At 44.3% G+C, this 57,378-nt stretch carries 57 protein-coding genes and 2 riboswitches (2 of these 59 running past the window's edge); of the genes, 21 read left to right on the top strand and 36 right to left on the bottom strand.

Translation table 11 applies throughout. The features are described 5' to 3' along the window. The 5 genes from LGO15_RS04980 to LGO15_RS04960 form a co-directional block, all read left to right on the top strand. Positions 1 to 105: the 3' portion of a glycerophosphodiester phosphodiesterase gene (locus LGO15_RS04980; RefSeq protein ID WP_226086960.1), read on the top strand. The gene continues 723 nt to the left of window position 1, outside the view; only the last 105 of its 828 coding nucleotides appear in the window; its start codon lies off the left edge, out of view; it ends in the stop codon at positions 103 to 105. Positions 106 to 246: 141 nt separating this feature from the next. Further along, positions 247 to 612: a DUF2089 domain-containing protein gene (locus LGO15_RS04975; RefSeq protein ID WP_167833315.1), complete on the top strand. Its 366-nt coding sequence runs from the start codon at positions 247 to 249 to the stop codon at positions 610 to 612. Positions 613 to 623: 11 nt separating this feature from the next. Next, entirely contained in the window at positions 624 to 1,007 is a 384-nt protein-coding gene (locus tag LGO15_RS04970) for an SHOCT-like domain-containing protein (protein ID WP_167833314.1), read from the top strand. 5 nt (positions 1,008 to 1,012) lie between these two features. Beyond that, a complete protein-coding gene (locus LGO15_RS04965) occupies positions 1,013 to 1,303 on the top strand; it encodes a hypothetical protein (protein ID WP_167833313.1) in 291 nt (96 codons plus the stop codon). A 58-nt stretch (positions 1,304 to 1,361) separates the two neighbouring features. Further along, positions 1,362 to 1,565 carry a hypothetical protein gene (locus tag LGO15_RS04960; protein WP_226086959.1) on the top strand — a complete coding sequence of 68 codons (204 nt, stop codon included), beginning with the start codon at positions 1,362 to 1,364 and terminating at the stop codon, positions 1,563 to 1,565. A gap of 90 nt (positions 1,566 to 1,655) precedes the next feature. On the opposite strand, the gene LGO15_RS04955 is transcribed toward LGO15_RS04960, so the two are convergent. Then, positions 1,656 to 2,174, bottom strand: coding sequence for a GNAT family N-acetyltransferase (locus LGO15_RS04955; protein WP_167833311.1), 519 nt, complete (start codon positions 2,172 to 2,174; stop codon positions 1,656 to 1,658). A gap of 21 nt (positions 2,175 to 2,195) precedes the next feature. After that, positions 2,196 to 2,324, bottom strand: coding sequence for a hypothetical protein (locus tag LGO15_RS24145; RefSeq protein WP_264163885.1), 129 nt, complete (start codon positions 2,322 to 2,324; stop codon positions 2,196 to 2,198). Positions 2,325 to 2,567: 243 nt separating this feature from the next. On the opposite strand from LGO15_RS24145, the gene LGO15_RS04950 reads away from it, so the two are divergent. The 4 genes from LGO15_RS04950 (at position 2,568) to LGO15_RS04935 (ending at position 6,103) form a co-directional block, all read left to right on the top strand. Next, positions 2,568 to 3,779 (top strand): MFS transporter, encoded by a 1,212-nt coding sequence (locus LGO15_RS04950; RefSeq protein WP_167833310.1) that lies wholly within the window; start codon positions 2,568 to 2,570, stop codon positions 3,777 to 3,779. Between the two features lie 527 nt (positions 3,780 to 4,306). After that, on the top strand, positions 4,307 to 5,029 hold the full coding sequence (locus LGO15_RS04945; RefSeq protein WP_226086958.1) for a DUF3784 domain-containing protein: 723 nt from the start codon (positions 4,307 to 4,309) through the stop codon (positions 5,027 to 5,029). A gap of 183 nt (positions 5,030 to 5,212) precedes the next feature. Next, positions 5,213 to 5,839 carry a nitroreductase family protein gene (locus tag LGO15_RS04940; RefSeq protein WP_226086957.1) on the top strand — a complete coding sequence of 209 codons (627 nt, stop codon included), beginning with the start codon at positions 5,213 to 5,215 and terminating at the stop codon, positions 5,837 to 5,839. Between the two features lie 60 nt (positions 5,840 to 5,899). Further along, on the top strand, positions 5,900 to 6,103 hold the full coding sequence (locus tag LGO15_RS04935) for a hypothetical protein (RefSeq protein ID WP_226086956.1): 204 nt from the start codon (positions 5,900 to 5,902) through the stop codon (positions 6,101 to 6,103). Between the two features lie 68 nt (positions 6,104 to 6,171). Here LGO15_RS04935 and LGO15_RS04930 read toward each other — a convergent pair whose 3' ends face one another. The 8 genes from LGO15_RS04930 to LGO15_RS04895 all read right to left on the bottom strand — a co-directional run bounded on the left by LGO15_RS04930 (position 6,172) and on the right by LGO15_RS04895 (position 12,637). Continuing rightward, a complete protein-coding gene (locus tag LGO15_RS04930; RefSeq protein ID WP_226087821.1) occupies positions 6,172 to 6,831 on the bottom strand; it encodes a DsbA family oxidoreductase in 660 nt (219 codons plus the stop codon). A gap of 155 nt (positions 6,832 to 6,986) precedes the next feature. After that, positions 6,987 to 7,439 (bottom strand): GNAT family N-acetyltransferase, encoded by a 453-nt coding sequence (locus LGO15_RS04925; RefSeq protein ID WP_226086955.1) that lies wholly within the window; start codon positions 7,437 to 7,439, stop codon positions 6,987 to 6,989. A 145-nt stretch (positions 7,440 to 7,584) separates the two neighbouring features. Further along, positions 7,585 to 8,433, bottom strand: a complete 849-nt coding sequence (locus tag LGO15_RS04920) for an STAS domain-containing protein (RefSeq protein WP_226086954.1) — start codon at positions 8,431 to 8,433, stop codon at positions 7,585 to 7,587. Between the two features lie 263 nt (positions 8,434 to 8,696). Continuing rightward, entirely contained in the window at positions 8,697 to 9,311 is a 615-nt protein-coding gene (locus LGO15_RS04915; RefSeq protein ID WP_167833303.1) for a protein kinase family protein, read from the bottom strand. Positions 9,312 to 9,376: 65 nt separating this feature from the next. Further along, complete coding sequence (locus LGO15_RS04910; protein ID WP_167833302.1) at positions 9,377 to 9,769, bottom strand: sporulation protein; 393 nt, start codon at positions 9,767 to 9,769, stop codon at positions 9,377 to 9,379. A 17-nt stretch (positions 9,770 to 9,786) separates the two neighbouring features. Continuing rightward, positions 9,787 to 9,915, bottom strand: a complete 129-nt coding sequence (locus LGO15_RS04905) for an FbpB family small basic protein (RefSeq protein ID WP_226086953.1) — start codon at positions 9,913 to 9,915, stop codon at positions 9,787 to 9,789. A 423-nt stretch (positions 9,916 to 10,338) separates the two neighbouring features. Further along, positions 10,339 to 11,547 carry a DUF5667 domain-containing protein gene (locus tag LGO15_RS04900; RefSeq protein ID WP_167833300.1) on the bottom strand — a complete coding sequence of 403 codons (1,209 nt, stop codon included), beginning with the start codon at positions 11,545 to 11,547 and terminating at the stop codon, positions 10,339 to 10,341. A gap of 95 nt (positions 11,548 to 11,642) precedes the next feature. Beyond that, positions 11,643 to 11,726, bottom strand: a riboswitch (cyclic di-GMP riboswitch). A 65-nt stretch (positions 11,727 to 11,791) separates the two neighbouring features. Then, on the bottom strand, positions 11,792 to 12,637 hold the full coding sequence (locus tag LGO15_RS04895) for a pirin family protein (protein WP_226086952.1): 846 nt from the start codon (positions 12,635 to 12,637) through the stop codon (positions 11,792 to 11,794). 182 nt (positions 12,638 to 12,819) lie between these two features. Next, a riboswitch (PreQ1 riboswitch) is annotated at positions 12,820 to 12,864 on the top strand. A gap of 6 nt (positions 12,865 to 12,870) precedes the next feature. On the opposite strand from LGO15_RS04895, the gene LGO15_RS04890 reads away from it, so the two are divergent. Both LGO15_RS04890 and LGO15_RS04885 read left to right on the top strand, forming a co-directional pair. Then, positions 12,871 to 13,356: a QueT transporter family protein gene (locus tag LGO15_RS04890; RefSeq protein ID WP_167833298.1), complete on the top strand. Its 486-nt coding sequence runs from the start codon at positions 12,871 to 12,873 to the stop codon at positions 13,354 to 13,356. A 943-nt stretch (positions 13,357 to 14,299) separates the two neighbouring features. Beyond that, positions 14,300 to 15,718 (top strand): glycoside hydrolase family 18 protein, encoded by a 1,419-nt coding sequence (locus LGO15_RS04885; RefSeq protein WP_226086951.1) that lies wholly within the window; start codon positions 14,300 to 14,302, stop codon positions 15,716 to 15,718. Positions 15,719 to 15,806: 88 nt separating this feature from the next. Here the strand turns inward: LGO15_RS04885 and LGO15_RS04880 are convergent, their stop codons facing one another. Beyond that, positions 15,807 to 16,565: a 2-phosphosulfolactate phosphatase gene (locus tag LGO15_RS04880; RefSeq protein ID WP_167833296.1), complete on the bottom strand. Its 759-nt coding sequence runs from the start codon at positions 16,563 to 16,565 to the stop codon at positions 15,807 to 15,809. A gap of 318 nt (positions 16,566 to 16,883) precedes the next feature. On the opposite strand from LGO15_RS04880, the gene LGO15_RS04875 reads away from it, so the two are divergent. Then, positions 16,884 to 19,943, top strand: a complete 3,060-nt coding sequence (locus tag LGO15_RS04875; RefSeq protein WP_226086950.1) for an efflux RND transporter permease subunit — start codon at positions 16,884 to 16,886, stop codon at positions 19,941 to 19,943. Between the two features lie 44 nt (positions 19,944 to 19,987). On the opposite strand, the gene LGO15_RS04870 is transcribed toward LGO15_RS04875, so the two are convergent. The 9 genes from LGO15_RS04870 to LGO15_RS04830 all read right to left on the bottom strand — a co-directional run bounded on the left by LGO15_RS04870 (position 19,988) and on the right by LGO15_RS04830 (position 31,540). Further along, positions 19,988 to 21,064 (bottom strand): MBL fold metallo-hydrolase, encoded by a 1,077-nt coding sequence (locus tag LGO15_RS04870; RefSeq protein ID WP_226086949.1) that lies wholly within the window; start codon positions 21,062 to 21,064, stop codon positions 19,988 to 19,990. A 63-nt stretch (positions 21,065 to 21,127) separates the two neighbouring features. Next, positions 21,128 to 21,787: an oxidoreductase gene (locus tag LGO15_RS04865; RefSeq protein ID WP_226087820.1), complete on the bottom strand. Its 660-nt coding sequence runs from the start codon at positions 21,785 to 21,787 to the stop codon at positions 21,128 to 21,130. A 105-nt stretch (positions 21,788 to 21,892) separates the two neighbouring features. After that, complete coding sequence (locus LGO15_RS04860; protein WP_226086948.1) at positions 21,893 to 23,509, bottom strand: FMN-binding glutamate synthase family protein; 1,617 nt, start codon at positions 23,507 to 23,509, stop codon at positions 21,893 to 21,895. Between the two features lie 15 nt (positions 23,510 to 23,524). Then, on the bottom strand, positions 23,525 to 24,154 hold the full coding sequence (locus LGO15_RS04855) for an NAD(P)H-binding protein (RefSeq protein WP_226086947.1): 630 nt from the start codon (positions 24,152 to 24,154) through the stop codon (positions 23,525 to 23,527). Positions 24,155 to 24,221: 67 nt separating this feature from the next. Further along, positions 24,222 to 26,291, bottom strand: coding sequence for a catalase (locus LGO15_RS04850; RefSeq protein WP_226086946.1), 2,070 nt, complete (start codon positions 26,289 to 26,291; stop codon positions 24,222 to 24,224). Between the two features lie 152 nt (positions 26,292 to 26,443). Then, positions 26,444 to 26,827, bottom strand: a complete 384-nt coding sequence (locus tag LGO15_RS04845; RefSeq protein WP_167833289.1) for a hypothetical protein — start codon at positions 26,825 to 26,827, stop codon at positions 26,444 to 26,446. 185 nt (positions 26,828 to 27,012) lie between these two features. Beyond that, the gene (locus tag LGO15_RS04840) at positions 27,013 to 27,516 is read right to left on the bottom strand and encodes a ferritin (protein WP_167833288.1); all 504 of its coding nucleotides are present in this window, start codon (positions 27,514 to 27,516) and stop codon (positions 27,013 to 27,015) included. Positions 27,517 to 27,692: 176 nt separating this feature from the next. Next, positions 27,693 to 29,486 carry a YhgE/Pip domain-containing protein gene (locus tag LGO15_RS04835; RefSeq protein ID WP_318999823.1) on the bottom strand — a complete coding sequence of 598 codons (1,794 nt, stop codon included), beginning with the start codon at positions 29,484 to 29,486 and terminating at the stop codon, positions 27,693 to 27,695. Further along, positions 29,483 to 31,540: an efflux RND transporter permease subunit gene (locus LGO15_RS04830; RefSeq protein ID WP_226086945.1), complete on the bottom strand. Its 2,058-nt coding sequence runs from the start codon at positions 31,538 to 31,540 to the stop codon at positions 29,483 to 29,485. Before LGO15_RS04830 ends, LGO15_RS04835 begins: the two co-directional genes overlap by 4 nt. Before the next feature lie 162 nt (positions 31,541 to 31,702). Here LGO15_RS04830 and LGO15_RS04825 point away from each other — a divergent pair, with 162 nt between their 5' ends. After that, positions 31,703 to 32,257, top strand: coding sequence for a TetR/AcrR family transcriptional regulator (locus tag LGO15_RS04825; protein ID WP_226086944.1), 555 nt, complete (start codon positions 31,703 to 31,705; stop codon positions 32,255 to 32,257). A 33-nt stretch (positions 32,258 to 32,290) separates the two neighbouring features. Here LGO15_RS04825 and rlmD read toward each other — a convergent pair whose 3' ends face one another. The 3 genes from rlmD to pdaA form a co-directional block, all read right to left on the bottom strand. Continuing rightward, complete coding sequence (rlmD, locus tag LGO15_RS04820) at positions 32,291 to 33,862, bottom strand: 23S rRNA (uracil(1939)-C(5))-methyltransferase RlmD (protein ID WP_226086943.1); 1,572 nt, start codon at positions 33,860 to 33,862, stop codon at positions 32,291 to 32,293. A 15-nt stretch (positions 33,863 to 33,877) separates the two neighbouring features. After that, entirely contained in the window at positions 33,878 to 34,738 is an 861-nt protein-coding gene (locus LGO15_RS04815) for a DNA-3-methyladenine glycosylase family protein (protein WP_226086942.1), read from the bottom strand. 297 nt (positions 34,739 to 35,035) lie between these two features. After that, on the bottom strand, positions 35,036 to 35,845 hold the full coding sequence (gene pdaA / locus LGO15_RS04810) for a delta-lactam-biosynthetic de-N-acetylase (RefSeq protein WP_226086941.1): 810 nt from the start codon (positions 35,843 to 35,845) through the stop codon (positions 35,036 to 35,038). Between the two features lie 117 nt (positions 35,846 to 35,962). On the opposite strand from pdaA, the gene LGO15_RS04805 reads away from it, so the two are divergent. Beyond that, positions 35,963 to 36,976 carry a DUF3231 family protein gene (locus LGO15_RS04805; RefSeq protein WP_167833284.1) on the top strand — a complete coding sequence of 338 codons (1,014 nt, stop codon included), beginning with the start codon at positions 35,963 to 35,965 and terminating at the stop codon, positions 36,974 to 36,976. Between the two features lie 93 nt (positions 36,977 to 37,069). Here the strand turns inward: LGO15_RS04805 and LGO15_RS04800 are convergent, their stop codons facing one another. Next, positions 37,070 to 38,623, bottom strand: a complete 1,554-nt coding sequence (locus LGO15_RS04800) for a fumarate hydratase (RefSeq protein ID WP_167833283.1) — start codon at positions 38,621 to 38,623, stop codon at positions 37,070 to 37,072. Between the two features lie 177 nt (positions 38,624 to 38,800). Between LGO15_RS04800 and LGO15_RS24140 the strand changes: the two genes are divergently transcribed. Continuing rightward, entirely contained in the window at positions 38,801 to 38,935 is a 135-nt protein-coding gene (locus tag LGO15_RS24140) for a hypothetical protein (protein WP_264163883.1), read from the top strand. A 20-nt stretch (positions 38,936 to 38,955) separates the two neighbouring features. Here LGO15_RS24140 and LGO15_RS04795 read toward each other — a convergent pair whose 3' ends face one another. Further along, entirely contained in the window at positions 38,956 to 39,141 is a 186-nt protein-coding gene (locus tag LGO15_RS04795) for an SE1561 family protein (RefSeq protein WP_167833282.1), read from the bottom strand. A 156-nt stretch (positions 39,142 to 39,297) separates the two neighbouring features. Between LGO15_RS04795 and LGO15_RS04790 the strand changes: the two genes are divergently transcribed. Further along, positions 39,298 to 39,801: a DUF421 domain-containing protein gene (locus tag LGO15_RS04790; protein ID WP_167833281.1), complete on the top strand. Its 504-nt coding sequence runs from the start codon at positions 39,298 to 39,300 to the stop codon at positions 39,799 to 39,801. A 39-nt stretch (positions 39,802 to 39,840) separates the two neighbouring features. On the opposite strand, the gene ggt is transcribed toward LGO15_RS04790, so the two are convergent. The 6 genes from ggt to LGO15_RS04760 all read right to left on the bottom strand — a co-directional run bounded on the left by ggt (position 39,841) and on the right by LGO15_RS04760 (position 47,028). Beyond that, complete coding sequence (ggt, locus tag LGO15_RS04785) at positions 39,841 to 41,526, bottom strand: gamma-glutamyltransferase (protein WP_226086940.1); 1,686 nt, start codon at positions 41,524 to 41,526, stop codon at positions 39,841 to 39,843. Between the two features lie 522 nt (positions 41,527 to 42,048). Continuing rightward, positions 42,049 to 43,407, bottom strand: coding sequence for an IS1182 family transposase (locus LGO15_RS04780; protein ID WP_226085104.1), 1,359 nt, complete (start codon positions 43,405 to 43,407; stop codon positions 42,049 to 42,051). Positions 43,408 to 43,727: 320 nt separating this feature from the next. Beyond that, positions 43,728 to 44,525 (bottom strand): YtxH domain-containing protein, encoded by a 798-nt coding sequence (locus LGO15_RS04775; RefSeq protein WP_209438011.1) that lies wholly within the window; start codon positions 44,523 to 44,525, stop codon positions 43,728 to 43,730. Between the two features lie 173 nt (positions 44,526 to 44,698). Then, positions 44,699 to 45,535 (bottom strand): YfkD famly protein, encoded by an 837-nt coding sequence (locus tag LGO15_RS04770; protein WP_226086939.1) that lies wholly within the window; start codon positions 45,533 to 45,535, stop codon positions 44,699 to 44,701. Positions 45,536 to 45,689: 154 nt separating this feature from the next. Continuing rightward, on the bottom strand, positions 45,690 to 46,307 hold the full coding sequence (locus tag LGO15_RS04765) for a YczE/YyaS/YitT family protein (protein WP_167833278.1): 618 nt from the start codon (positions 46,305 to 46,307) through the stop codon (positions 45,690 to 45,692). A 334-nt stretch (positions 46,308 to 46,641) separates the two neighbouring features. Next, positions 46,642 to 47,028 (bottom strand): OsmC family protein, encoded by a 387-nt coding sequence (locus tag LGO15_RS04760; protein WP_167833277.1) that lies wholly within the window; start codon positions 47,026 to 47,028, stop codon positions 46,642 to 46,644. Between the two features lie 160 nt (positions 47,029 to 47,188). Between LGO15_RS04760 and LGO15_RS04755 the strand changes: the two genes are divergently transcribed. After that, entirely contained in the window at positions 47,189 to 48,367 is a 1,179-nt protein-coding gene (locus tag LGO15_RS04755; protein ID WP_167833276.1) for an MFS transporter, read from the top strand. 48 nt (positions 48,368 to 48,415) lie between these two features. On the opposite strand, the gene LGO15_RS04750 is transcribed toward LGO15_RS04755, so the two are convergent. Next, on the bottom strand, positions 48,416 to 49,354 hold the full coding sequence (locus LGO15_RS04750) for a DMT family transporter (protein WP_167833275.1): 939 nt from the start codon (positions 49,352 to 49,354) through the stop codon (positions 48,416 to 48,418). Between the two features lie 194 nt (positions 49,355 to 49,548). On the opposite strand from LGO15_RS04750, the gene LGO15_RS04745 reads away from it, so the two are divergent. Beyond that, positions 49,549 to 51,468 (top strand): heavy metal translocating P-type ATPase, encoded by a 1,920-nt coding sequence (locus LGO15_RS04745; RefSeq protein ID WP_226086938.1) that lies wholly within the window; start codon positions 49,549 to 49,551, stop codon positions 51,466 to 51,468. 639 nt (positions 51,469 to 52,107) lie between these two features. On the opposite strand, the gene LGO15_RS04740 is transcribed toward LGO15_RS04745, so the two are convergent. Together LGO15_RS04740 and LGO15_RS04735 are read right to left on the bottom strand one after the other, a co-directional pair. Next, positions 52,108 to 52,923: a YihY/virulence factor BrkB family protein gene (locus tag LGO15_RS04740; protein ID WP_226086937.1), complete on the bottom strand. Its 816-nt coding sequence runs from the start codon at positions 52,921 to 52,923 to the stop codon at positions 52,108 to 52,110. A gap of 50 nt (positions 52,924 to 52,973) precedes the next feature. After that, a complete protein-coding gene (locus tag LGO15_RS04735) occupies positions 52,974 to 53,336 on the bottom strand; it encodes a YtxH domain-containing protein (RefSeq protein ID WP_167833272.1) in 363 nt (120 codons plus the stop codon). A gap of 317 nt (positions 53,337 to 53,653) precedes the next feature. Here LGO15_RS04735 and LGO15_RS04730 point away from each other — a divergent pair, with 317 nt between their 5' ends. From LGO15_RS04730 to LGO15_RS04720, 3 genes are all read left to right on the top strand, one after another. Next, positions 53,654 to 55,009, top strand: a complete 1,356-nt coding sequence (locus LGO15_RS04730; protein WP_167833271.1) for an alanine/glycine:cation symporter family protein — start codon at positions 53,654 to 53,656, stop codon at positions 55,007 to 55,009. A 95-nt stretch (positions 55,010 to 55,104) separates the two neighbouring features. Further along, the gene (locus LGO15_RS04725; RefSeq protein WP_167833270.1) at positions 55,105 to 55,329 is read left to right on the top strand and encodes a DUF1128 domain-containing protein; all 225 of its coding nucleotides are present in this window, start codon (positions 55,105 to 55,107) and stop codon (positions 55,327 to 55,329) included. A gap of 126 nt (positions 55,330 to 55,455) precedes the next feature. Beyond that, positions 55,456 to 55,782 carry a hypothetical protein gene (locus LGO15_RS04720; protein WP_167833269.1) on the top strand — a complete coding sequence of 109 codons (327 nt, stop codon included), beginning with the start codon at positions 55,456 to 55,458 and terminating at the stop codon, positions 55,780 to 55,782. A gap of 186 nt (positions 55,783 to 55,968) precedes the next feature. On the opposite strand, the gene LGO15_RS04715 is transcribed toward LGO15_RS04720, so the two are convergent. Then, positions 55,969 to 56,553, bottom strand: a complete 585-nt coding sequence (locus tag LGO15_RS04715; RefSeq protein ID WP_226086936.1) for a molecular chaperone TorD family protein — start codon at positions 56,551 to 56,553, stop codon at positions 55,969 to 55,971. 49 nt (positions 56,554 to 56,602) lie between these two features. Then, on the bottom strand, positions 56,603 to 57,378 hold the final stretch of the coding sequence (locus LGO15_RS04710) for a molybdopterin-dependent oxidoreductase (RefSeq protein ID WP_226086935.1). It continues 2,323 nt past the right edge of the window; the window shows 776 of its 3,099 coding nt (coding positions 2,324–3,099); its start codon lies off the right edge, out of view; the stop codon is at positions 56,603 to 56,605.

Genomic DNA, 57,378 nt, shown 5'->3' with positions numbered 1-57,378 from the left:
CAATCCTGGACAGTACGAAGCCCGGAAGCTGCTCAATTCCTGATTGATATGAAGGTCGACGGCATTATTACGGATTACCCGGATTATGTTGATCCGCGCAATTAAGCTAAAAAACCTGTCCTGAAGAGGACAGGTTTTTAAATATTTAATTACAAAATTAAATAAATTAATTAAATTTAAATTAATTATTTACATTTTTAATCTATATATATAATATATAACTAAACACATCGAAAGGAGGCAGTCATGGCATATCCTGTCTTAACGAATTGTCCTGTTTGCAGCCAAAACCTTAAAATTACCAAACTTAAATGCAATCACTGCGATACGACCATTGAAAATGAATTCGAACTTTCAAAGCTTGCTTCCCTAACAAAGGAACAGCTTCAGTTCGTCGAAACCTTCCTTGTATCCCGTGGAAATATTAAAGAAGTGGAAAAAGAGCTAGGAATTTCCTATCCGACTGTCCGGGGAAAGCTGAACGATATCATCATGGCACTTGGATATGATACTCAAAAGAAAAATGAACTGGATGAGAAGAAAATCGTTGCAATGCTGGAGAAGGGTGAAATTTCTCCAGAGGATGCAATCAAACTTTTAAAAGGTGAATAGGAGGAATTGCAATGAGTGAAGAGATTTCGAAGATTTTAACGATGGTACAAGAAGGAAAAATTGATTCTGAAAAAGGCGCCCAGCTGATTGCCGTACTCAAGGAAAAAGAAACTCCTGCCATACCTAAGAATCAAAATAAATACTTGGATAAAACATTAAAAATCCGTGTTGTATCCAGTGAAAATGACAATGTGAACGTCAATGTGCCGATCAAGCTCGTAAAAGCACTTCTTAAAACCGGCCACAGCATTGCTTCAGGCATCCCTCAATCACAGCAATACGTCAAGGATCTTGATATCAATATGCTGATTGATGCAATTGAAAATGAGCTTGATGGGAACATTGTTGACATCCAATCGGCGAACGGCGATACAGTCAAAGTCGTCATCGAGTAACAAGCATGATAACAATAAAGATCAAAACACCCAATAAGATCGCCATCCTCCTCCCTGTCCCTTACACAATCTTAAAAGCTTCCAGCTCCATTCTTGCCTCTAAAAAGTTCCAGAAACAGATGCATAAATGGGCAAACCAGGATCTTGAACACAAACCTATTCCCGCTGCGCTTTTCAACACTTTACTAAACAAGCAGCTGATGAATGAAGTCATCCGCGAGCTGGGGAATCACAAAGGAACAGTACTTGTTGATGTGAAATTGCATGATGGTACGGTGGTCCATGTAAAACTATGAAATGAACAAAAAGCGCAAGCGCCTTGTCCAGCCCCGACAAGCGCTGGAGGGCCTGACAGTGAAGTCGTCCTTTGACTTCATTGGCAGGACCGAAATCGAAAAGTATAGCCGACTGACCAGAAACGCAGAAACTGGAGGCTCCGACAAAGAAGCGCTTTTTGCTTCTGCCGGCGGAGCTGAAGTTTCGGAGTTTCTAGGAGGCGACACTAGACAAGCGTCTCGAGGGGCTAGGCGCTGGAGCTGGATTAAGATACCCATATAGAGTTACCCACACAAAAAACTTTTAAAATTTCCTATACAACAAAAGAAACCCTGGCTTCCTTTTGCAGCGAAGACAGGGTCTCTTTTTATTTCAGAACAATTTTTCAAAGCAAACATATAACTCATGTCCCTCAGGCTTTCCATTCATCATCACTTTTCCGGTAATCTTATAGCCCCTTTTTTCATAAAAGCGGACTGCCCCCTCATTCCCGGAGTATGTATCGAGCCGGAGCACACCATATCCTTGATCCCTGGCGAAGTCCTCTGCAAACTGCAGCATCTTGCTGCCAAACCCCCCGCCCTGTGCAGATGGATCGACACAAAACGAATGGAGAATCAACGGCTTGCCCTTTGTTTCAGACCAATTGGCATTCTCCCATTCAGGAGCTTGCCATTCATCGAGGACCATTACGCCAATTATTCCTTCTCCTTTTTTCAACACGAACAGCTCTTCACCCTGCATCGCATTCTCAAAATATTCATGGTTTGGATATTGTTCATCCCATTGGATAATGCCTCTCGACTCAAGATACTCTTTGCACTCCGCAAACATTGATCCGATGACAGGCAAATCAGTTTCCATAGCCCTTTCAATCCGTTCTTCAGCCATTTTCGAGCTCCTCCGCTGCCATTATTCACTGTCAGGCGTTATATTAAAAAAGTTTGCACTCTTGTTCTTCTTCTTTTCATCTTTTTTCTTATCATCCATTTTCCCGTCAGATTCATAGCTTAACTTGAACGGCTGCTGATCTTTTTTCATCGTAAAATCTTACCTCCTTTTTAGTTTGGCGGTAAGATTAGTTTGTCCCTTTCCCCTTGTAAAATTCGAACTCTTACTGCGTGGTATGAATCGCAAAGAAGAATATCTTCTTGCTCCGTATCTTTACTCGCTACCTTTACGTTATAAAATTACATAATCATAATATTTAGCTTTACGAAGTTTCACGAATATCAGATAATTGAAGATAAGAAAATACATTAGAAACCGAGAGGCACAAACAGAATGTGGAAAAATAAAAATGTTTGGATTTTATTGACTGGCGAATTTATTGCCGGTTTAGGATTATGGCTTGGAATCATTGGTAATCTTGAGTTTATGCAGGAACATATCCCTTCTGACTTTTTGAAATCGCTGCTGCTGGCAGCCGGGTTATTGGCGGGAATAGCTGTTGGCCCGCTGGCAGGAAGATTGACCGATCAATACAGCAAAAAGACTGTCATGCTCATATCAGGTTTCGTCCGGATCATCAGTGTCGTGTTCATGCTGATTGCCATCCAAACAGGTTCAGTATGGTGGATGCTTGTCTTCCTCGTATTATTGCAAATTTCTGCCGCGTTCTATTTTCCGGCACTTCAGGCAGCTATTCCGCTTGTTGTCAGCGAGAAGGACTTATTGCAGTTGAATGGAGTCCATATGAATGTATCCACCTTATCCCGCATTATCGGGACTGCCGCTGCAGGAATTTTACTCGTCGCCATTCCATTGAACGCTGTATACATCCTGTCGATGGCGGCATACCTTGTTTTATTCGGACTGACCTGGTTTTTGCAGTTTGACGAAAACAAGAAAGCTACTGGAGTCAAGGAAGGTCAACAGAAGCAAGGGTTCAAAGACGTGTTCCCTATCATTGTGAAGCTGCCGATTGTGATGATGACCTTGATTTTGACGTTGATTCCACTCATTTTCCTGGGAGGCTTCAACCTGGTGGTCATCAATATCAGTGAGCTGCAGGACAGTTCAGCCATCAAGGGCTGGATCTATACAGCAGAAGGTCTCGCCTTCATGAGCGGCGCCTTTTTGATCAAAAAAATCAGTTATAAATTTTCGCCATATAAAATTTTGTTTTCCAGTTCCATGCTGATCGGCTTCTCACAGCTGTTGCTCTATTTTGCCGACCAGCCAGTCTTGACGATCATTGCCTTTCTGTTGTTCGGATTTTCCGTAGGGTGCTTCTTCCCGACCGCAGCTACCATCTTCCAGACTAGAGTGCCTAAAGACTTTCATGGCCGTTTCTTCTCGTTCCGGAATATGATGGACCGCGTTTTCTTTCAGGTCGTCCTACTCATGACCGGATTCCTTCTTGACGCAGTCGGACTCCAAAAGATGAGCGTCATGTTCGGTGCACTGTCAATCGTCATGACAGCAATCTTTTTCCTGAGGTCGCGCAACTTAAGGGCCGCCACCACGGAAACTGAGCAAAGCGTAAGCTCGTAGACTAAATGAAATGCACCCTGGAAAACTGTAACCGCCTCTGTCCGTCATCGAAGTTATGACGGACACTTTTCTTTTGAATTACGAGATTTTTGTCCGTCATCGAGGCTATGACGGACACTTTTCTTTTAAGCCACAAGATTTCTGTCCATCATCAAAGTTATAAAGATGCCATTTATGACGATAGACACCCTTATGCAGCCCTTTCCTCCTCTATAAGGGTTTCGTTCTTCTCGATTGACACCCTTATGCAGCCCTTTCCTTCTCTATAAGGGTGCCGTTCTTCTCGATAGACACCCTTATACAACCCTTTCCTCCTCTATAAGGGTTCCGTTCTTCTCGATAGACACCCTTATACAACCCCCTTCTCACACATAAGGGCACCTTTCTTCTCGATATGCACTTATACATAATTTCCTCTCACTATGAGGGTCACTTTTTCCTAAAATACACATTTTTGTTACGTCAGTGAAACTTGTTTCCCAAATCATCCGTATAAGTAGGTAAGGACTCTTATAGAGGTGGTCGACATGATGTTATTTGTTGGGATCCAACTTATTATGATTTTTATGTTCCTGTTCTTTGGCTGGGCGATTGTGAAGAAGAAGTGGTACGGACTGATTTCAAACTTCAATGGCAGGCCGGAGGATGAGCAGCAACAATTAATCAAGAACGGTTATCCACAAAGAGTCGGAAAGATGATGTTCGCTACTGCCGTGGGATTGGTCCTTTTGCTGCCTTTAAGTTTCACTTCTTTTCAATATTCCCTCGAAGTCCAGTTTGGTTTTATGGTGCTATTCCTTCTCGGCGGTCTGATTTATCTTTCCAAATATGAAATAAAAGAGAAGCGAAAACGAAGCTATATTTTCAGCAGCCTTATCGCCATTGGAACGATTGGTTTTATAGTGGGACTTTTCTTTACAGGATATCAGGACTTCGAATTGAAGGACTATGGCGATTCTTTTGAAATCACAGGCATGTATGGTGAAGTTTGGGACTACGCAAATATTCGCCATGTAGAACTCCTTGAGGAAATGCCTGAAGTGACATGGAAAGAAAATGGGTTTGGCCTTGCCACGTTGGCAAAGGGACATTTCAAAGTAATGGACTACGGAAGCAGCCTGCTTTTTATCCACAAAGATTCACAGCCTTATTTATTCATCGAAACAGAAAAGGATAAGATCTTCATCAATAGCAAAAATTCAAATGAGACGAAAGAATGGTATGAAATTCTATCCAGCAAAACAAAGTAAGGGGCGTCCCGGTTGAACGGGCACCCCTTATTTTCAATCTCGATTTTCTCCTAAGTTCACTCCTCTTCACTGTCCAGTTATTGGAATGGTCGATTCCGGTCATACTGTTTGACTTTACCCACTTACTAATAGTAATCTGAAAGCTGCTTACTAAAAGTAACAACAACTTTGGAGGAATTCATAATGAACAAATCTGAGACAAGCCTGTCCAGTGTCATACGTGAACGACGTTCTGTCAGAAAATATGACCCTAGCTTCAAGATTTCACAAGAAGAGATTTTAGATATATTAAAAGAAGCTGCCCTGGCACCTTCTTCAAGCAATCTTCAGCCATGGAAGTTTCTTGTCATCCAGGATGAGGAAACGAAGAAAGAACTAAGAATGATTGCCAATAACCAAGAGCAGGTCGAAACTTCTTCAGCTGTTATTGCGGTTCTGGGCGATCGGGAAATGTACCGAAATGGCGAAAAAGTATACCGCAGTTCATATGAAGCTGGGTATATGGACGAAACAACAATGAGCAGAATGATTGAAAATACCAATAAATTATACCCGTCTGCCCCCGTTGCGATCAGGGAAAACATCGCGTCTTTCGATGCCGGACTGATTTCAATGCAGCTTATGCTGATTGCCAAGGCGCGAGGTTATGACACTGTGCCGATGGGCGGATTCAACAAGCAGCAATTCATCGAAAAATTCAACATTGATGAGCGCTATATGCCCGTCCTCCTTTTGGCTCTTGGAAAGGCTGCTGTGCCAGGGCATCCAACGACCCGCATTCCGGTCGAGGAAATCGTGGAGTTTATATAAGCACAGAACAAAAAGCGCAAGCGCCTCGTTCAGCCCCGACAAGCGCTGGAGGGCCGACCGGTGAAGTCGTTCTTTGACTTCATTGGGCGGACCGAAATCGAAAAGTATAGCCGACTGAACAGAAACGCAGAAACTGGAGACTCCGACAAAGAAGCGCTTTTTGCTTCTGCCGGCGGAGTTGAAGTTTCGGAGTTTCTAGGAGGCGACACTAGACAAGCGACTCGAGGGGCTAGGCGCTGGAGCTGGATTAAGAAGATTTCATAGAGTTATCCACAACTCAATAATTCTATAATTTCCTTAACAACATAGAAAAGAACTAGTCACCACGGTGACTAGTTCTTTTTATTAGGAATTTCACAGCCGTCATCATCACAAATCATTCCATCATCGCTGCTTAGAACGGTGATTTCACTCTCAGCAATGACTTTTTTCAACGACTGGACGATGACATCCGTCGGTTGTGCGCCTGTAATGGCGTACTTTTTGTTGATCAGAAAGAACGGTACTCCCGTGATTCCATACTGCTGGCCGATGCTTTCATCTGCACGGACTTCATTGGCCATTTCATCGCTAGCTAGCATTTTCTCTACTGCATCACGGTCGAGTCCCACTTCAACAGCCAATTCTGTTAATGTTTCATGGTCACCAATGTGCTTTGATTCGGTAAAATAGGCACGTAAAATTCTTTCGGTCATTTTTGCCATCAATCCATGCTTTTTCGCAAACATCGTCAAACGGTGAGCATCAAAAGTATTGGTTAAAATAAGCGTGTCCATATTATATTCCAGGCCGGATTCCTTGGCCATTTGCACCATGTTTTGCGTGCTCGCTTTCGCCTGGGCAATGCTCATCCCATATTTCTTCGCTAAAGCTTCATAAATATTATATTCAATGTCCCGTCCTGAGTTCGGATCTAGCTCGAAGCATCGATACGTCACTTCAATCGGGTGATCAATCTGCTTAATAGCGTCATCCAGACGCCTTTTGCCAATATAGCAGAACGGTCAAGCAAAGTCTGTCCACATTTCAATTTGCATGTAGGATCCCTCCAGTTGATTATTTCACACTATAGTATAGGTGTTAACCATGTAAATTACACGAGATTCGACTCGTAGAGTACAGACTCACCAATGAAGACAGTGCAAATCTATTCTATTTCATAAACCAGCCAGTCTGACTGTTTTCCACCCATTTTATTGTAAAGACTTTGTGCGGCATGATTATCCTTGGACGTTTCCCATGTCATATAAGCGAAATTATTTTCCCGGATATGGGAGAGGCATTTTTCAAAAAGCTGCTCTCCTGCCTTTTGGCCTCTTGCCTCGGCTGATACAAATAAGTCATTCAAAATCGCCGCCCGTTTTACCTGAAGTGTGCTGAAAGTATAATACAGGGTTGCAAAGCCAATTAATTCCCCTTCTATTTCAGCCACGAACTGCAAACCAGAGTCAGGATGAGCCAGCAAGTGTTGAATTAAATTTCTCAGTTCATCTTCATTTGGTTTTGGCTTTTTATAAAAATCCACAATGTATTGGATCATTAAATGGTGTATCCTTGGAATGTCTCGTTCTTCAGCAGGCCGTATATTCAACTCAGCCATGCCATCACCTCCAAAATTATATTTCTCATCCCATGCAGGTTCTTTATGCAAAAATCATTACTTTCCCTCTAGGAAATTCTCCTCAAAGAAGGTGAATCCTGCTTTTTTATGCAAAAAAAAAAGCTGCGTGGGCAGCTTTCGAATTTTATGCATTTTGCAAAGTTTGAATCTCTTTGAATGCCTGGTGAAGATTTGATTTTACCATGATTCCTTCGAGGTTGAGACCAAGTGTCACCATTGTGTGGGCAACTTCAGGACGGATGCCCGTCATGATTGTCTTGACCCCAACTAGTGATAGAGCGTTGATGACCTTGAACAGCTGGTCCGCAACCATTGTATCGACAATCATAACTCCTGACACATCAAAGATAAGGTGAGAAAGCTTGAGTTTCACAGCTTGATCCAGCGTTTCTTCCATCAACAACTGGGCCCTTTCCGTATCAACATTCCCTACTAGAGGCAATACCCCTACACCAGGCATTAATGGAACAACTGGTACGGACAATTCCAATAATGCTGTCTTGGCGTTTTCAAGACTCTTTTGGTGCGAGTCGACAAATGTCAGGCTGAAGCTGTATATTGCATGGTCCATTAGAGGATCAATAATATCCAATACATCAAAAATGACTGTTGCTGACATCTCTTTGGCCTCATGTCTGAGTGCCTTCCAGATATGATTCCGATAATAGCTTGTATCTTTAAGGGCCTCATCGAGTGAAGCACCAAGTTTATAGATATACTCTCCGGTTTCTTTGCCCCAGTTTGTCATTCTTTCAAATGCCTTTTCCTGGTCTTCGTGCTCAATCAATGCCTGGCCGAATAATTCGATGAAGTTTGCTCTGATTTCAAGGATTTGAGAATCAATTCTACCAAGTTCATATTTCTGAGCCTCGGTCAAAACGGCTTCAGAATATCTATCTTTGTGGACAGCTTTAGCGATTTCATACTTCCTGCTGACGATTGCTTCTCCTAATGCTTGCAGTTCGGTTGTCATTTAGATTCCTCCATATGTTCAACGACAAATTGATTTATAATTTTCCTGCGGATTATATTCCAAATTGCACTGTTATAATCCATCATAACGCAGGTTCAGAATGCAGGACAAGTTTTTCAGCTTACACTCCTTTTCAGTCAGTGGAGTAAGACCGCTTTCTTTTTTGCGGGATTTCAATAAAGGACATCTTCTTAGCATGTGTAGTTTTCACTAGTTTGTAGGGGGGAGTCTCCTATCTAAAAAACGGACTGCAGCCTATAAGATTAACTAATAGTAGGCAGCAGTCCTTTTTTATAGAAAAATGCGATTAAATTTATCGCTGGTTCTGGCATTTTTTTCGGAAAACGTTCATTTCTGTAATATTTATAGAATGCGCTTTTTAGGTCATCCCATTGGGAGCATTGCTTCATTTGCCGGAATCGGGCTACATCTATAAGCTTGACTTCATCATCTGGTGTGATGATGATGTTCCGCAGATGAATATCGGAAGGATTCAGGCCTTTTTCTCTTGCTAGCTTAAGGGCATGATCGACTTCCTCGATATGGCCGGCTGCAATCGGCATGCCATTTGCCAAACACTGATAGAGTGTCATGCCCCGGACATAATCCATGACTAAGTAATTGCGTCCTGATTCGTGGAGAGAAGGGAAAAATGGAATTCCGGCAAGCTCCTTATAAATCCCGGCTTCTTCTGCGGCCACTTTCTCAAATTGAGGGAAAAAGACCTTTAGAACAAGATTAGTACCATTAATCCTGAATGCGAACGCACTCCTGCCCTCACCGACCAGTCTTAGTGATGAATCTTTATGAACCAAAGCTGCCTTTGATCCTCGGATTGAATATACAACACTGTTTGCAAGATGTTCATATTGATTCATTCTTTTGCTCCTTTCAATCTATTCCTGATTGGCTCCAATGAGGGCTTCATCACCCAACTTGCAAATCATCTTTTTACAACCTTAATCAGATCCTCATCCCAGCTTTCTATCCCCTGCTTGAAAACCAGTTTTGTTTTAAAATGATAGGAGATATCCTTATTTGAAGGAGGAACATCTTCCGGAAGCAGGAAGCTGAACGGCACAACATCATCCCCATCCGGCTGGATCCTTAACTGCACATCGATTGTCACAGTATCCAGTACGCTTTCTTCCTCTGTTTTTACATTCACCATAACAAGGGCACACTCAATTAGTTGCAGATCCTGATCCACAGTTCCGCCCTTGATCAAGAACTTTCCATTCACTGCCTCACCAGGAATTAATACATCCTTCTTCAAAATCAGGTCAATCTGGGCCGAACCTACTCCTAGCAAAGACATATACTTCCGTAATAACATCCTGTTCCTCCATCTATTTACTTTTTTGGATTGATGTACTTTTCATCAAGCTTCTTTTCAATTTGCTCAATCTGTTTATGATCTGCTAACAATTCTTCACTGTTCTTCTTAACCAGTTCACTAAAGCTAAGCTGTAATTTCTTCATACACCTGCACTCCAATACTTAAATTTATGTTTTTCTATGGTAAAATGCCTCTTTATATCTATAAATAGCTCAGATTTGTTCCTTCATTTTTCGCATGCAAGTTCATGGTAACCAGGGCTGCTTTTTTCATATTATTGAAGGCGTCCCACTCCGCCGTTTTTCCAAACAAAAAACCTTCACCTGGTCTGGTGAAGGTTAAAAATAAATAAAGACCTTCACCAAATTTGGTAAAGGTCTTGCTAACAACGGTCGTTGCCAGCAAAGCCGGGAGGGATTCTCCGTAATGACGACTCTGCTGTGAAAGCTACTCCCCTTTAGGAGAACTATACGAGTTTATACGATAATCATACAATACAGTGTCCATTCAGTCAATTCATTGAAATCAAACTGGCAGTTAGTTCTGCAGCATTGACTTGCTCAATGTTACTTGCCGTTATCTTTCCCTTTTCCTTTGCTTCCTTTTTCATCACTTTCATCGTCTTGCTCATCGTCTTCTTCGCTGTCTTCATCTTCTTGTTTTTCTTTGTTTTTCTTGGTTTCTTCACGCTTTTGTTCTTCAGCTTTTTTTGCAGCTTCTTTTTGCTGCTCTTCAGCTTTTTTTGCAGCTTCCTTTCGTTGTTCTGCTGCTTTTTCAGCTGCCTCTTTTTGCTTGGCTTCAGCTTTCTTCTCTGTTTCAAGCTGTTTTTCTTCAGCTTTTTTTGCTGCTAAAGCTTTCTTCTCTTCAGCTTTCTTTCCAGAGCTTTTTTCACTTTGTGCTGAAGCGGAGCCAACCTGCTGGACCGTGGTTTGTTCAGAGGCTGTTTCTTCGCTTTCATTTTCAGTTACAGTTTCAGCTGCTTGTTGTTCAGCTTCTTCTGTACTGCTCTCTTCTTCTAATCCCTCTGTGTTTTCCTCAGTTTCTGTATCTTCCTCTTGTTCTTCTTCAGATTCTTGTTTTTTTCCTGATGCGAGACCTTTCATTTTGGAAGGATGGACGCCAAGCTGCTTGGCTGCCTGGCCGAATCCGATCTTTTCTTTTGTATATAAAGCAGTGATTTCCTCAACTGTTTTGCCAGCTGCTTCTGCCAGCCAGAAGATTTGAGCAATTTGGCCGTAACCCAACTCCTGTTCGCGCAGCTGTAAAACCATTTCCTGATCCAGATCTTTAACTACATTAGCAACGATCTTTGCTTGTTCCGTTGCTTCTTCAACCTCTTCCTTCAGTTCATCTTCAAGCTCCTCAGTAAGTTCATCCTCAACCTCAGAAACATTTTCCAGATCTTCAGTCAGTTCGTCCTCACCTTCAGAATCAGTCTGTTCTTCAACAATTACTTCTGTAACCTTCTCTTCCGCTTCCTCAAGAGCCTCTAAATATTCTTGAAAAGCCTGTTGGACGAATTCTGTTTTTTCTTGCTCTGACATTGCGCCAGCTTCAGCCAGTCTTTCATTCGCAAACTCGAGAAGGAGTTGGGCTTCTTTTTCATCATCAAAGGTAACTAGAAGCTTCAATTCCTCAAATAATTGATCAAACGTAAATAAAAACTCGTCTGGAGTCGTTCCCGGGTCTACCGTTTCTTCGAGCACATCTGCAGATGCTGCAGTACCAAAAGCAAGCACTCCGGTTAAAATTGTTGATGCTAAAAGCTTTTTCATTCCAATACCCCCACTGTTTTATATATATTGGAATTAAAATCGACATAAAAAAGTGCTGTCCGAAGAGCAGCACACATACATTAGCTATGTGGATCTTCGGCATCTGGCTGGCATGGTCGTTGACTTTAGCCCCTGTAGCTTTGCGTCCCCCGGTTTCCCTGGGTTTGCCATTATCGGATTTTAATTCTACTTTTATCTTACTTATTCGACAGGAAAAAATAAATAGAAATTTTTAAAGTTTCGGTTATTCAGCTGCCTCTCCGAATTTTCCTTCCTGATAATCACGATAAGCCTGGCGGATCTCATCCATCGAATTCATAACGAACGGCCCGTAGGCAACCACTTCCTCTTTGATCGGCTTTCCTGAATAAACCAACACCTTTGATCGCTGGTTTGCTTTCAGGCTTAGTTCGCTTGTTCCCTCGCCTCCGTCATTGAAAGTCAATGTTGCCGCAGCCGACTTTTTAAGGTTTGTACGGCTTGAACCGGCCTCAATATCACCTGAAAGAACATACAAGAATGCATTATGTGACTCAGGCAATGAGTATGTGAATTCGGTATCCTCAGCCAGCTGAATTTCTGATAAGGTATAAGGCAACAAGGGTTCGAGAGGCCCTTTTACTCCAGCCGTTTCTCCTGAGTACACCTTTAAGATACCGCCTTCGAACTGGACAACCGGTGCCTGTTGGGAATACACATTTTGATAGGAAGTGGTAGTGCCCTTCAGCTCCTTCGGCAGATTCAGCCAGAGCTGCAGTGTATGTGCTATATCATTATCCACTGCCTCTTCAGCATGCCGTGCGCCGCTGCCGGCGTTCATATACTGGATGTCACCGGATTCCAGGATACTGTGACCTCCATGGTTGTCAATGTGCTCCAGCCTGCCATCAATGATATACGTAATCGTCTGGAAGCCTCGGTGCGGGTGATCGGAGAAAGTTCCGCGCTTAAACCAGTCCTCTGCCATTAAAATGAAAGGATCCAGTTCCCTCCAGTCTTGTGGGTTCAGCACAAGTCCTGCCTGGACATGCGGCATCCCTCTTTCTTCATATTGAACAGTCCAATGCTTCTTGATATCTCTTATAAACATTTTCAAAACCCCTTTTTCGTACAGCTTACTTTTCTATCCTCAAATTATAACAATGCTACTTTATATTTTAAAATAAAGATACTTAAAATTGAGAGATCTTGTGGTTGCCCGCCAACTATTATTCTAAGAAAATTATATTGTGAGAAGGTCTTTTATCCTATATAATATAAAATTGGCTTTTAAATAACGTGGTTCGTAACCATCCCACGTAAAAAAACTAGGAGAGATGAAAAATGAATACTAGAACGATTGTGAGGAACGGGATTCTTGCAGCTCTATATATTGCCGTTTCTGCCGTCATCCAGCCATTTGGCTTTACTAATGTACAATTCCGCGTGTCGGAAATGTTCAACCACTTGATCGTTTTCAATAAGAAATACTTTTTTGGAATCGTATTGGGTGTGTTTTTAACCAATTTGCTCTTTTCACCAATGGTCGCCTATGACCTCGTCTTTGGAGTTGGCCAGTCTGTGGTCTCCTTGCTGATCGCGATTTTCACAGCCAAATATATTAAGAGCATCATCGGTCGCATGGTTGTGAACACATTGGTCTTCACATTCACGATGTTCCTGATTGCAATTGAGCTGAATCTGGCATTCCAATTGCCATTCTGGTTCACATGGCTGACAACAGCCGCAGGTGAATTAACGGTTATGGCTGTAGGTATACCTGTAATGCTTGCGATTCACAAACGCATAAACCTTGAAAAATTAGTTTAAGATAAATCAAACGCATGGACGAAGAGAGTCCATGCGTTTTGTTTTGCCTCAAAGTTGGAGTCTTTCTTTAGATATCGACTTAAGCTTCAACCGTTTTTGGTATGAACTCGCACCCACTTCGTACATTTCAAGCGGCTTCCGCTGCTATTTTGTCCGAACTCGCACCTACTTCGGACATTCTAACCGGCTTCTCCTCTGATTTTGTCCGAACTTGCACCTGCTTCGTACATTTCAAGCGGCTTCCGCTGCTATTTTGTCCGAACCTGCACCCACTTCGGACATTCTAAACGACTTCCGCTTTAATTTTGTCCGAACTCACACCTGCTTCGGACATTTTAATCGGCTTCTCCTCTGATTTTGTCCGAACTCGCACCTACTTCGGACATTTCAAGCGGCTTCCGCTGCTATTTTGTCCGAACTCGCACCTACTTCGGACATTTCAAGCGGCTCCCGCTGCTATTTTGTCCGAACTTGCATCTACTTCAGACATTTCAAGCGGCTTCCGCTGCTATTTTGTCCGAACTCGCACCCACTTCGGGTATTTCAAGCGGCTTCCGCTGCTATTTTGTCCGAACTTGCATCTACTTCAGACATTCTAACCGATTTCCGCTTTAATTTTGTCCGAACTCGCACCTACTTCGGACATTCTAACCGGCTTCTCCTCTGAATTTGTCCGAACTTGCACCTGCTTCGGACATTTCAAGCGGCTTCCGCTGCTATTTTGTCCGAACTCGCACCAACTTCAGACATTCTAATCGGCTTCCGCTGCTATTTTGTCCGAACCCACACCTGCTTCAGACATTTCAATCCGCCTCTTCTTCAATTTAGTCTGAACCTGGCTAACACTGACTCTTATAATGAGATTAATAAACGTCCTCCTTCAACATATAATGGCTTTTTATCTCATAGCATATTGTAGGACTTTTTCGTGAGGGGGTTCATTATGATCATTCATGTTGTACAAAGAGGGGAAGCTCTGTGGCAGATTTCAAACAGATATCAGGTGAGTGTAACGCAAATCAGTGAAATAAATGGCCTGGAAAACCCTAATCAATTGGCTGTGGGCCAGGCTTTGCTCATTCCATCTTATGACGCATTCCATTCCGTTCAATACGGTGAGGCATTATGGTCGATTGCCCAGCGTTACGGAACAACTGTAGACGCCATCATTCGGGCGAATTCCATTGCCAACCCTGCTCTCATCTACCCCGGGACCGTACTCCGCATACCCGCTTCCCGCCACACCGTCCAACGCGGTGAAACTCTTTGGAACATTTCCCAGCGTTATGGTATAACCGTACAGGCGATCATCAAGGCCAATCAAATCCAAAATCCAAACCTTCTATATCCAGGGACGATCCTAATCATCCCAAAACCGAAACCAACGATTGAATCGAATGCCTTCACTTACCATTCCGATGAAATGGCCATTGAACTGGTCGGGGAAGTTGCCGACCTGTTGACCTATATCGCCCCGTTTGCCTATGTCATCCAGCCTGACGGGTCGCTGGTCCTTTACATGAAGGACGATACTGAGGCTATCCAGACAGGACTCGCAAAAGGGGCACTGCCAATGATGTCGATAACCAATTTCACAGCCACTGAAGCCGGAGAAAATATTGCCCATGAAGTACTGGCTAGTGAAGCACATCGTGCCTCTCTCCTTAATAATATCCTTTCTGTCATGCGTGAAAAAGGGTACCGCGGCTTGAATATTGATTTTGAAAATGTACTTCCTGCTGATCGGGAGCTTTATAATACTTTTCTGCAAGAAGCCGTTGATACGCTTCATAAAGAAGGTTATTTCGTTTCAACTTCTCTTGCCCCGAAAGTCAGGGCCGACCAAAAAGGGCTATTATACGAAGCACATGATTATCCCGCACATGGCAGGATAGCAGATTTCGTCGTTTTGATGACCTACGAATGGGGATACCGCTTTGGTTCACCACAGGCTGTTTCACCATTGAACGAAATCCGCCGAGTGCTTGATTATGCAGTTACAGCGATTCCAAGGAATAAAATTCTGATGGGCTTCCAGCTGTATGCCAGGGACTGGATCATTCCCCATATACAGGGCCAGGAAGCTGAAACATACAGTCCACAGGAAGCTGTCAGCCGCGCCATCAAGTACGGAGCTGCGATTCAATACGATACAGTGGCCGCATCGCCTTATTTCCGCTACACCGATGAACAGGGCCAGCAACACGAAGTATGGTTCGAAGACGCCCGAAGTGCCCAGGCAAAGTTTGATTTGATCAAGCAATACAATCTGCGTGGTGTCAGCTACTGGGTGCTCGGGTACCCATTCCCGCAAAATTGGGCGCTGCTGGAGGATAACTTCAATATTAAGAAGTTAAAATAAAAGATATCAATCTCTCTGTTCAAATGGCCTTCTAGTGAAGCTGACTCTAGAAGGCTATTAGTATTTTTCCATCTTTACTAGCACCAGGTCAGATATCTTCATTTCCTTCTATAAATCTTCCATCCTTCATCATTGGCACAGTGCCGGTCACATTCAGCTGGCAGCAATACTTCACATCATCCTCATATCCCCGTTCGCGCAATTCACGTCCGCTGCCCGAATCCCAGACCAGTTCTTTCAACCGATTGACCGAAACCATAAAAGCTCCGGCGCATACCTCTGCTTCCGGGGATTTGCTGCCGTCAAGACCTGAAAGGATTGCGCCAGCACCTAAGTAATCCTCAACTGACGGCCTCAGTCCATCTTCATCTTCACGAGCATCATTCCATAGTTCCCCGCATGGAACGACCGTGATGTCTGCTCCTGTTTCCTTCTGCAGTTTATCCGCAATCACCGCAACCGCAGAAGCATTGAGCAATGACCCTATCAATAGCGCTGGCACTTTGGAGGCAATCCATGAACAATAGGCGCCATTGAGTGAAGTTAATACATAACTCTGGTTGCCATGCTCCTCATTAAATGTCACCGGCGATAAGGTCGGATTTCCCGTCCTTGCTGCTTCTGCCCTGCCAAGTATATATTGGGCCCCAATGCTGCTCGCATATTTTTTGCCATCGAGATTTGGAGGGTAAGGAAAAATCACTGCCCCTGCATTCAATGCAGCGACAACGGTTGATGAAAAGCTTAGTACATCGACAATGATGACAATATCTCCTCGTTCCGCTGCTTCCCTCGCCCCTCTTCTTCCCCATTCCATTTTCACTTTAAAAGGAGCCTGGTTGAACATGAAATTCACCTCACATTTTTTTCTACGAAATTATATTCTCGTTTTATGTGCCTATTCCTTCTCGGTCTTGAGCCCTATATGAAAATCTGTCTCTGGCTCATTATGAAATCCCAAAACGAGGGATAAAATGGAAATATCTTAAAGGACATGGAAAATTTCTTCATTTATCCAGAGGATACAGGTATTTATATGGAAAAATACTAATAAATACGCAAAAATAGTTATTTTTTCCTATGAATATGTGTATAATCTGTTTTTGGGTGAATAAATTAGAAATTTTTTACAATCCTATTTTACGATAATAATGGGGAGGATTTTATGAGTTTATTAAAATTTATTGTTCAAAGAAAAATATTGGTCAGTTTGATGGTCGTATTAGTTTTATTGATTGGCAGCTTTTCAGTTTTGAAGCTGGATAAGGAACTTTTTCCATCCATCAAGATGGATGGTGCCTATGTAGAAATCTATGCCGGGGAGATGCCGGCAATTGAAGTGGAAAGAACCATCACTACTCCGCTTGAAAAAAAGATCCTCGGCATTGAAGGTATAGAAGAAGTCCTTTCGACCAGCAACATCGGAAAAAGTTCCATGCAGCTTACGATTGAACGTGGCCGTGGAGAGGAAGTATTCAAGGAAGTCGAGTCAGTGGTGAATTCCACGACATCCGACATGAGCGGTGTCAAAGACGTGATGACCGGCCAATTCGGCACCAGCCAGGCTTACGACTTTTTCATGGATGTTTCTGGATCTGACATGGAGAAAATGACAGCCTTCGCTAAGAATACACTTGAACCGAGGCTGGAGGCTCTTCCAGAAGTGCATGATGTTTTGCTTTCAGGCAGCCTGGAAAAAGAAGTGACTGTTGAACTGAAGCGTGACGAACTATTAAAAAATGGGCTGGATGCAGCACAGGTGATTGGCGCAATCCAGCAGGCAAACAATGAAGCAACACTGGGTCAGCTGAACAACGAAACAAACTCCCCTTCCCTTAGATGGAATACACAGCTAAAATCGGTTGAGAATGTTAAAAACATGCAAATCCCGGCAGCGAATGGTTTTATCAAATTATCCAAGGTTGCTGACGTAAAACTACAGCCACTGGAAAGCTCCTCATTCGTCTGGAAAAATGGCTCGAAGGATTTCATTTTTGTCCAGGTAGGCAGAGTAGCCGATGCCACTCAAATCGAGATGGCTGAAGCGGTGCGTGAGGAAATCAAACAAATCCGAAAAGAAGGCTTGATCAGCGGCGTTGAATTGAATGAAATGGTCGCCCAGGCTGATTATGTCAAGGAATCCATTGATGGTGTAACCAATAACATCCTCATTGGTGCCGCTATTGCCGTTGCGATCCTGATGCTGTTTTTGAGAAATATCCGTGCTACATTGATCGTCGGACTTTCGATTCCAACATCGGTGCTGCTCACTTTCGCTTCAATGTGGGCTTTTGGATATAGCTTCAATATGCTTACCCTTATTGGCCTTGGACTCGGAATCGGGATGATGGTCGATTCATCCATCGTTATTCTTGAATCCATCTACCGTAAAAAAGAATTAGGTTTAAAGAGTCTTGAGGCAGTCATTACTGGAACCAAGGAAGTAGCTACAGCTGTATTGGCATCGATGCTGACGACAATTGTCGTGTTCGCTCCAATCGGCCTGCTTGGCGGTGAGATGGGCTCTTTCATGATCATCCTTTCCGTAGTCGTCGCGATCACACTCATTAGCTCTGTAATCGTTTCATTCACACTGATTCCTTCTCTATCCGAGAAGTTCTTGAAGCTGAAAAAGAAAGAAAAGACGAATAAAGAAGGCCGTCTTATGCGCGGATACAGCAAGATGATTTCATGGACCATCAAGAAAAAGCGCCACAGCTTTGCTGTCATCGGCCTGTTCTTCCTGATACTCGTTGGATCGCTTATGCTGGTAACAAAGATTCCAATGACCATCATGCCAGACGTGATGAACCGTTATGCTGAGCTCATGGTCACCGTCGAACCGGGTCTAAGCCTGGATGAAAAACAGGAAATCGTAAGTGAAATGAACAAAGCATTAGATGAAATTCAAGATGTTGAATCAAACTATGTAATGGATAACGGCAATATGCTGTACACGATCATCAACATGACAAAAGGCGATGAAATCACAAGAGAACAAAAAGACGTAAATGAAGAAATCCTTAAGTCATTACGAGCTCTTGAAGGGAAAGTACCTTTGAAAAGCGCGGCAGCAGCCATGTCTGCAGGCGGCGGTTCCCCTGTCCAAGTCAATATTTCAGGTGAAAGCTTTGATGAACTCAACACAATCGCTGATGGATTTATAGAAGAGCTTAAGTCTATCGAAGGAATTGTCGCGGTCGAAAACTCGATTGAAAGGACTTCTGTAGAACAGGTAGTCCAGCTGAAAGAAAATGAAATTGAAGAAGCGGGATTATCACAGCCGCAGATCAAGCAATTCATCGAGCAGGCCTTTTTACAGATGCCTGTGGGTGAACTGAAAATTAATGAAGAAAACGTTCCGTTAAAAGTGAAGTGGGATGAAGAGATGAACACCAAATCCGCTTTGCTTGACCTGAAAGTTCCAACTCCTTCAGGTGAGAAGCAGCTATCTGAGTTCATTTCCTTGAAGAGCGTTGAAAACCCGAACGAAATCTCGCACAAGGATGGAGAACGATATATTTCCATCTCGGCAGATATTGAAGGAAAAGACCTGGGCACCATCAACCGTGAAGTCCAGAAACTGATGGACAGCTATGACGTACCAGAAGGCTATAGCATCGCACCTGCAGGGGATCTTGAGCAGCAGCAGGAAATGGTTCAGGATATGGTTCTGATTCTGGCGATTTCCATCTTCCTTGTCTACCTGGTCATGGCCGTCCAGTTCAACCATCTGGGGCACCCGTTGATCGTCATGTCCGTCATTCCGATGACCATCGTCGGTGTCATTCTTGGATTATTCCTGACGCAGCAGGAACTAAGCATCATGTCCGGAATGGGCATCATCATGCTGATCGGGATCGTCTTGAATAACGCGATTTTGTTGATCGACCGCACGAATCAGCTGCGCAACGAAGGCTACACTGTCCAGGAAGCACTCGTTGAAGCAGGGAAAAACCGCATCCGCCCAATCTTGATGACAACACTGACAACAGTGGGCGGCATGCTTCCACTTGCATTGGCTACAGGAGGATCAGGCAACTACCAGGCACCAATGGCTACTGCCATTATCGCCGGTCTGAGCTTCGCAACCCTTATCACCCTGCTGCTGACCCCAGCCGTTTACCGCATCTTCACAAGAAGTGCTGAGAAAAGAAGCTGGTTCCGCAGGAAAGCCAAGAAAAGAAAGGATACGATCACTCCAGTTCCTGAGGCATTGAGCTAAATATAAAAGAGGCAAAACGAATCATACATCGTTTTGCCTCTTTTTTAGTTCTGCTCTGTCATTTCAATCCTATGCCACCAGGCTGATGCTGGATAATCATCAAGTCCAACCACGAACGTTTCCCCAATCCTCGGTGTTGCAATCTGGACTCCTGCTTCTTCCGCTGACCGGACCGCCCTCTCTACGGGATCATGCCATGCATGAAGAGACAGGGTGAAAGCTCCCCAGTGTACAGGTATCATCAGCCTTCCTCGTACGTCCTGATGTGCCTGAACTGTTTCTTCAGGCATCATATGAAGCGCTGCCCAGCGAGCGTCGTACTGGCCGCACTCCATCAATGTCAAATCAAACGGGCCATATTTTTCTCCAATCTCTTTAAAATGCGGACCGTAACCGCCATCGCCACTGTAAAAGATTTTTATATCCTGTCCCTTGATGACCCAGGAGCACCAAAGAGTGGCATTCCTATCAGTAAGGCTTCGGCCAGAAAAATGGCGGGCAGGAGCACAGACTAGCTCAAGCCCTTCAAAGGGTAATTCATCCCACCAGTCATGCTCCTGGATTATTTCAGGAGCAATTCCCCAACGCTGCAAATGTGCCCCTACTCCGAGTGGAGCGATAAAGTTCTTTACCTTGTTTTTCAGTTTCATGATTGAACCATAATCAAGATGGTCGTAATGATCGTGTGAAAGCACAACGGCATCTATGACCGGAAGTTCCTCTATCTTAAATGGCAGTTCCCTGCTGTACCGCTGGTTTCTTACCGGGAACGGAGTCGGTGCTTTTCCGAACATCGGATCGAATAAAATCGTCTTGCCTTCTATTTCAAGCAGGAAGGCTGAATGCCCAAACCAGGTTATTTTTGCAGCTGGCCCTTTTTCTGTACCAGGTGCATATGAAGTCATCTGAAGCGGGACTTTCGGCCTTCTCTCTGGATTGCCTTTTAAAAAATCCTTCATCATTGAAATCATCGAACTAAAACTTGTATTCCATGAAGTTTCAACCTGATTGACGAACCTGCCGTTTCGATATTGCAGAGACTTTGCATATAAAGATTTTCTTTTATCTGTATGCTTTCCGCCAAAAGCCGGATAGTAATTCAGGACTGCATATACTGCCATTAAAAATAACACCAAGAATATGAATAGATTTAACATTATATATACCTCACAAGAGTTGTTTGATCATTGGCCAATATCATGGATTTCTTCAGAAGGGTATACAGTCAGTCCTTGTGCATCCTTTTGGGCTACTTGATACATGGCGGATGCTACCGTCCTGCCTTCGATGGCTTTGTATTTCCTGAACGGGCCAGCAAACAGGAATGGGACTTTTGTAAAAATGGCAGCAGCACTTCTTTCGCCCAGCCTGAATTCATCCCGCTCCCCCAATAACAAAGATGGACGGAAGATTGCCGTTGTCTCAAATGGAATTTTTTTGGTTTCTTCTTCAAGCCTCCCTTTCATTTTCGAATAGAAGATCGGTGATTCAGGATTGGCATTCATCGAACTGACGAGTAAAAATTTCTTTGCTCCGTGTGAACTGGCCAATCTGGCAATCGCCACTGGATAATCGACATCTATTTTCCACATTGCTTCCTTTGTCTTCGCCTTCTTGATTGTTGTACCCATGGCGCAGAAGACATCATCAACGGCAAAAAGCTCGTTATATTGATCCAATTGATCAAAATCAACAACTCTTTCTTCGAGTTTAGGGTGATTAATCTCAACCGACCTTCTCACTATCGCTACTACTTTATCGTATTCATTACCATTCAATAGAAACTGCAATAGTTCTTTCCCAATCAAACCGGTCGCACCGGCAATTAAAGCTGTTTTACCCACCAAGCAAGTAACCCCCTAATTCATACCGTGATACTTTCAAATTTTGCTGATAAGAATATTTTAACCGTAAAACAGCCAGCCCACAATTGGACTGGCTGCTTGATCCTAATCTATCTTTCTTTCTTTTTGTGATTGAGCCCTTCTTGCTGCGATGATCAAATCTTCTACGGGAGATACTCGGCCAAGCTCGTCTTTATGGACAATATGCTTCCTTTCAAATTGTGTTGGGCTGTCCAGGCCTGCGGCCGCCGCCAGATTATAAAGGCCTTCCCGCAAGGAGATAATATAATTGGCGACCCGGTACATTTTCTCATCCACAACCAGGCCATCCTGGAGCTTTTGGTCTGTGGTCGCCACACCCGCAGGGCAAGTATTCGTATGGCATACTTGGGCCATGATACAGCCAACACTGATCATCATGCCGCGGGCTATATTCACAAGGTCCGCTCCCATTGCCAGGGCGATGGCGATTTTATCAGGAGTGATCAGTTTTCCTGATGCAATCAGCTTCACTCTGTCTCTGATTCCATATTGGCGAAGCATTTCATCCACAACAGGAAGCGCTGAGTTGATAGGAAGGCCAACCGTGTCTGCCAGCTCTTGGTAGGTTGCCCCAGTGCCGCCTTCTCCGCCATCCACTGTGATGAAATCCGGGCCTTTCCCACTTTCCTTCATGTAGGAAATCATATTTTCAAGCGCGTCCATATCTCCGACGACAATCTTGATTCCCACTGGCTTTCCGCCCACCGAACGCAATTCCTCAATCCAATCAAACATGGAAGGGACATCGCTGAACTCATAAAATCTGTTCGGACTGTTAATTGTCTTTCCGACTTCGACAAGGCGGATCTTAGCGATTTCCTCAGTGACCTTTTCTCCTTCAACATGGCCGCCGCGTGTCTTCGCTCCCTGCGCCAGCTTGATTTCAAATGCTTTTACCTGAGGCATTTCACTTTTCTTCTTGAACTCTTCCCATGAAAATTCACCGTTCGGTTTCCGGACGCCAAAGAGGTCCGGTCCGATTTGCATGATGATATCTGGGTTTCCGGCAAGGTGATGGTCAGATAACCCGCCTTCTCCTGAATTCATCCATGTTCCGCCTGCAAGCCCAAGGCCCTTCGACAATGCCTGGATCGCTTTTTCCCCAAGCGCTCCATAGCTCATTGCCGACTGCCCCACCTGCCCCTTCACCCTGAAAGGATAGCGGCAATTTTTCTCCCCGAGCACTACGGCGTCATCATCCTGCAAATAATAAGGATCAGCCAATTTTTCCTCGTTATGTTCTTTCCTTGTAAAAAGGCCCTCGCCATCAATCTTATAAACTCTTGTTTTAATTTTGTCTGCATTATCGACCTTCATTTCATCAGTCAATTTAGGAAAAAGTGTATTCCTGATGTAAAAGCCCTCTGCCTCAAAATCCTTTAATGATCCAAAACCTATTAATCTTTCCTTATACTTGCCTGCCTTAACGACATCCTGGTATTCCTTGCGCGAAAAAGGCTTACCCTCATTATCACCATTGAATAAATATTGTCTTAGCTCTGGACCAATATGTTCAGTGAAATAGCGAACCTTTCCAAGCACGGGGAAATTCCTTAAAATTGAATGTTGCTGCTGGTGATCATCTTTAAAATATAAATAGATAAATAGAAAGACCGGCACCAGGATAAGCAATGCTATGAAAATAAACAAGCCGATCACTAGATAATCCGTCAAACCCATTAAAATCCTCCTTTCCTATAATGAAGATAAAGCTTTTGTGATGACTGTATCTCCTTCTGCCACTTCAAAAGTCTTGTTAAAAGCTGCCTCGGTTTCGAGCGACATGACCAATACCTCCGCGATGTCCTCGTGTGAAATTTCAAGCTCGTTTGAATCCAGTGTTTCAGCCGCAGATATTTTTCCATTGCCAGGTTTGTCTGTAAAAGCTCCCGGCTGCACGATGGTATATGTCAAATTGGATTGCCGCAGCAACTCATCTGGCATCTCTTTCGCGCCGATCTCCCGGCTGTCATCCCCTGCCGCTTCATTGGCCATGATGGCGCTCATCATCACAAAACGTTTCACACCCTGCTTCTCTGCTTCCTTCACCGTCTCGATGACCGACTCATGATCAATCATTACAGTCCGGCCAGTTTTGGCCTTTGGATTGACGCCAGTCAGATATATGGCGGCATCATACCCATTGAATAATGTCGGCAAGATCCTCTCTTCATATAGAACTACCTCTGTAGCTCCTCTTTTTTTCATCAAATCCATTTGATTCTCATCGCTGATGACTGCGCAGGATATATACCCATTTTCCATCAGCTTGCTGACAACAAACTCCCCGACGCTGCTATGTGCACCAATCACGATTACCTTCATTACATTCCCTCCTTTGTAAAAAAGAGAAACAGATTATATCCGTTTCTCTTTTTGAATCACTTGGAAATTACATCATCCGGTTCCAGTGTCGATGTTCGGCAATTGCATCAATGAACTTCTGGCTGTCTCCTGACGTATCATTGGTGTTTGCAAAAATGACAACACCAGCTGCGTCTTCATGGCCTATGCCTGCTGCAGCCAATAATTCAGCTGCTTCTTTTCCCGCACCGACTGCTTTCAAATGGCTGTAAGCCTCATCAACAAAGTAGACTGCTTCCTTTTTTTGCTTCAGACTGTCAACACTTTGCTGGCCGCCGGCAACATGCAGTGCATCAAATAAAACAGAGCTGCCAGTCAGCAGCGTATGCTGTACTTCAAGTTCCGTGCCATCATCACCCTTGATCATCCCAAGCTGCTTGCTGACGATTTCTGCCGTAATGCCGCTCTTTTTCAGCATCTCCATCAATCCAGAGACTTCAGCTCCGTTAAAGCCATGATCAGCTAGGATTGCAACCTTTCTTGTATTCGGCAGCTTTGCTGTATTCATCTGGCTCAATACCGGAGAAGTCATGTTCACTTCTGCTGGTTTGCTTGTCGGCTTCTTAGCGCCTAGACTTTCAGCTACCTGTTCAGCCAGGAATGTATCAATATTTCCAAGCATCTCAACCACCTGCTGCTGCACATCCTTGCTTTTCACTTTTCCAAGCTCAAAACTGAATGCTTCGATCATATGCTGCTTTTCCACATCGGACATGCTGTTCCAGAAGAGAGTCGCTTGGGAATAATGGTCCTTGAAGCTGTCACTGCGTGCCTGGACCTTTCGTCCCTCGACTTTTTCCTGGTGATGTTCATATCCTCCTTCGCTCACAGGTGACGGCTCAGGATCATTGCTTTGCAGCGAATTTTTGTGATAAGCGACCTGCCCGCGGTCAATCGTCATCCGGTGCATGCCATCACGCTGGTTGTTATGGAACGGGCAAACCGGCCTGTTGATTGGGATCTCGTGGAAGTTCGGGCCGCCGAGACGAGATAGCTGAGTGTCCGTATAAGAGAACAAACGCCCTTGAAGGAGCGGGTCATTTGAAAAATCAATTCCTGGAACGACATGTCCCGGATGGAAGGCAACTTGCTCAGTTTCTGCAAAGTAATTAGTCACATTCTGGTCCAGCGTCATTTTTCCGGTGATCTTGACTGGCACCAATTCCTCCGGCCAGATCTTGGTAGGATCCAATACATCGAAATCGAACTTGAATTCATCTTCTTCGTCAATCATCTGGACACCAAGCTCGTACTCTGGATAATTCCCCATCTCGATTGCATCAAATAAATCTCGGCGGTGGAAATCCGGATCTTTTCCGGCAAGCTTTTGAGCTTCATCCCAAACTAACGAATGAACACCCAGTACCGGTTTCCAATGGAATTTTACAAACCGGGCCTTGCCCTGCTCGTTCACAAACCTGAATGTATGGACTCCGAATCCTTCCATCATCCGGAAACTGCGTGGAATGGCACGGTCTGAGATATGCCACATGATCATATGCGCCGACTCAGTGTTATTGGCAATGAAATCCCAGAATGTATCATGAGCCGACTGGGCCTGAGGTATTTCATTATGAGGCTCCGGCTTGACCGCATGAATCAAGTCCGGGAATTTGATTGCATCCTGGATGAAGAAAACAGGGATGTTATTTCCAACAAGGTCGTAATTGCCTTCTTCTGTATAAAATTTCGTCGAAAAACCGCGGACATCACGGACGGTATCACCTGATCCCCGTGAACCGGCTACCGTTGAAAAGCGCACAAAAACGGGAGTCTTTTTGGATGGATCCTGCAGGAACCCTGCTTTCGTATATTCAGCCATTGGCTCGTATGCCTGAAAATATCCATGAGCCGCAAACCCCCTGGCATGCACCACACGCTCCGGAATACGCTCATGATCAAAATGAGTCATCTTTTCACGGAAATGGAAATCCTCCATCAATGTCGGACCGCGGGTTCCCGCCTTCAATGAATGCTCATCTTCAGAAACACGCAGTCCCTGGTTAGTCGTCATTGCTTCACCATTATGTCCAGACCTGAATTGCTCAAGCTGCTGATTCTTCTCGTTCATAGAATGATTCTTCTCGTCATTTTTCATCGATTATTCCTCCCGTTCGAGATGGGGGCATGTGGACTATTATGTAATTCCTCTTAAGCTGCCTTTTTATCGTGCTGCTAGACACCATGCTCCTATATGGACGTATACCACAAGCGAAAGCCCGCTAAACGATAAGTTAGCGGGCTTGGTTTTTATAAGTTTTCATTCAAGTATTCCTTCGCTTCTTCTGGAGAGGCAAAAGGTTTAATGAAGGTAACTTCTTTGCCATCGTTGGCAACTGCCAGGAATCCATCAGCTACCTGGATAATATCTGCAGTCACATTATTTTGCCCATCAGGTTCTACGGTATCAGCAACTGTCGCCTGCCCTTTATCAACCCAGGACTGAACTTCAACCGCATATGCATCATAATCCATTCCTTCATAGAATCTCTCCTGCAGGTAATCCGTTGTAACTGGATCTTCTTCTGTCTTCACTTCCGTATCCGGCGGACCCTCCTGGCCGATTTCACTGTCATCAGCGCTGCATCCAGCAAGGATTCCAGCCGCTGCTAAAGATATCAGTAGTTTCTTCATAAGATCCTCCTTATTGTAAGATTCTCTTATCCTCTCTTTACCCTATTTATCAAGCTAAAAAAGTTTTCAGGCTATTTTGGATGGAATTGGCAATATTCCTCATTAGGTAGAGTACAAATTCATCAAATAGGCAAGCACAAAAAAAACAGGATTCCGGCATGGAATCCTGCGATAACCCTTTATTTTCACTCTGGTGCTGTGAATGAACGCTGTGCGAGTTCGTTTTCGAGCATGAAAAATGCGTTGCTGTCCTGGTCAATCCGGCGCAGCTTCTGGATCAAGCTGTCGAACAGGGCTTCTTCTTCAACCTGTTCTTCAATGAACCATTTCAGGAAAGTCATCGTCGCATGTTCACGCTCATCCAGCGCAATATCCGCAAGTTTGTAAATGCGGCGTGTAACTTCCTTTTCGTGCCCAAGCCCTTTTTCAAAAACATCAAGGACAGACTCGAACTCGTTTGATGGGGCATTGAAGCCATCGAAAGTCACTCGCTCACCCATATCATTGATAAAATTGTAAAACTTCATTGCATGGAATCGTTCTTCTTCAGCTTGTACCATAAAGAAATTCGCAAATCCATCTAGATTTTCAGCTGAGCAATACGCAGCCATTGCCATGTACGCATGAGCAGAATAAAATTCATAATTCATTTGTTCAACCAAACCATTAACCAACTTATCGCTGATCATTGTAATTCCTCCTCAGTCTCTGCAGCCTTTTCTTTTTACGCTAACATAGTTATTTTGCCTTCTCAATTGAATTTTACCCTTTCGTGCTCCATAAAACCATGTTTATCCAAAGTGCAGCAATGAAAAAGGACAGCTCGAGAGCAAACGCTAAAGCCTCAAGAACTGTCCTCCATCTATTAAAATAACTCCATCAAAAGATCCCAAAACCCTTTCTTTTTCTCAGGTTTTGCTTTTTTCTCTTCTGGCTCTTCTTTTTCAATTGCCTCTGTTTTGATCACGAATTGTACAGAAGTGACTTTCTCGTTCTTCGTTGACACAAAGGAAACTGGCTCGAAGTCCGATTTGTCATACTCCTTAATCATCTCATTGATTTCCTGTTTCATTTGTTCAGGAAGATTTTTTGTTTCCTGATGCAGCTCGCTTGTTCCGTTGTGGAGTTGTTCTACTCCATCATTCAATTCGCCTGTGCCATCTGCCAGACTAGCAATTCCCGAATGCAGCTGGTTATAGGAAGCCGCCAGCTTGCTCACTCCTCCTGTATAACCAACAAGACCGGAATGGAATTCTCCGTATTTCGAGGACAATTCAGTGAGCCCTTTCTGGAGCTGTTCCAATCCGCTCATATCCATATCCTTAAGGGAGGCAGACAGTTCATCAGCTATCGCTGTAAGCCCCGAGCTCATTTCAGTTACCGAACCGCTGACCTGCTTAAGTGATGGATCCACGGCAGCAAAAGCTTCCTGTACCTGTGAATAAGTACCTTTGACTTTTTGGGCAGCTGCATAGGATTCCACCAGTTTATTGACCACACTCGCATCCGCGCCGCTGCTGTATAATGCTTCTATCTCTTTCTCTGAAACTTCATGAGCGGGAATCCCTTTAATTGCTCCATCAAGGGCACCGTAGGCCTTTGCGTAATTTTCACGCAAAGTTGTCAATCCATCGGCTGCTTGATTCATGCCACTGGCTAATTGGGTCAGGACCGCTGGCAATTCACTCAAGCTCGCCACGTCCATTTGGGCAGAATCACCGGAAAGTGAGGTGCTGATTTGTTTCAATGCATCGCCAATGGAACTGGATGCGCCAACTATTTGTGAGGACGAACCATTCAGCTCCGTCACGCCGTTTTTATATTTTGCCGAACCATCACGCAGGCTTGCTGCTCCATTGTTCAATTGCGAAACACCGCTCTTCAGATCGGCTACTCCATCATTCAATCCCTTGATTGCGTCTGATAATGCCGACATATCGTCGGTCATGCTCTCCATTTCTGAAGTATCAATCGGCAGGGTCGACGGAACAGCTGCAATATCAACACCGGTGAACTCAAAATTCTCTACTTCTGCCTCAACAGTGAATTCTTCCTCCTGGCCAGGCATGACAGTGAATGTAATTTGTTTGTTCTTTCCGGCATTCGCAACCATGCCGCCCTCAGCTTCGATATTCTGATAGCTATTCGAGAGCTGCAGGGAAATTTGCAATAAGTAGTTCTCAAAATACACGCTATCTGCTTTTTCATTGGCAGCAGTCTGGATCTTTATTTCCACATTCCCTTCTTTTCCGGCAAGCTCAGACGCTTCAACCTCACGTCCATCAAGCAAATAGGAAATCTCAATATCCCATGGAAGCTCCGTGTTGTCTTCCATATTACCCTGATAATAAAACTTACCTTCAGGTGCATTGATCGTGACAGCCTGCCCTTTTTGGTCAAGTTCAGAAAGGTCGGTCAGATTTTTCACGCTGCTGTACAACCCATAGTCAAGAATTTTCCCAGCCTTCGCCACCTCCAATGTATTGACGACAAAAATATCATCAAGATCTCCATTGGATTTCAATGTCGCGTATACGACTTCATCCTTGGAAGTGATTTTCCCTGCCGTTTCAGCCGCTGCCCCATGACTAAGAAATGAAGGCAAGATGATTATCGATGCAAGAGCAACGGGAATTATTTTGTTTTTTCTCATCATCATTTCTCCTCGTAAAAATTTGCTTTATAGGTCGTCTTATTAATGAATTTATCGAATACAAGCAGCATTGCCGGCAACAAGAACACAACCATCACAAAGGCAAGCAATGCGCCCCTGCCCAATAACAGGCCAATGGATCCGACAATTGGATTGGAAGACGTCAACCATAAAATAAATCCGACACTCGATAAAATCGCTGCAGATATGGAAATAGAGAATGTCTTTTCATCCAATGTCTTCACGATTGCTCTTTTGGCGGACATTTCCTGGCGGTTATGCTGGTAAGCCTCCGTCAGCAAAATCGCATAGTCCACTGTGGCCGCCAGCTGTACAGTGCTGATAATTAAATATCCGACAAAGACCAGCGAAGAACTTGTAAAGTACGGAATCGACAGATTGATCCAGACAGCTGACTGAATCGTGATCAATAATACTAGCGGTATCGAGATCGATTTAAAAGTTGCCAGCAGGACAATCGCAATCGTCACGACTGTCAGCACGTTCACGACAAGATTATCCTTATTGACGACATTCTTGATATCATACAGTGTTACGCTTTCTCCCAGGCTCATTGCCTTGTCACCATAATAATTTGCAGCCGCCGATTCTACCTTTTCGACAATCGAAAAAGGAAGATCACCTTCCGTTCCCTGATTGGTATTGATGATGATCCGGCTGTAATTTTTCGAATAGAATTCGTTCGTGATCGACTCATCCAGGTACTCAGGCGGAATGACGGAACCTACCATATTCACATAGGCAATAACGCTCGTTACATAATCCAGATTTTCGAGCTCCTGGACAAGCTCTGTTTCCTTTGCTGTATCTCCTTTTGGTACCAAAAGGACGATGGGAGTCGTTTCTCCAAATGCTTCTTTTATTTCGATAAAATCACTGCCGGCACGGGTTGTTTCCGGCTGTTCACCGAGTCCGTACGTAAATGCTGTATTGCTCTGTGCCAAAAAGCTTGGAACAAGAATAGCGAGAACAAGCAGCAGGCTTGGCAATTTTAGTTTGATCACAAAATTGCCGATTCCGGCAAAGCTTGGAACAAAGTTTCTGTGCTGCGTCTTGTCCATCCATTTATACAAAAGTAAAGTAAGCGCCGGTAAAAACACCATGACACTGATAAAGCTCAGAACGATTCCTTTTACCAAATTGATACCAAGATCGGAGCCTATTTCAAATTTCATGAATGTCAGAGCGATGAATCCAAAGAATGTTGTCGCTGCACTGGCAGTAATCGCCGGGAACGACTTCTTCATCGCAAGAACCATGGCTTCTTCAGGATTATTAGTCTGCTTCCGATAATCAGAAAAACTATGAAGCAGAAATACCGCATAGTCGAGTGAAACCGCCAGTTGCAAAATCGGAGCGACCGACTGGGTAACGAAGGAAACCTCACCGATAAAAATATTCGTCCCCAGGTTGATCAGGACCGAGACCCCGATAGCCGTCAGGAAGAATAAAGGCTCGACCCACGATGTAGTCGAGATCACCAAAATAAAAATGATGATCGGTACAAGCAGGATCGCGGCGTACATCGATTCTGTCCCTGCCATTTTTTGCGAAGAAGCGGTATTGATGGCTTCTCCCGCAATCGCTCCGTCTTCACCAATCAAGTCATAAATTGCATCAGTGATTGGAACCTCATCACCAGAGCGGACACTGATGGAGAACAGCGCATTTCCATCTTTGTAGTAGTTTTCGACTGTCTCTTGATCTGCCATTTCGAGAGGTGTCTTCAAATCCACCACATCATCAAGCCAAATGACGTCGCCGACACCATCAATGTCCGACAATTCCTCTTTAATCCGCAGCGCTTCCTGCAAGGAGATATCCCTTACCATCACTCTCGTATCAGGTACCTCAGCAGTGAACTCCTTTTCCATGATTTCCATTGCCCTTGTTGACTGGGCATCTTCAGGCAAATAATCCACCATATTATAATTGACCGACACAAAAAATTGCGCCACCGCCGATATTAACGTAAATAGAACGAATGCTATTACAACAGCTTTCTTATGTTTTATGACTTTTTCAGCAATGCTTATCATTCTTCAACCTCACTTGAGTCTTTTGCTCTTTCACTTTATCATTATATAAACACCGTGTTGTCTATTCAACAAACAGTTGGGCACATAACGTGCAATAAACAACACAGAATCTTTTTTTGTTGTTTAACTCAATGTTTTACAGATAAAGGAAGGGTTTGAAAAATGGACAGACGAAAAAAATACACCCGGATGGTCTTAAAAGAAAGTCTGATGGACTTATTGAAAAACAAGCCAATTTCCAATATCACCATAAAGGAAATCTGTGAGCTCGCAGATATTAACCGCTCCACATTCTATTCTCATTATTCCAGTCAATATGACCTGTTGAATGCGATTGAAGAAGAATTCATAGAAGACATGGTAGCGACTTTGAACCAATATAATTTTTCCAAAGAAGAAGAAGCTTTGAAAATGACAGAGAAGATTCTTGAGTATATTGCCCAGAAAAGCGATGTATGCCAGACACTTTTAAGTGAAAACAGCGATATCCACTTCCAGAAAAAAGGCATGATGATCACCCATGAATTCATCTTCAAAAACTGGATTACCGACAGCCATTTTGACCGCGAAACATTTGAATATATCAATATCTTTGTTGTCAGCGGCAGTATTTATGTAATTAAAAATTGGGTAGAAAACGGGATGGATAAAACACCTCGGGAGATGGCTGAGATCATTAATAATTTTATAAATAGAGGATTATCCAATATGCGATAAAAGCGCCAGCCCTGATCCGGGCCGGCGCTTTGATTATTTCAGTACCAGTCTTGTGACACTCTCAATCTGAGAAGTGTGCGGGAACATATCGACTGGCTGGATGTATTCAACTTTATACTTTGAACTCAGAGTCGTGATATCCTTTGCAAGTGTTGAAGGATTGCAGGATACATACACAAAGGTTTTTGGCTGGATTTTCAGGACAGTCTTCAGGAATTCCTCGTCGCAGCCTGTACGAGGCGGATCGACGACGACCACATCCGGACGCCAGCCTTCATTCAGCCATTTTGGAAGCAGTTCTTCCGCTTTGCCCATATAAAATTTTGCATGCTTGACGCCATGCTTCTCGGCATTCTTTTTGGCATCTTCGATGGATTCTGCAATAACGTCCATTCCGCGGACTTCGCCAGCCTGATCCGCCATCCACAAACCAATCGTTCCAACCCCGCAATACGCATCCACTAGCTTTTCCTTGCCAGTCAGCATTGCAGCTGCCTTCGCTTCGTTATAAAGTTTAACCGTCTGCTCTGGATTTAGCTGGAAGAATGTACGTGCCGATAATTCAAATTGCAGGTCGCCCAGTGTCTCCTGGATAAAATCACTGCCCTCTAATGTTGTGGTTTCGCTGCCAAAAATGACCGAAGTTTTTTCACCGTTGACGTTTTGGACAATCGAATGAACCTCAGGCAGACGCTTCTTGATCTCCTGGATGATAATGTCCTTCTTCGGCAGCTCCTTCTTTGTTGTGATCAGGACAATTTGGAGCTCCCCAGTCTGCACTCCCGTTCTCGCAACGATTGTGCGGACAAGCCCACTGTGCTTCTTCTCATTGTAAATCGGGATCTTCAAGTCCTGCAGAATACCTTTCACAACCTCTGTAGCTTTCGTCGTTGCAGGATGCTGTACCGCACACTGCTCGATATTGATCAGGTTGTGAGAGTTCAAACCATAGAGGCCCGCAAGTATCTTTCCGTCCTTTTCACCAACCTGGAACTGGCTCTTGTTTCGGTAACCCCATGGATTCTCCATGCCAATCGTCTTTCGGATATCCAGGTATTCGATCTTCAGCTTTGTATGGCGCTCCAATGCCTGGATGACAATATCGCGCTTTTCATTGAGCTGCTGATCATAGCGCAAATGCTGCAACTGGCAGCCGCCACACTGATCGTAGACCGGACATAGCGGCTTGATCCGATGCTCTGAATGTTTACGGATTTTCTTGATTCTCGCCTCAGCAAACTTCGGATGAACCTTCGTTGCCTCTGCGACAATTTCCTCACCCGGCAGGGCACCCGGCACGAACACCACCTGGCGTTTGAAATAGCCGACCCCCTCCCCATTGATGCCAAGACGCTTGATCGTCAGCGGGAAGGTCTGCTTCAGCTCCAGCTTAGCGGTTTGCTGTTCTTTTTGGTATTGCTGTCCTTTTTTCTTATAAGTAACTTTGGTTTGTTGGCCTTTTTCTTGCTGGCCCCTTTTTTGTATAGCTTTTTCTTGCTGACCTTTGCTTTGCGGAGCTTGTTTCATCCCCTGATCAGCTTTGGCGAGGTTATCTTTTTTTCTGCGATGCTCTTTTTTCGTATGAATTTGCTGCTCTTTTTTCATAAAACTTCACTCCAATTATTCAATGCTTCTCCATAAATAGAGCGAAGCATAGCTTAAATAAGGATTCCATGGTTCTTTATACTTTTCCATCTGCGCTAGAGTCGGTTTTTCCTCCAGATTGAAATACTTCTTCAGTGCGTTCTGGATACCGATGTCGCCCATCGGGAATAGGTTTGGTCTTCCGAGTGCGAACATCAGGAAGTTCTCAACCGTCCATGGACCAACTCCGCGGACTTTAATCAATTCCTGGGCAACTTCCGCATCAGGTTTCGATTTCATTTTTTCAAAATCAAGCTGACCCGATGCTGCCAATTCGGCGATTCCGATTACATACTCTGCCTTCCGTCCGCTGAACTGCAATTCACGCAGTTCTTCGACCGTGAGCTGCGCCACTTTTTCAGGACTTGGGTAAAACCAGACTCCATCCAACTCCTCACCGAAAGAATGCACGAACCGTTCTGTTAGTGTAAAAGCGAATTTAAGATTGACCTGTTGATGGATAATGCTCTTGATCAAACTCGAGAACGGGTCAAACTCCAGGACAAGCGGAGTTCCGTAATGTTCATTGAATAAGCCCTTCAACTCAGTCGTCTGGAAATGTTCATGAATATGGAGCAGTTCCACATTCCATTGAAAAATTTCGTGGAGACGATGCAGTGTCATTTCTTTGTCATGGTCAGCACGGATAATGAATTCCGGCTTTTCCAGAGACCCAGTTCCGGTGACTTCTGCAACGATTTTTTTATGGTTAAAAACAAGCGGCACCTTTACACTCCGCTTTTCTATATCAACAAAATGCAATGGATCAAGCGCCAGCCTGCTTAATGCAAGATCAAAATTATATGGCCCTGAAATCGACACCTTTTCTTCCCACATATACAAACCGCCCTTACGTATTTTCCCCGTATTATAGCATTTCCACGAGGTTTTTACGAAGATAGGAGATTTTATTCAAGGGATACTGAATTTGTTTATATGAAATTCAGTTAAGACTATTGAGGATATTGATGTTCTTAACGAAAAAAAGAAATAATATAGCGAGTTTTTACTTTATATAGCGACTTTTTCTTTTATCTAGCGACTTTTTCATTTTTATAGCGAATTGGTAATTATCACGTTTTTTTCCAATTCCAATAGTCCCGGCACCAACAAGATGCCGGGACTAACTTCATACTAGTATAACATCGGATCCTTCATACCGCCTTTGCTCAGCATCAAATCGTCCAGACTTTTAAAATTGTAGCCTTGCTCTTTCAGATCCCTGATTACTTTTCCAAGTGCATCGGCGTTGTCCTTTGATACAGTATGCAGAAGCAGTACTGCTCCTGGGTGGATCTGCGTCATGATTTTATCATAGGAATATTGCGCACCTTTCTGCTGGTCCGTATTCCAGTCAACAAAGGCGAGTGACCAGAATACATGGGTATAGCCGGCTTCCTTCGCGACCGCCATCGTCCTTTCGCTGAAAATTCCGCGCGGCGGGCGAAGATAGGTCATATGCTTTTTGCCGGTGATTCTTTCCGTCTCTGCTCTGACCATTTCCAGTTCCTTTTTGATTTTCTCATCGCTGATTTTCGTCATGTCAGGATGGTGCCAAGAATGGTTGCCCACGATATGACCCTCATTGGCCATGCGCGCAACCAGCTCTGGTGCACTGTCGAGATAATGTCCTGTCACAAAAAATGCAGCCGGCACCTTTTCTTCCTTTAAAATATCGAGAATTTTCTCGGTATAGCCGTTTTCATATCCATTATCGAAGGTTAAATAAATATCCTTTGAATTCTTATCTCCTTTGTAGACAGCTTCATGGTCTTCAAGGATGACCTCAAACATCCTCCCGGCATCTGCCTGCCTTCCATTGCGGCCCTTTTTGAAGCCCCAGTGCAATGGTGAATTGGAGTTCTCCTCCGCACCAGTCGTAGCAGGCAAGGTAATCAACAGCAGCATTGCTGAAGCAAGCAAAATTTTAACAATTTTTTTCATGATGTTCCTCCATTGATGTTTTTCCTTATTGTTTGTCAGGAGGAAAAAAAAATTCTTATAAGTATATTTCATTTTGAGAAGCTAATAGTAAAAATACCAAACACTAAGGAGAACATTATGTCGGAGGAACAAAAAATCGATTGGACGTCCGGAGAGATCGGCAATTTGTGGAATATCTACATGGCAAATTCAATGTCTTCCTGCATGTTCAAACATTTTTTACTGAATTGCGAAGACGAGGAGATTAAGGATTGCCTGGTGACTGCTGATCAATTGAGCAAGGACATTCTCTCTCATTTGAAGGAAATGTTTCAGCAGGAAGGAATGGCTGTGCCTATGGGGTTTTCCTTGGAAGGAGATGTAAATGAGAGTGCGCCCAGGCTTTTTTCTGACAGCTTTTATCTGAACTATCTTGAAATGATGGTTAAATACGGTGCACTTTATTATAGTGTAGCTTTGCCAGGTTTCTCGAAGATGGACCTGCGCCAATCCATCACAGATATCAATATCTCTTCTCTCAATCTTTCAAATAAGGTAACAGAAATGATGCTGAACAAGGGATTGCATGTAAGGGCTCCATCCATCCCCAAAATGAAAGAGGTTACTTTTGTTGAAAAGCAAAGTTTTTTTAATGGATATTATGGCGATAAAAGGCCTCTTTCTGCTATGGAAATTACCCATCTTTACCTTAACATACAGGTGAATGCGATCAAAACGATCCTTGTCATGGGGTTCAGCCAGGTTGCTAAAGATGCAGAAGTAAGGAATTATTTTTTACGCGGAAAAAAAATCAATATCAAACAACACAACACACTTTCCCAGATCATGTACAAAGAAGACCTGCCTGTTTCAATCCCAAGCCAGTTCATGATTACCGAATCGACTGAAGCTCCGTACTCAGATAAGCTAATGCTCTTCCATATTTCAAACTTGTCGTCAGCAAAGGTGCGAAACTTCGGCGATTCAATCGCAGTAAGTCCAAGGCATGATCTCGGCGCAACATATGCAAGATTCTTGTTGGAGACAGCAAATTTTGCTGAAGATGGCGGAAATATCCAAATCGAAAATGAGTGGATGGAAAGGCAGCCAGGCAATGTAGATCGCAACCAGTTGGCTAAAGAGAAGAAATAGAAAGGCTGAGGCGGCAAATAGGCAAACATCTAACACCAGCTGGACAATATAAAAGGAGACTCTCTTAAAAAAGCGAGTCTCCTCTCATTCGTTTTATTTATATACTCGATCCGCAAACTGGGCCAATTTTTCAAGGGATGATTTTTCAACATCTTCGTGCAGGCTGTTGCCGTGTGAGTCCATTGTGACAACGGCTGTAAAGCCTTCGACGTTCAGGTGCCACATGGCTTCAGGAATACCAAAGTTCATCAGGTCTACACCCTCTACTGACTTGATGCAGTCCGCATAATACTGGGCAGCTCCGCCGATGGCATTCAAGTAAACACCGCCATGCTCCTTCAGTGCAGCCAGTGTCTTCGCGCCCATTCCACCTTTACCGATGACAGCACGGATACCGAACTTTTTCATGATATCACCCTGGTAAGGCTCCTCGCGAATACTTGTTGTCGGGCCTGCAGCCTTTACGTGCCAGTTTCCTTCTTCATCCTTCAGCATGACCGGGCCGCAATGGTAGATGACCTGGCCATTCAGGTCCACTGGTGAATCGTGGTCTGACAGATACTTATGGATTGCGTCGCGTCCGGTGTACATCATGCCGTCGATTTTCACGACATCTCCGACCTTTAGCTGGCGGATCTGCTCTTCTGTAATTGGAGCCGTCAATGTGACAACATTCTCTTCCACCGGTGCTTCAACAGCCGCCGCGATTTCCTGGGCTGCAGGCTGTGCGAAGTCGATTTTCTCCCCATCCTGATACATCCATTCCTGGATCTCTCCCGTTTCAGGATTCACGGCAACACCAAGGCGGCGATATGCCCAGCAGTTATACGCAACAGATACATAGAAGCTTGCTGGAATACGGTTCATGACACCGATTTTGCAGCCTAGAAGCGTCGTTTCACCGCCAAAGCCCATTGTGCCGATTCCAAGTTTGTTGGCATTTTCCATTACATACTCTTCAAGGTCACGGAGTTCTGGATGCGGATTCACATCGTCTACCGTACGGAATAACTGCTCTTTTGCAAGATCATAGCCTGAAGAACGGTCGCCGCCGATTCCCACGCCGATGAAGCCGGCGCTGCAGCCTTGTCCTTGTGCTTGGTAAACCGAATGCATAATGCATTTGCGGATTCCATCCAGATCGCGCCCGGCACGTCCGAGTCCTTCCAATTCTGCAGGAAGGCTGTATTGAATATTTTTATTTTCACAGCCGCCGCCTTTTAAAATTAGACGAGCGTCAATATAGTCTTTTTCCCATTGCTCAAACTTGATGACAGGAGTGCCGCCGCCAAGATTGTCACCGCTGTTGTCGCCTGTCAATGAATCAACAGAGTTCGGGCGCAGCTTGCCATCCTTTGTCGCCTGGGCAATTGCATTATAAATCGCTTTTTTCATCACAAGCTGGTTTGCACCTACAGGAGTCTTGATCTTAAAAGTTGGAAGACCAGTATCCTGGCAAATTGGCGAAACATTATCATCCGCCATTTTGATGTTGTTGGTGATGGTATCAAGGCTCATCGCTGAACGCGTCCCCGCATTTTCACGCTCCGCCGCCGCTTTGATTGCCCGGCGGACATCCTTAGGAAGGTTTGTGGATGTCTCAACAACCAGCTGGTACATGCTTTCCTGGAACTTTTCGATATTCATCTGTCTACCCCTCTCCCCTTGTTTGCTGTCTCTTTATATGTGAAAATTTTATAACAATTTCTCCGATATCATTATACTCCTATCATCTTCCGATTTAAAGATAGAAAGTGGAATCGTTTACAAATAGAAAAGCAGAAGCGCCTTGTTCAGCCCCGACAAGCGCTGGAGGGCCGACCATTGAAGTCGTTATTCGATTTCATTCGGCGGACCGAAACGATCGTGCTGTTTGATACTTCTTCTCTCCAAAACCCTAGATGGAAACTGGCTAGGCACTGGAAGCTAGACGACGGAAAAGTTTGTGAAATTAAATAAGAGACCCATCAAAAGGTCTCTTACATATCGCGATGCTTGAACTCGCGGCATTTCGCATCCATTTCCTCAACAATCTGGATCATGCGATCGATATCCTCAAGGTCTGTTTCCTCCGGATCAATTGCTTCAAGCAACTCAGCAAACATATCCAGGCGTTGCTTCAGGAATACGACCTGCGTATTTTTATCATTAATCGGATTTCCCAAGATTCTCGCTCCTTTCACTACCCTAACATCCTACCGAAAAATGGGTGAATGTGCAATAAGCTGTAGATAGACTTTTCTGTTCTATTGGATAGTATTCCCCCTTATCCGTATGTTTGCACAGGCTTTTTTAGGAAAAAACATATATGAGGTGATTCGATGTTTTTTAATTCTTGGGATAATATTTGGCGAACATTGATTGTTGGTGTACTGGCATATGCTGCACTCGTTTTATTGTTACGTTTATCTGGAAAAAGAACACTTTCAAAAATGAATGCTTTCGACCTCATCGTAACGGTTGCACTAGGTTCAACGCTGGCAACAATCTTATTGAATAAAAAAGTAGCCCTAGTAGAAGGGTTTACCGCATTCTTCATTTTAATCATGCTTCAATACATAGTTGCCTGGAGTTCAGTACGTTCAGACGGCTTTAAGAGGCTAATCAAGTCAGATCCTAAATTAATTTTTTACCAGGGGAAATATTTAAAAGAGAATATCATTAAAGAGCGGGTGCTGGAGGTTGAAATTCTCCAGGCCGCACGCTCAAGCGGCATCAATTCGATGGATCAGGTGGAAGCCGTAGTCCTCGAAACAGACGGCAGCATTTCCGTCATTAAAAAATCAGATTCAGAGACCAATACACTGACTAGCGTCGACAAATAAGAAGCAGGCTGCTTTAAACAGCCTGCTTTTTCCCACTAATTATTCATCAAGCCCAGTTGCTTTTCCTTCGCGACTTGAATCAGCCGCCCCATAAATAAGGCCTTTCTCACCGTCAATTTGGATTGCCTGGACATTGCCGAGCGGGAATGGTCCATCGGCGAACTCGAAGCCCCTTGATTCCAATTCGCCTTTCGCCTCCATGCTTATACCAGACTCCCAGCCAATGAGCGGGCCGGTACTGTTGAAAATCCTCGGCTCTTCAATAGCCTCTTTTAGATCCATACCAAAATCAAGAACATTGACTAATGTCTGAAATACCGAGCCAATGATTGTCGGACCGCCTGGCGAGCCTAGAGTCAGCACCGGTTCATCATTCTTGAATACAATCGTCGGCGTCTTGCAGCTTACCGGACGTTTGCCTGGCTGGATCTGATTCAACCCTCCAGGGACTGCATCAAAATCAGTCATTTCATTGTTTAATACAAATCCATGGTCCTTTACCATGATTCCCGAACCAAATGGATGTTCAACCGTAGATGTGCAAGCAACAATATTTCCCCATTTGTCAATGACGGTGAAATGGGTCGTTTCGCTTCTTTCTTTCTCAGGCTCGAACGGCTGGCGTACGACATTGATTTCTTCACCACCTGTATAAGCCCATGGGTTCCCAAAATCAACTGAGTCATTCCTTCGTTCAAAATCAATCAATTTTCGTCGTTCAGCAAGATACTCTTCACTGAGCAACCCATTTAACGGAATATCCCCAAAGTCAGGGTCTCCCGAAAAGGCGATTTTATCTGAAAACGCAATCCTCATTGCTTCCGTAAATAGATAATACTTTTCCCAGGATTTCGCGTTGTATTTGCTGAGATCAAAGCCTTCCAGCAGTTTTAAGATTTGCAGCATCGTTGTTCCGCCTGCGCTTGGCATATTGGATGAAGCTATTTTGTAATCACGGTATGTTCCCCACACAGGTTCATCAATCGTGATGTCATACTCTCTGAGGTCAGACATTTCCATGATGCCGCCAAGTTCTTTCAATGTTGAGATGATCGCTTCACCTATCTCTCCTTCATAAAAGGCTTCGATGCCATCACGCTGAAGTATACGGAATGTTTTTGCCAAGTGCTCCTTCTGATAGACATCGCCTTCTTTAAGGGACTTTCCTCCCGGCTGGAACAATTCCCTCGCATGATCGCCAAGTCGATAATCAAACGTGTTAAGGATTTCTTCCATCACCCAGTTTACTTCCACGCCCTTTTCCGCCGCCTGGGCAGCAGGTTCAATCAATTCAGCCAGCGGCTTTGTTCCATATTCCTTCCTGGCTGCTTCCATGGCTTTCAGAATTCCCGGGACACCAACTCCCGTGGCATGTGTCGACCTTTCTTTAAACGGAATCACTTCACCTTCATCATCTAAAAAGAGTTCTGGATGCGCTGCTTTAGGAGCTCTCGTATGGCCATCAAAGATTTTCGTTGTCTTGCTTTCAGCGTGGTAGACCATGAAAAATCCGCTTCCGCCAATTCCGGTCATCATCGGTTCCCCGACATTCAGCCCAAATTGGATGGCGATCGCTGCATCAATCGCATTACCGCCATCACGGAGAATCTTCTCACCGGCATTCGTGGCGATCGGATGAGCTGAAGCTGCCATTGCGATTTTACCTGTAGCTGTTTCTCTATCATAATCACACCTGTTCGAGCGTGGTTTCATTTCTTTATCCATTGACTTTGTCCTCCCTATCTATCTGCTTGTACTATTAATTACCCCCGAGTTGAAATCGGGAAACAACCAAATATATGGGAGTAAAGACAAGAACAAAAAGCGCAAGCGCCTCGTTCAGCCCCGACAAGCGGTGGAGGGCTTGACAGTGAAGTCGTTCTTTGACTTCATTGGCAGGACCGAACTCGAAAAGCGAAGGCGACTGTCCAACTCCGACAAGCCTTGGAGGACCTGACACTGAAGTCGCTCTTTGACTTCATTGGCAGGGCCGAAACGTCTCGAGGAGTTAGGAGCCGCAGCTAGACAAGCGTCTCGAGGGGCTAGGCGCTGGAGCTGGATTAAGATACCCATATGGAGTATCCACACAAAAATACTTTTATAATTTCCTGGTGTACAATAAAAAACCAGTCCTGGATTAGGACTGGTCAGTTTGTAGACAAAAGGGGTTCGGAATGCTCTCATTCCGAACCCCTTTTTGGATTTCATCGAATTTTTCAAAGGAAATAGACTCTCTTTTCTATACTTTTAGGCCATTACTGGACTTCTCCATGTCCAGTTGGCCATCTTCTTCAAGTTCAATGCAGCGAAAGTAAGCATCGCCTGCATCGACAATTTTTTAAGTCCCCTTAGGGTTGTCCAACGCATGCCATGCTTTTCTTTTGCATCTGCGAATACGCGCTCAATGGTTTCTTTGCGCTTCGCATAGATTTGTTTTACTTCTGATTGGTGCCTTAAATGGTCTGCCTCTTCCAAATACTCATGCCAGATGTGGCGCGTTACCACCTTTTGGTGGTCTTTGCTTTCTGTACATTGCGCTAAAAATGGGCAGGTGGCGCAGATATGTTTGGGAGATTTGTACTCACGATATCCCTCTTTTGTAGTGGTGGAATACCTTAGGATCTCACCGGCAGGACACAAGTAACAGTCATAAAATTCGTCATATACATAGTCATATTTACGGAAGAATCCGTCCTTCGTTCGTGGTCGGGTATAAGGCAAAGCCGGAGTTATTTCATTTTCAAACAGAAACTTCGTAATGGCTGGAGTTTTATAGGCTGCGTCGGCCGCAACGGCTTTGGGCTTTCCAACTTTCTCTATTACTTGTTCTACCAGTGGTTCAAGGATCAGGCTGTCATGGGTGTTACCAGGTGTCACAATTGTTCCTAGGACAAATCCATTTCGGTCTGATGCCGCATGAAAGGAGTAGGCAAACTGCTTTGTCCGTTCATCCTTGACGTAGTATCCACTCTCCGGATCGGTCGTGCTTTCCTTTATTTCCTTCGATTCTTCCTTGTCGAATTTATCAGGAGGAAAAGGCTTCTTCCCATGTTCTTCCCGATCTTGATTGATTTCTTCCTGGAGTTTCTCTTGATACGCCCGTGTTTCCTTCCGCACTACTTTCTTCTCGAATTTATGCTTATTCGCACTTGCTTTAACGTGGGTTGAATCAATGAAGACGTGTTCTGCACTAATAAGTTTCTTATCAGCTGCGGTCTTAAGAATTCGATAGAAAATCTGTTCAAACAAATCAGTGTCTTTAAAACGGCGTTCGTAATTCTTCCCGAAGGTGGAGAAGTGGGGCACTTTATCATGGAATCCATAACCCAAAAACCAGCGGTAAGCCATATTCGTTTCTACTTCGGCAATGGTCTGGCGCATGGAACGAATGCCAAAGGTATATTGAATAAAAGTGAGTTTAATTAAAATCACAGGGTCAATGCTTGGGCGGCCTACTTCCGAATACACATCTTTCACCAAGTCATAAATGAAAGAAAAATCTATGGCTGCTTCCATTTTACGGACTAAATGTTCCATAGGAACCAGTTGGTCTAAAGCAACCATTTCTAATTGATCTCGTTGGATTGGATTGTTCTTTGAAAGCATCTTCATCACCTCAAGCGTTATATGTATCTATTTTAAAATAGACTTATGTTTAGTTCCACGTTAAGTTTGTAAGTCCTGTTGATTGGAGTGGAAGGCGCGTAGACTCCTGCGGGCTCAGCTGGACAGGTGAGACCCCGCAGACGCCAACGGCGGTGAGGAGGCTCACCGCCAGCCCCGCGGAAAGCGAAGCGCCTGGAACGGAAATCAACAGCCCCCATTTCAGCACCAACCAAAAAAAAGACTGTAGACAAGCTCGATTTCCATCGAGTTTGTCTACAGTCTGACCAGTCCTGGATTAGGACTGGTTTCCTGGTAAAAGTTTAGCGATTGTTATCATTTTTCTGGTTTTCCGGGGATACAGTGAAGGCATTAGAAGTGTTACCTAAACCTGTTGTATCAGATGGTTTACTTTCCATGCCTGTAGCATAAGCGTCAGCTGCACCATTGGATCCAGAGTTTGAAGAATTTGATTCGGACGCCGAGTTCACCACTGGGTTATCCATCGCAGTTGAGCCTGCTTCCTTCACTTTTGATCCAACGTCCTTGAGGTCTTCCTTAGCATCCATCACTGTTTGCATAGCTTCCGATGAATTGGATTTCGCCTCATTCATTTTGCTGAACACATCATCATTCAGGCGCTGGTAAAGGTTTTGCGCATCACTGATGGCTTCTTTTAGGATACTGGATGCTTCTTTAAAACTGCTCATCATTTGATCCTTCACATCAGTAGGATTGTTTTTGACTTCGCTGAACACATTCATTGACGTGTCTTTGGCATCGACTGCTTTATTCTTTACCTTTGTACGAGTGTTTGAGTCAAGCAGTGTCAATGCACCGCCAATGGCTGCGCCAATTAATACACCCTTCATTAGTTTGCCATTCGATGAACCTGTGCTGGATGAGCCTGTGCTGCTAGAGTTGTCTAGAGCATAGCTGTTTGAGTAGCCGCCCATTGATGTATTGTTAGAATAGGAATCACCAGAATTTGTGCTCGCGTACGTTGTTGTGCCAGTTGTCGTATCATACGTTGCATTTTCCCTTGAAGAACTGTACATATTGTTGTTCATATTATAATTGGAGTTGTTACCTGTTTGGTTAGAAAGAATGTTGTCAGACATAATAGATTTCCTCCTTTAGTTTTTGGTGTTTCAAATTGTTATGTCTATCTAATTCCCGGGTCTGACAAGCGTTAAACAGGATATATATACCTTTTGTCAAGAGGATAAAATTACCATGTACACAAAAAAAAACTCACTCCTTTTATCGGAATAAGGCTTTCCTGCGTTATCTTTTATCTCGGTCTCTCACTTGAAACAAAACCGAAGCTGACATGATCCTGAACCGGGATCCATGCTCCGATCCCCTGTGAAACGACATTTTTGACGACGATAAACTTCTTGCTTCCTTTTAGCATCAAGTAGACCTCACCATAGGTTACCTTGCCCTTTTCGTTTATCGCCGGAGCGTAGGCGTAAAGGTAACCGAGGCGTTTTGGCTGGATATTATAAATATGATCCTTTTTCGTACCCCCGCCAACAATGGTTTCAAACGCCAGCGGCAGCCCCGTTTTCTTTGCTGCTTTTAAAAGCATCATTTTTTGCACATCTTCAGCGTTCTTGATTTTCGCTGTCAAGCCACCCTTCACAGACTTTTGCTGCTCTTGTACATAATGGATTTGATAAATAGAATTCCCGCCGCGATTATCATAGTAGTTGGTATTTATTTTCTGGAACTCCCAGTTCGGGGAAGTTTCAGTCGATACATAATTCAATGGCCATTCCCCAAGGTATACAATCGCACGATAGCCGATGGCAAAAGGGGTGCTGTTAATGGAAGTTTCATTCAGCATTCTGATCAAATCCGGGTTCTCAATCTTTACTTTCGATGTCTTCAACAGGTTCTTCGTCAGCTCACTAGGCTGTAGGAAAGGCAAATCCTCTGTCGGGTTTGGGTATGTGTTGTCTTTTGTGATATTCATGACTGAGTTGGGGATTGTATACTTTGCGCTTTCCTCCTGCTTAGGTGGTGGTGGAGCCTTTTTCCCTTTCCCTTCCTCAGCAAAGCCTGGCGCTAAAATGGACATCATGAAAACAGTAGTCATAACTAGAATAGCTGCTGCTTTTTTCATCGGTGTTGTTTTCTCCTTTCACTACGGGAAACTTATAAGTTTGTTTATAGTGTTTTCGGAGTTCATTAACTTTATCCAAAGTTTAAGGTGGTTTTCGGAAACTTTGTTAATTCATTTACATAATAAAAGGCCCTGCATTGTGCAGAGCCATAAATCATCGTGCCGACGTAAGCAGCTTATTATAAAGTTTTTCACAGTAAGGGTAGAACAATTGGATAAGCGGGCCGATGGCAAAGGTGACAATCAAGGTTCCGATACCGATTGGTCCTTTAAAAATGAATGCAGCGGACAGGGCGAACACTTCTCCAAGGGTTTTAGCTACCATCAGATTGAGGCCAAAGCGTTCTCTTAATGCCATCATGAAATTATCGATTGGGATCAATGGAAACTTTGGCTGCAAATATACTGCCAGCCCGAAGCTCAGCGCGACCATTCCCAAAATAAAAACTGCAAATTGTTTTGCGTAGCCGGTCACAACCAAATCTTCGAACACTCGCAAAAGCCAGAAGTCAATCAGCACACCAGTGATCAGCAGCGTGATGATCGCCGCAACATCTGGACGTCTTTTTACTAGAGACGCATTGATGAAAATCATGACAATCCCCACAATTACAACCCAGCTGCCAGGTGTCAGCCCTACAGTTTTCGATAAACCGACATTGAGCGCATCCCATGCACCTGTTCCCAGCCCCGCTTTAATCGTCATCGAGACTCCAAAAGATAGAATACTTAACCCAATAATGTAAAATAGAGTGCGATAAACAAAAGCCATATTCCTTATTCTCCTTCATCTATAACCTTATAATGGACATTTAGGCTGTCCACTTGCTTGGATATGTCCATTAAACTGTCTTTCTTGGACATTTTGGCCGCCCACTTGCTTCGAAATGGCCTTTCTTAGACATTTTGTCTGCCCCTTGGCTTCAAAAGTGTCCAATTTAACGTTTCCGTTTTTTAGTCCAACAGGAACTTGCTTTTTTACAGCGAAAAAAGAACCCTGTCCTCTCGGAACAGAGTTCATTAGTTCTATTATATTAAAGCATGTTCAATCCAATACTCATTATAGCATAACAAACTATATGTGTATCTCGCCTTTTTAAGGCAATTTATTGAACGATTTCAAACGTTTCTTCAACCTCGATGCTGCCTACCACCGATTGGACCATCGAGCAATTTTTCCTCGTCAGAGCCATCGCCTTTTCGATTTTCTTTTCATCGAGATTGCTGCCGGCAATGCGGAAGTGGACTGTAATCTTGCTTACTCTGTTCGCTTCCTCCTCTACACGTTCAGCATCCGCCTGGATATGGATATCCTCGATTTCCATCCTCATTTTTTCCAGCACCTTGCGCAGGACACCGCCGCTGCATACCGCTATAGATGATACGAGCAGCTGGTAAGGCCTGAAACCATACTGATCATCACCCGCCACATCAAGCCTGCCAAAGTCTGTCTCTGTATAAAAACCAACATCCGGTTTCATTTTGAATTCCATGATACCCTCTCCCTTATCTATCCGCTTATAAAGTAGTTAATTTTGATTATTACCATGAGATTACACTATTTTTTCCTTAATTAAAAATAAAAACCGTTGCACTAAAAAATTTATATCGTTAACATCTAAAGAGTATTAAGTACCCAGGGAGATTTTAAATATGAACATAAGTATGAAGCTTCGTTTCTGGATTTTGGTCAGCATTGTCGCGATTTCCGGATTTTCACAGGGGATGCTGCTTCCCTTGATTGCAATTATTTTTGAACAGGATGGTGTATCATCATCCATGAATGGCTTGCACGCCACAGGTTTATATATAGGCATACTGATTGCCTCACCATTAATGGAGGCGCCTCTCCGCAGATTCGGTTACAAGCCCATCATTCTCATCGGCGGCTTTACCGTCGCCATTTCCCTTGCATTATTTCCATTATGGAAGTCCTTTTGGTTCTGGTTCTTGCTTAGGCTCGCAATCGGGATCGGAGATCATATGCTTCATTTTGCCACACAGACATGGATTACTTCTTTCTCGCCTAAAGACCGGATTGGAAGGAATATTTCGCTTTATGGATTGTTCTTTGGGCTCGGATTCGCTGCCGGCCCGCTGATGACAGGGTTTGTTAAAATAAACACCGCGCTGCCGTTCATTATTTCTTCTGCCATAAGCCTTGCCGCATGGCTGACCGTCTGGCTTTTGAATAATGAGCGGCCAGAACACGACACGGATTCTACTTCATTTTTCGGGACAATGAAGAGATTCGGGAAAGTTTTCAAATATGCTTGGGTCGCATTCCTGCCGCCGTTTGGCTATGGATTTTTGGAAGCGAGCTTAAATGGCAACTTCCCTGTTTACGCCATGAGATCTGGAATTGGCGTTGATGCAGTCGCACTTCTGCTTCCAGCATTCGCGATAGGCGGGATCCTTTCCCAGCTTCCGTTAGGAATATTGAGTGATAAGCTTGGCCGTAGGAATGTCCTGCTATTCGTCACGGTCACCGGCTTCATCAGTTTTACTGCTGCCGGTTTGCTTGAGAATTCGACAACCGGACTGCTTGTTTGCTTCTTTATAGCAGGAACGCTTGTAGGATCTACGTTCTCCCTTGGAATTAGCTATATGGCCGACCTGCTGCCGAAACAGCTGCTGCCAGCAGGCAATTTGATGTGCGGAATTTTCTTCAGCTTTGGAAGCATCAGCGGTCCCTTCATTGGCGGGCTGGCCATACAATGGCTGAAAGGCATCAGCTTCTTTTATGTGATCAGTACGATGCTGCTGTTGATTTTCATCGCCCTGGTTGCCGTTCGTCATGATGGTTCAACCCAACAGGCAAACTCTGTGTAAAAAGAAAACAAGCTCCATGTTCGATTTTTAAAACCCAAAAAAGCCTCCCTATTTCGCAGGGAGGCTGTTTCTTTTTCGGGCTGGCCGGTTGACAAGCACGATACCGACGACTACAAAAAGTAATCCAGCAATGACAAAATAATGTATTGGTTCAGCAAGCAGCACCGCTGATAGTATCACGCCGAATACAGGGACGAGGAACAGATACAATGAGACCTTGCCGACCTGATTGTACTTCATGACATTGTTCCATAAAATAAAGCCTGCTGCTGAAAGAAATGCCAGATAGAGAAGCATCAAACCTGACTTTAAATCGAAATCGAAAGGCGCAATCCCCACTGAGAAAGCTCCAATGGCAATCAAGCCGAGGGATCCCAGGATCATCTGGTAAGCTGTTAAATAAATGACCTCCATCTTAGCGCTACCCTGTTTTGCAAGGATATTTCCGTAGGCACCAGCCATCATCGCTCCCATAAGCAGGATTTCTCCAATACCAAAACTGATTTCATAATCACCATTAGGCCAGTTCGCGAAGATAACCCCTGTGAATCCGACCATCAGCCCGGCAACCTTTAAACGGCTCATCCTGTCATCAGGATAAAGGAAGTGCGCAAGCAGGATTTGAAAAAACGAAGTGGTCCCGGCAATGATTGAGCCCTGGATTCCGGTTGAATAACTAAGTCCGATATAAAACAGGACATATTGGAGAAACGTCTGGAACAGGCCAATTTTCAGAAGAGACTTAGTACTTTCGGGCCTGAATTTCATCTTCCTTTTTAAAAGGAGGAACATGATCAGGATAAGCAGCCCGGCAAGCAGGAATCGGTACCCTGCAAACAGCATTTGCTCCCCCATCTCTTCCGGCCTGATATCAAGGCTGTTATAGCTCAGCTTTATGAATGGGAACGCACTTCCCCATAGGAAGGTCGCACCTACAGCCGAAACAGCAATTCCAAGCGGGTGGGTAAAAAAGTCTTTTGTTGTCATTAAATGATCTCCTTAGACAGACGCATTATTCTTTCAAAAAGCATATATTGTATGGTAACATAATAGTGAACACAATATGTATTTTTCGACTTGGATTCTCGCTGTCACCATTCTGGTGGCAGCTTTCGTGTTTTTTAAGGGGATTGATTGTGATTATTAGTATCATTTAGAGAGATTTAAAGGAGGAGAAAAGGATGGCACAGGGAGCAAATGCATTGTTAAAGAAAAATCCGGTTCCTGAAGTAAGCTTTTTGGAAAAAATAAAACCTCACGCCGAACTCATCGCTGCCGTAATCAGCGGGATCTTGATTGCTGCAGGATGGATTTTAAGCAAGGGAGATTCAGAAACTGCATCTGTCATCGCTTTTATCCTGGCCTATATCATTGGCGGTTTTGCTAAAGCAAAGGAAGGTATTGAAGCGACAATTGAAGACAAAGAATTGAACGTTGAGATGTTGATGATCTTTGCTGCGATTGGCTCGGCCATTATTGGTTACTGGACAGAAGGCGCGATTTTGATTTTCATTTTTGCGATGAGCGGAGCGCTGGAAACGTATACGATGAACAAGAGCCATAAGGAAATATCCTCTTTGATGGAGCTGCAGCCGGAGGAAGCATTGAGGATTGCAGATGGAATTGAGGAAAAAGTGCATGTTTCAGAATTGGAGATTGGCGACATGATTTTGGTGAAGCCAGGTGAAAGAATTCCATCCGATGGCAAGGTCGCCAGAGGGCAGTCAACGATCGACCAGGCTGCCATCACCGGGGAATCCATTCCGGTTTCGAAAGATTCCGGAGATGATGTATTTGCAGGTACGGTCAACCTGACAGGATCGCTTACCGTTGAGATTACAAAACGAAATGACGAGACACTGTTTCAAAAAATCATCCAGCTCGTCCAGAACGCGCAAAGTGAAAAGTCCCCTTCCCAGCTGTTCATCGAACGGTTTGAAGGCACTTACGTAAAAGTCGTTCTGGCAGTCGTCGTGCTGATGATGTTCGTTCCGCATTATCTGCTTGACTGGAGTTGGACGGAGACGTTTTACCGCGCGATGATCCTGCTTGTCGTTGCTTCACCATGCGCACTCGTTGCCTCGATCATGCCTGCAACTTTGTCGGCGATTTCGAATGGCGCGAAACACGGAATCCTATTTAAGGGCGGAGTCCACCTGGAAAATCTGAGTCACCTCAAAGCAATCGCTTTCGATAAAACAGGGACTTTGACAAAAGGCAAGCCGGAAGTAACCGATGTAATTGTCGCTGAAGGGCTTGATACTGATGATGTCCTGCTTAAAGCAGCATCAATTGAAAGTCACTCCAACCACCCGTTGGCCAACGCTATCGTGAAATATTCCAAGGAGGTGCTTGGCAAGGAGCTGATTCATCCAGAGAGCATCGAGGATGTATCAGGCTGGGGTGTGAAGGCTCACTTTGAAAATGAGGATTGGAAAATCGGAAAAGCCGACTTTGTCGGAAGGACCGAAGCTGAATCCTTCTCTGGCGGGGCCGCGTTACAGCTTGCAGCACAAGGCAAAACCATCGTTTTCATCGAACGGAATGGTCAGCTTGCAGGGTTGATCGCATTGAAAGATGTTGTCCGTGAAGAAACGAAACAGGCAATCGACCTGTTAAAGTCAGAAGGCATCTACACGGTCATGCTGACAGGAGATAGCCAGAACACAGGCAAGGCCATCGCGGCTGAAAGCCATGTTCAAGGATATATCGCTGAATGCCTGCCAGAAACAAAGGTTCAGGAATTGAAGAAATTGAAAGACCAATATGGCCAGGTTGCCATGGTTGGAGACGGCATCAATGACGCGCCTGCACTTGCAACCGCAAATGTCGGCATCGCAATGGGAGAAGGTTCCGATGTTGCTTTGGAAACAGCAGACGTCGTCCTGATGAAAAACGACCTGCCAAAGATTGCCGAAGCCATCAACCTGTCCCGCCGAATGAACACAATCGTCAAACAAAACATCGTGTTCTCGATCCTGGTCATCATGGTGCTCATCGCATCCAACTTCCTTCAGCTGCTCGACCTGCCATACGGAGTCATCGGCCACGAAGGCAGCACCATTCTAGTTATATTAAATAGCTTGAGGCTGTTGAAATAAAGGTTAGCTCCCGCTGGTGAAAATCCAGCGGGAGTTTTTTATTACCCTGGATTAAGCCAAGCTATTGATGACAGACATCTCCTCTCTGCTTCCATTGATTTTTGTCCGTCATGGCCTTGCTGACGGACATTTCCTCTCTGCTTCCACCGATTTTTGTCCGTCATGGCTTTGATGACGGACATTTCCTCTCTGCTTCCACTGATTTTTGTCCGTCATGGCTTTGATGACGGACATTTCCTCTCTGCTTCCACTGATTTTTGTCCATCATGGCTTTGATGACGGACATTTCTTCTCTGCTTCCACTGATTTTTGTCCGTCATGGCCTTGCTGACGGACACTTTTCATCTGCTTCCCCCGATTTCTGTCCGTCATAGCCCCGCTTAAGCATCCTATCAATAAAGAAAAGCGCCCTCCGAATGGGGCGCTTGGTGTTAGTGATATCCGTTTGATCCGTTTGCTGAACCGGATGTTTTTTGGCTGTGGTTGCTTTTGCCTTTTTGCTTTGTGCTTCCGTCTTTTTTCGTCTTCTTTGCCATCCTGAATTCCCCCTGTTCATAAGAAGTGAGGAGCAAGCCTCAATTGTATCATCTGCAAAAACAGCAGAGGTTACCTGAGGTAATTTCAGGATAAGTCAGGATGTCAGCAGCCTGCTTTCTTCTCACTATAATAGGCATTGATTTCTCCGCCGATGATAATGATGTAGGCGGATAAATAGAGCCAGATCATCAGGACAATGATCGCTCCAATACTGCCGTAAGTAGCGGTGTAGGAAGCGAAATTGCTGACATAGTAGGAGAAGCCGAGTGAAACGAGAACCCATCCGCCTGTGGCAAAGATCGAACCAGGCACCCCGCTGATGCACGTAAGCTTTTTATTGGGAGCTATCCAGTATAGCCCGAGGAAAACAATAAACAAAATCAAGATACTGATCAGCCACCGGAACATATTCCAGACGTAAACGAATTCTTCCTTCAGCCCGAAATTCGCGAACAGCCAGCTGCCGATTTCTTTCCCGAACACTGGCAGAATCAATGCGACCAGAAATACAAAGATCATGGCAAAGGTCAAAAAGATTGCCATTAACCTGCTTATGATGAACGACCTTGTTTCCTCTACTCGGTACGCACGGTTAAATGCCCTGACAATGGCATTGATCCCATTTGAGGCGGACCAAACCGTTGCCAGCAATCCAAAGCTCAGCAATTTTCCGTCTTTTTTCATGATATCCTCCAGGCTGTTCTTAATCAGGTCCATCGATTCACCTGGAGCATAATCATCAAAAAAACCGAGGATATCCACTTCTGAAATTGGCAAATAAGGAACCAATGTGACCAAGAAGATCAACAGCGGAAATAAGGAAAGCAAGAAGAAATAGGCCAACTGCGCGGCAAGAGCCGGAACATCGTCTTCCTGTATCCTCTGCCACATATGCCTGAAAAATGATATATCAACCATTGATTCACCTCATTTATGCTTTCCTTGTCCTGCCATGGGCTTGTCAGTCATTATTCATTTTCATCTATATGCTGCTGTGCTTGGGCAGATGACGCAATCTTCCTCAGTGTTTCTTTCGTGTCTTTGACCAATTCCGTAACCTGAGGAGGTACATCCTTTATTTCTTCTACCTTTTCAGTGATAAAAGCAACGTCCTCTGTTACTTGTTCCACTGTTGTCCGCACTTTATTCGCTGTCTCCCTTAGGTCTTCAATAAATTCATTTGGATTTTTGACCACATATGCTACACCGCTGGAAACCTTGCTGAAATCCTCTTTAACAGCCTGCCGGGTCGATTTCTCCAATAAAGTAACCGCTCCGCCGGCCATTGCACCTAAAACCATGCCCATCCAAAACTTTTTCGAACTGCCCATGTTTTCTCCTCCTAGAGTCTTCCTGATCTTTGCAGGTCTCAACTCGCCTGCTTCCTAACTAACATTTTCCACGATTGCCACTACTTCATGCAAGTATTGAGAAAAATATTGTGAATTTTTATTAGTCATTCTCCGGAGAACTTAAAAAATCTTAGATCATTTATTATTCGCAAAGATACCTTAACAACAGCTACTCAGGTATCCTTTCAACTGCCCTGCTAAGTTTTACCTGATAGATATTGCTTGACTCACACTAATTATCAGAATATTCTTGTTGGAGAACATTTTTCGAAGATAATTTTACAAGGGGGCACAACATGACATTTGAAGATTGGATTGGAAAAATTAGCGGCTGGGTTTGGGGTCCCCCTCTATTGATTTTGCTTGTCGGGACTGGAATCTACCTTACCTTCCGCATTGGCTTTTTGCAGCTGAGGCTGCTGCCTTACTCACTTAAGCTTGCTTTTACAAAAAAACAGGACAACCGCTCTGAAGGGGATATCTCTCATTTCCAGGCATTGATGACCGCGCTGGCTGCAACAGTCGGTACGGGTAATATCGCCGGTGTCGCGACCGCAATTTTCACAGGCGGACCTGGTGCAGTATTCTGGATGTGGATTACCGCATTCTTTGGAATGGCGACGAAATATGCAGAAGCTGTTCTAGCCGTCAAATACCGGGTCGAGGACAAGGACGGTGAGATGTCTGGCGGTCCAATGTACTATCTTGAACGCGGACTTGGCCAAAAATGGCTTGGGGTCTTATTCGCTATATTTGGGGCGATCGCTGCTTTCGGTATCGGCAATCTTGTTCAATCAAATTCAGTTGCCAGCGTTGTCCAATCAACATTTTCAATCCCGGCCTGGGTTACGGGACTTGTATTGACCATTTTCACTGCACTTGCCCTGATTGGCGGAATTAAGAGCATCGGAAAAGTCACTGCCCTTTTCGTCCCAGTGATGGCAGCATTTTACCTTCTCGCTGGCCTGGTCGTCATGATCATGAACTTTGACCTTGTCCCAGCAGCAGTTGCACTTATTTTTACAGATGCTTTCACTGGCGAAGCGGTCGCAGGCGGTGCACTTGGAACTGTCATCCGGATGGGTGTTGCCCGCGGTGTCTTCTCAAACGAAGCTGGTCTCGGTTCCGCACCAATCGCTGCCGCTGCAGCCAAGACGGACTTGCCGGGACGGCAGGCTCTTGTGTCGATGACCCAGGTGTTCATTGATACAATCGTCATTTGTTCAATCACGGGGATTACCATTGTCATGGGCGGCTTGTACACCGGTGACACAACAGCTGCCGACCTGACTTCAGCTACCTTCGGCAAGTTCCTTGGCCAGACTGGTTCTGTAATTGTGGCGGTAGGATTGCTGTTCTTCGCCTCATCGACCATCATCGGCTGGTCTTATTATGGAGAAAAATGCTTCTCGTATCTCTTCAGCAAAAGTGTCGTGTTTTATTATCGAATGGCATTTGTCGTCGCTGTTTTCATCGGTGCGATTTCACAGCTGGAAGTTGTATGGGGAGTAGCCGATGTCATGAATGGATTGATGGCCTTCCCGAACCTGATCGGGCTGCTCGGCTTGTCTGGCGTGGTCGTGGTTGAAACGAGGAATATCCTGAATGCTATAAAAGAAGAGAAGAAAGAATCTAACACGTATAGTGCCTGATTGCAATCCGGCGTCACAAGGGCGCCGGATTTCTAATTGACTTTTTTTGACGGACGTGGAAAGATGGTTGTACAAACATTGAGAGGATGAACGGAGTGGACTTAACGAAAAATTCTCCTGAAAACGTTGATTTCATGGTTGAGAAAATCAAGGAAAAATTGAAGTTCATGAACCTTGGCGCGATTAAATCGACGCATTTTGACAGTGAGATGTATGAAGAGTTGAAAGAAATCTACGATATGATCATGAGAAAAAATAACTTCAGCCCAAATGAAATGCAGGCGATCGCTGAAGAGCTTGGAAACTTAAGAAAGCAATAATTGGAGCAGGCACCATTTAAGGTGCCTGTTTTTTTGTTTTGAGAAAAATGTCAAAACTTTTTTGTTTCCACTATGCATATATTGTTATACGATTGTATTACTACTTTTGGAAGGGAGTGTGGAACCGTGAAAAAGCTGATGATTTATTCTCTGAGTCTGTTCATTTTGCTTTTACTCAGCCACAGTGCTCTTCCTGCCGAAAAACTGAAATTATTCGAGCCTAAATCAAAAGCAATCATCAGCATGGATCAAATGCATGAAGATGCTCCCGGCCCAGGCAAAGAAGACAAACAAGCCGCTTTCATTCAACCCGTGTTTGTCCTTCTTGTTTTAACCAGTTTTATAAGCAAAACAAAAGACAGGACAAACAGGAATACAGCTTTATCTGCTTTTCTAACCGCAGTCTTTTTCCAGTCAAACTATGTGATCAGCCCTCTTCGATTTTTTCTCTAAAAAAAATCAAGGAGGAATGATAGTATGTGGTTTCGATTCCTGATGATCGGTTTCTTCTCACTGACTGCGATGGGCTTCATGTTTTATCAGGGCATTGAGTTTTATCAAGCGTTTATAGATTACTTTAAACAAAATAAGTAAGAACAAAGCGAAACGGTCCCCGATTATGAGGACCGTTTCTTCTTTTTATGCTGCCTCCGCCCAATCTTCACTCATCAATTCCGCATAAAAGCTGAGGAACTCTTTAAAGAATGGATGGTTGATTTTTGCTTCGGCATACTCCAGCAATGGTTTTAGGACTGGCTTGATGAATCTTGCCAGCATTTCTTCCTCTATTTCTTCCAGCTGTTGAAGTCTTTCGCGATCGTCTTCTTGTTCCGCCTGGATTTCCCCCTGTAAAATTGAACTCATAAAAGCCGTCATGCTGCCGAAATGGTCTGGCAGCCGGTCTTGCTCGAGCGGGAAGTAAAAAGCTGTTTTTTCATAAAGGCCGATCAGGCATAGCAGTTCATGCCTGCGGGCTTCTTCATCTTCATTACTTTTACTATAAGACGAAAAGTATGGGGAGACAAAATGATCTCCCGGTATGAAAAAGTGATTGTCATACCAGAGCTGCACTTCTTCCCGATTGTATAAGGAATGAAATGAAAGCTCATTCTGCATTCCTTCAGGGACATCGTTCATGAATGCTTCGTAGGTGTCCCATTCGCCCAGCCAGATGCTTGTCATGATATTCGCAATCGCCAGCTTTCCATATCGTTCTTCCATCATTGTCTCCACCTTCGTTTTCCAAGAAATTTCAGAGTTTCCTCCGATGTTGTTACGCTTTTTCCACGTCCACAAATACGTCCTGCTGTGCCGGACCGCCAATCAGCAAGTCTGCGAGATAGCCTTCGAAGTAGCTGCCATCGCGGTCAGATAAGGCATTGACGGAGAAGCCCAGTCCGCGCGGTTTTGCATAGCCTGATTCTTCATGGAGCGGTTTGTTGAACTGGTACGGTGTATGGCCATATTTCCCTGCTGGTTCTATTGTTTTGCCATCCACTTTAACTGCTTTTGAACCGTATGCCTCGTGCCCAAAGCTGAAGTTCGCTCCGACGACGCCTGGCTTGATTCCTGGTGTTACAAGCGCACGGCCCTTCACTTTAGAATTATTGGAAGAGATATAAATCTCATCATCTGTTTTGATTCCTTTTTTCTTCGCATCAACCGGGTTGATCCACACATAGTTTTCAGGTTTGATTTCACGCAGCCATGCATTGCCTTCGGTACGGTGCGTTGCCATATTTCTTGATTTCCAGTTGATGAACTGGAGCGGTTTGTTTGGCTTGTAGACTTCGCCATCGTATGTCTTGATTTCCTCTGCTACCGGCACGCCTTCAAAGAACTTGCCTGTGTAGGCACTCTTGAAGCCTGCTGCTTTTTCATCGTAAAAATAAACCTGTTTTGCCCACTGATACTTAAGTTTGTTGCCGATATATTCATCGCCAGCTGCCTCAAAGCGTCCTCCGCGGTTCAATACATAGACGACTTTCTTCCATTCTTCCGGTTTGACGGCATTTTTCAGCTTCTGGATGTCGAAATATTTGCCTAATG

This window comes from Mesobacillus sp. S13, assembly GCF_020422885.1.
GTDB classification, from domain to species: domain Bacteria; phylum Bacillota; class Bacilli; order Bacillales; family Cytobacillaceae; genus Mesobacillus; species Mesobacillus selenatarsenatis_A.
This window is presented reverse-complemented; position numbering and strand designations above follow the sequence as displayed.

What these genes read in the sequence shown, in the direction of transcription:
- LGO15_RS04975 (WP_167833315.1), top strand. Translation starts at nt 247, where the DNA reads ATGGCATATCCTGTCTTAACGAATTGTCCTGTTTGCAGCCAAAACCTT.
- LGO15_RS04970 (WP_167833314.1), top strand. Translation starts at nt 624, where the DNA reads ATGAGTGAAGAGATTTCGAAGATTTTAACGATGGTACAAGAAGGAAAA.
- LGO15_RS04965 (WP_167833313.1), top strand. Translation starts at nt 1,013, where the DNA reads ATGATAACAATAAAGATCAAAACACCCAATAAGATCGCCATCCTCCTC.
- LGO15_RS04955 (WP_167833311.1), bottom strand. Translation starts at nt 2,174, where the DNA reads ATGGCTGAAGAACGGATTGAAAGGGCTATGGAAACTGATTTGCCTGTC.
- LGO15_RS24145 (WP_264163885.1), bottom strand. Translation starts at nt 2,324, where the DNA reads ATGAAAAAAGATCAGCAGCCGTTCAAGTTAAGCTATGAATCTGACGGG.
- LGO15_RS04950 (WP_167833310.1), top strand. Translation starts at nt 2,568, where the DNA reads ATGTGGAAAAATAAAAATGTTTGGATTTTATTGACTGGCGAATTTATT.
- LGO15_RS04945 (WP_226086958.1), top strand. Translation starts at nt 4,307, where the DNA reads ATGATGTTATTTGTTGGGATCCAACTTATTATGATTTTTATGTTCCTG.
- LGO15_RS04940 (WP_226086957.1), top strand. Translation starts at nt 5,213, where the DNA reads ATGAACAAATCTGAGACAAGCCTGTCCAGTGTCATACGTGAACGACGT.
- LGO15_RS04925 (WP_226086955.1), bottom strand. Translation starts at nt 7,439, where the DNA reads ATGGCTGAGTTGAATATACGGCCTGCTGAAGAACGAGACATTCCAAGG.
- LGO15_RS04920 (WP_226086954.1), bottom strand. Translation starts at nt 8,433, where the DNA reads ATGACAACCGAACTGCAAGCATTAGGAGAAGCAATCGTCAGCAGGAAG.
- LGO15_RS04915 (WP_167833303.1), bottom strand. Translation starts at nt 9,311, where the DNA reads ATGAATCAATATGAACATCTTGCAAACAGTGTTGTATATTCAATCCGA.
- LGO15_RS04910 (WP_167833302.1), bottom strand. Translation starts at nt 9,769, where the DNA reads ATGTTATTACGGAAGTATATGTCTTTGCTAGGAGTAGGTTCGGCCCAG.
- LGO15_RS04905 (WP_226086953.1), bottom strand. Translation starts at nt 9,915, where the DNA reads ATGAAGAAATTACAGCTTAGCTTTAGTGAACTGGTTAAGAAGAACAGT.
- LGO15_RS04900 (WP_167833300.1), bottom strand. Translation starts at nt 11,547, where the DNA reads ATGAAAAAGCTTTTAGCATCAACAATTTTAACCGGAGTGCTTGCTTTT.
- LGO15_RS04895 (WP_226086952.1), bottom strand. Translation starts at nt 12,637, where the DNA reads ATGTTTATAAGAGATATCAAGAAGCATTGGACTGTTCAATATGAAGAA.
- LGO15_RS04890 (WP_167833298.1), top strand. Translation starts at nt 12,871, where the DNA reads ATGAATACTAGAACGATTGTGAGGAACGGGATTCTTGCAGCTCTATAT.
- LGO15_RS04885 (WP_226086951.1), top strand. Translation starts at nt 14,300, where the DNA reads ATGATCATTCATGTTGTACAAAGAGGGGAAGCTCTGTGGCAGATTTCA.
- LGO15_RS04880 (WP_167833296.1), bottom strand. Translation starts at nt 16,565, where the DNA reads ATGTTCAACCAGGCTCCTTTTAAAGTGAAAATGGAATGGGGAAGAAGA.
- LGO15_RS04875 (WP_226086950.1), top strand. Translation starts at nt 16,884, where the DNA reads ATGAGTTTATTAAAATTTATTGTTCAAAGAAAAATATTGGTCAGTTTG.
- LGO15_RS04870 (WP_226086949.1), bottom strand. Translation starts at nt 21,064, where the DNA reads ATGGCAGTATATGCAGTCCTGAATTACTATCCGGCTTTTGGCGGAAAG.
- LGO15_RS04860 (WP_226086948.1), bottom strand. Translation starts at nt 23,509, where the DNA reads ATGGGTTTGACGGATTATCTAGTGATCGGCTTGTTTATTTTCATAGCA.
- LGO15_RS04855 (WP_226086947.1), bottom strand. Translation starts at nt 24,154, where the DNA reads ATGAAGGTAATCGTGATTGGTGCACATAGCAGCGTCGGGGAGTTTGTT.
- LGO15_RS04850 (WP_226086946.1), bottom strand. Translation starts at nt 26,291, where the DNA reads ATGAAAAATGACGAGAAGAATCATTCTATGAACGAGAAGAATCAGCAG.
- LGO15_RS04845 (WP_167833289.1), bottom strand. Translation starts at nt 26,827, where the DNA reads ATGAAGAAACTACTGATATCTTTAGCAGCGGCTGGAATCCTTGCTGGA.
- LGO15_RS04840 (WP_167833288.1), bottom strand. Translation starts at nt 27,516, where the DNA reads ATGATCAGCGATAAGTTGGTTAATGGTTTGGTTGAACAAATGAATTAT.
- LGO15_RS04835 (WP_318999823.1), bottom strand. Translation starts at nt 29,486, where the DNA reads ATGATGATGAGAAAAAACAAAATAATTCCCGTTGCTCTTGCATCGATA.
- LGO15_RS04830 (WP_226086945.1), bottom strand. Translation starts at nt 31,540, where the DNA reads ATGATAAGCATTGCTGAAAAAGTCATAAAACATAAGAAAGCTGTTGTA.
- LGO15_RS04825 (WP_226086944.1), top strand. Translation starts at nt 31,703, where the DNA reads ATGGACAGACGAAAAAAATACACCCGGATGGTCTTAAAAGAAAGTCTG.
- rlmD (WP_226086943.1), bottom strand. Translation starts at nt 33,862, where the DNA reads ATGAAAAAAGAGCAGCAAATTCATACGAAAAAAGAGCATCGCAGAAAA.
- LGO15_RS04815 (WP_226086942.1), bottom strand. Translation starts at nt 34,738, where the DNA reads ATGTGGGAAGAAAAGGTGTCGATTTCAGGGCCATATAATTTTGATCTT.
- pdaA (WP_226086941.1), bottom strand. Translation starts at nt 35,845, where the DNA reads ATGAAAAAAATTGTTAAAATTTTGCTTGCTTCAGCAATGCTGCTGTTG.
- LGO15_RS04805 (WP_167833284.1), top strand. Translation starts at nt 35,963, where the DNA reads ATGTCGGAGGAACAAAAAATCGATTGGACGTCCGGAGAGATCGGCAAT.
- LGO15_RS04800 (WP_167833283.1), bottom strand. Translation starts at nt 38,623, where the DNA reads ATGAATATCGAAAAGTTCCAGGAAAGCATGTACCAGCTGGTTGTTGAG.
- LGO15_RS04790 (WP_167833281.1), top strand. Translation starts at nt 39,298, where the DNA reads ATGTTTTTTAATTCTTGGGATAATATTTGGCGAACATTGATTGTTGGT.
- ggt (WP_226086940.1), bottom strand. Translation starts at nt 41,526, where the DNA reads ATGGATAAAGAAATGAAACCACGCTCGAACAGGTGTGATTATGATAGA.
- LGO15_RS04780 (WP_226085104.1), bottom strand. Translation starts at nt 43,407, where the DNA reads ATGCTTTCAAAGAACAATCCAATCCAACGAGATCAATTAGAAATGGTT.
- LGO15_RS04775 (WP_209438011.1), bottom strand. Translation starts at nt 44,525, where the DNA reads ATGTCTGACAACATTCTTTCTAACCAAACAGGTAACAACTCCAATTAT.
- LGO15_RS04770 (WP_226086939.1), bottom strand. Translation starts at nt 45,535, where the DNA reads ATGAAAAAAGCAGCAGCTATTCTAGTTATGACTACTGTTTTCATGATG.
- LGO15_RS04765 (WP_167833278.1), bottom strand. Translation starts at nt 46,307, where the DNA reads ATGGCTTTTGTTTATCGCACTCTATTTTACATTATTGGGTTAAGTATT.
- LGO15_RS04760 (WP_167833277.1), bottom strand. Translation starts at nt 47,028, where the DNA reads ATGGAATTCAAAATGAAACCGGATGTTGGTTTTTATACAGAGACAGAC.
- LGO15_RS04755 (WP_167833276.1), top strand. Translation starts at nt 47,189, where the DNA reads ATGAACATAAGTATGAAGCTTCGTTTCTGGATTTTGGTCAGCATTGTC.
- LGO15_RS04750 (WP_167833275.1), bottom strand. Translation starts at nt 49,354, where the DNA reads ATGACAACAAAAGACTTTTTTACCCACCCGCTTGGAATTGCTGTTTCG.
- LGO15_RS04745 (WP_226086938.1), top strand. Translation starts at nt 49,549, where the DNA reads ATGGCACAGGGAGCAAATGCATTGTTAAAGAAAAATCCGGTTCCTGAA.
- LGO15_RS04740 (WP_226086937.1), bottom strand. Translation starts at nt 52,923, where the DNA reads ATGGTTGATATATCATTTTTCAGGCATATGTGGCAGAGGATACAGGAA.
- LGO15_RS04735 (WP_167833272.1), bottom strand. Translation starts at nt 53,336, where the DNA reads ATGGGCAGTTCGAAAAAGTTTTGGATGGGCATGGTTTTAGGTGCAATG.
- LGO15_RS04730 (WP_167833271.1), top strand. Translation starts at nt 53,654, where the DNA reads ATGACATTTGAAGATTGGATTGGAAAAATTAGCGGCTGGGTTTGGGGT.
- LGO15_RS04715 (WP_226086936.1), bottom strand. Translation starts at nt 56,553, where the DNA reads ATGATGGAAGAACGATATGGAAAGCTGGCGATTGCGAATATCATGACA.